Source organism: Cohnella ginsengisoli, from assembly GCF_029525555.1.
GTDB classification, from domain to species: domain Bacteria; phylum Bacillota; class Bacilli; order Paenibacillales; family Paenibacillaceae; genus Cohnella; species Cohnella ginsengisoli.
This window is the reverse complement of the sequence record NZ_JAPDHZ010000002.1, coordinates 669,503-727,173: the sequence shown is the minus strand read 5'-3', so window position 1 is coordinate 727,173 and position 57,671 is coordinate 669,503. Positions and strand designations below refer to the sequence as shown.

Genomic DNA, 57,671 nt, shown 5'->3' with positions numbered 1-57,671 from the left:
TCAATACAATGATTATTAAGGACAAAACGTATTTGCATGTCGGTGAGAACGGATATGCCAGATTGTTCTCCCACGACACGATCGGTATTATGGTGCAATTGATCCAGAGCGGGGATTTCCATTATGCGAAGGATTATTTGAGAAGCATTCCACTGACGGGCGGAGTCAATATCGAGATGGGTCAGGTAGACCCCGATCAATATTGGGATGCCAACTGGAAGCTGCCATGGGCTTACGCCGTCTATTTGAGCAAGACGGGAGATGCGTCCATCTTTCAGGAAACGATGACTGCGGATGACGGGTCGGTGGGGACCGTATTTGAGAAGAGAGTCAAAGTCGGCGCGAGAAGCATCGAAAGCGATCGGACGAGCGAAGGCATCATGAAAAAAACGTGGGCCATCGATAGTGAAGGGTATTGGACGACCGACGATTACTCCGCATTGATGGGACTGACTGCTTATGAATACATTACCCGCGAATTATACCGCATCCATCAAGACGAGTATTATTTGAACGAAGCGGAATGGGCTAAAGCGCAATATGACGATCTGCTTGAAAAATTCACGGCTCGGCTGCAGCAAACGATAACGGAAAAAGGCTTGAACTATATTCCGGCATCCGTAACGCAAAGCAATGATGAAAACCGCATGCAAGATTCCAGAGATGCAAACTGGGCATCCATGTACTTGTTCGGAAGATGGCTATGGGACGGTTACTTGTATGGCGCCGAACAGCCTGCAGACAATATCAATCTGACGATGCTGGACAGTACGTATGAATATGGCATCGATAGACGCTGGGATGAAGGCACGACGGACTCCGATTACAACTTCGGAGGGTATCCGCATGGATTTTATTCCAGCTCGTACAACGCAGGCTACGGCAGTTCCGCGCTGCGCGGGGAAGCGCACAGGGATATCGGGATCAAAGCGTACGAATTCATGATCGAAAAATCGATGAGCGGGCCATTCAGTTGGTGGGAAGGTATCGCGTATCCCGCAGTGAACAGCCCTTGGGCGACCACCAACGACAAGTTGAACGTCCAGAATACGCCGGGCGGCGGCGGATCGGCTCAGCACATGTGGGGGCAAGCCGTCAACTCGAAAGTGCTGATCGACTCGCTTATTGCTGAAAGAATCTACGATCAGAACCAGAAGTATGAAATTATCGTTGGACGCGGCATTCCGAAAGAATGGGTTCTTGATGCGGCGAACAATCAAAATGTAGTCGCCAAGGTAAATAACTACCCTGCGTTTCAAGGAGGGCGAGTAGGCTATAACGTTGTTCGGAACGGCAACAAACTCGTTGTTACGTTGAACGCTCAACTGGAGCATGCCAACATTGACGTCGCTAACGCGACTTTCAGCATCCAGTTGCCGAGCATGGTGAACAACATCATCGGAGTCTCGACGGGCATTGTCGATAACGCAAAAGGTACGGTAAAAGTTCCATTAAGTACGCAATCCGTAACGATTACTTTGGGCGATCTGCCCGGGCATACGGATTTGGAGCTGGATCACGCTGCGCTGGCCATCGGCTATGCGAACGGAGATTCCAATCTGTCCATAACACAGGACGTCACGTTGCCTACGGCGGGGGAGAAAGGCAGCGCGATCACTTGGTCGTCAAATAAGCCTGAAATTATCTCGAATGCGGGGAAAGTGGTACGCCCATCCGACACGACGGAGGTAACCTTAACGGCAACGCTTCGAAAAGACGGAGAAGAGCTGCAGAAGACTTTCGCGTTGAAGGTCCTGAAAAAAAGTAATAGAAAACAACAACGGCAACAACAACAACGGTAACAACAACAACGGCAACAACAACAACGGCAACAACAACAACGGCAACAACAACAACGGCAACAACAACAACGGTAACAACAACAACGGCAACAACAACAGCAATTCTGGCGGGACGAATCAGCCGAAGCTGAAGGATGTCGAGAACCACTGGGCTAAAGAGGCCATCCAGACGGCTGTAGAACGGAAAATCGTCAATGGCTATTCAGACGGCACATTCCGTCCGAATGCAATCGTCAATCGCAGCGAGTTCACGGTTATGTTGGGCCGGGCATTGAATTTCCCGACGGACGAATCTAGCCTTTCCTTCGGAGATTCGAACCGCATTCCGGCATGGGCGAAACCGTATATTGCAAAGGCGGTCGAAGCCGGGATTATTTCAGGTTATGGAGACCAGAATTTCCGCCCTGACGGCAAGATTACCCGTTTGGAATTAATTACGATGATCGTTCGGGCTCTTCATTTGAAGACGGATACGAAGGGAAAAGCACCTTTCGCGGATGCGGCACAAATTCCGCAATGGGGACAATCTTATGTAGCGGCTGCCTATGAAGCCGGTCTGATAGAAGGGAAACCGAACAATCAGTTCGCTCCGAACGATGCGGCGACAAGAGCGGAAGCGATAACGCTCGTGCTTAAGATGGTGAAGTACCTAGAATTGAATTCGAAATAAAACATTTCGGAACAGCCGGCGTCTCTTTACGGACGTCGGCTGTTCGTTATTAACAGGTAAAAATCTTCGGTTATTGTTAAATATCTTCCGTTTTAGGGGGAGGCCGGTCCTTTTATGATAGAGACAGATAAAGACAACATAGGAGGGAAACGAGTCGATGAATGCAATGCAAGGGAAAGAAGGAATGGAAAAGAGAGCAGGCGCAAAGATGAGCTACGTCACTTTAGCCGGTTCGCCTGTTTTCGTAGGATATTTGTTCGTAGCTCCTATCATCCTCTTGATGGCGTGTTGGTTTTACTATCCGCTGCTCCGTTCCTTCATCTACAGCTTTCAGGATATTAATTTCCTGAATCCATCCGCAGCCCGGTTCATAGGCTTGGATAACTATAAGGCTATCCTGCATGATCCGGATTTCTGGAACGCTTTCCGCAATTCGGCCATCCTCACGGTTATCGCGGTGCCTGTTCAAACGATGCTCGCGCTCGTTATCGCCGTGGGGCTGAATAAAGGGATTCGGATGAAAGGCTTGTTCCGAACGCTCTATTATATGCCTTACATAACGTCCACGATTGCCGTCACGACCGTATTCATGTATTTGTTCATGCAAAAGGACGGTATGGCAACCCGGTTTTTCCACTTGTTCGGATTGCAAGACGTATCTTGGTATGCCAGCGTCACTTACGCGCTGCCTTTCCTGATCATTTTAACCGTTTGGACTTACGTCGGATTTTTTGTAGTCGTCTATCTTGGCGGGCTGCAGACGATTCCCGAAGACGTATACGAATCCAGCAAGGTGGACGGCGCTAACGCTTGGCAGCAATTTTGGAAAATTACCGTGCCGATGCTGAAGCCGACGACCTTCCTCGTGTTGATGTCAGGCATCATTTACGTCATGCAGGTATTCGACCAGCCTTACGCGTTGGCCCGGAACGGCTCTCTCGGAAGTCCGGCGGGCGCCACGAGTACGATCGTCGTCTACTTCTACAGCCAGGCATTCAATTTCAATCGCGCAGGATACGGAAGCGCCGCGGCATTTATAATCTTCGCCGTTATCGTCATCGTTACCATGATTCAGAAGCGTTTCACTCGGGAGGACATATAGAGATGGAAACCGGAAAAAACAAGTGGCTGCGTTATACGTTGCTTGCGCTTTGCTCGTTCGTTTTCGTAGTGCCTTTCGGATATGCGCTTTACACCTCCTTATTAGCCAAAGCGGATATCGACAAGCTCGTTCCGATCAACCGCCTGACGCTGTCGAATTACTCCGACATTTTGTTCAACTCCGATATCCTGAGATGGTATAAGAACTCCATTATCGTTACGCTGGGCATCCTGATCGGCAATTTATTTATCAATACTACGGCTGCTTATTCGCTGGCTCGTCTTCGGTATCCGGGCAAAAGCCTTATCTTTTTCCTCATTATCGGGATGATGATGGTGCCTTATCAGGTGACGATTATCCCTATCTATTCCATGATCGTCAAGCTGGGTTGGCTTAACTCTTACGAGGGTCTCATCTTACCCTTCCTGTTTCAAGGTTTCCTGGTCTTCCTGATGCGTCAGTTTTTCCTCACCATCCCCAAGGAGCTCGAGGAAGCGGCCGAGGTTGACGGGGTGACCAAGATCGGCACGTTTTTCCGGATTATTCTCCCTCTATCGAAAGGGGCGATCGGAACGCAGATCATTTTCAGCTATACGGGCACTTGGAATTCGTTCGTGTGGCCGGTGACGCTTGTCAACGATAACCGAATGTATGTGCTGACCGTAGGCTTGAATACGTTGAAAAACCGTTATTTCGAGTGGCCGAACTTGACGATGACGGGGGTCATTCTTCTGACGATTCCGATCATCATCGTCTTTCTGATTTTCCAGCGCCATCTGGTGCAGGGCATTGCGACTACCGGGCTTAAAGGGTAACCGGGAAGAAAAGCGGGACAAGGAGAGAAAACAATATGATCGAATATTCGACCGGGCAAGGAGAATGGACCGATTGGATCGTGGCGGAGACGGCATTCGATGCGCGGAATTCGGCAAAGTTCGAAACCATTTTCGCGCAAGGCAACGGTTATATGGGCATGCGCGCATGCACCGAGGAGTCTTATCCCGGACAGACAAGAAACGGCTTTGTCGCGGGGACGTTCAACCGATTCGACGATAGTCGCTGGATCTGATATTGCAACGCAAGCCCGAGGTCAATTATACTGATTCGGACAAAGAAGCGATGGCGAACCGCAAAAACGAGCACTACAAGAAACTAATCGGCTCGATCGGCCCGCAAGCGCTGCTTGCGGGGATTGAAACGCTGCTAAAGGATATCGCCGGCGCGGGTATCGGAATCGCGCTCGCCTCGGCGAGCCGGAACGCGCCAACGATTATTGAAAGGCTGGGAATAGGGCGGTTTTTCCAAGCGATCGTCGATCCCGCTGACGTACCGCTAGGAAAACCCCACCCGGATATTTATCTCCGGGCGGCCGCCGAGCTTGGGGTTGACCCTTGGGAGTGCGTAGGCGTGGAGGATGCCGAGGCGGGCATGCAAGCGATCAAGCAAGCCGGCATGTTTGCGGTCGGAATCGGTTCCGCCGAGGTGCTGCGCGAAGCCGATTACATTGTGCCGGACAGCTATTTCCTAAATATGGACGACATTCTCAATAGCGTACATAATAATCAAAAAAAGATTGAGGACGCCTTCTTTTCAACCTACAATAGGAGCAACAAAGCGCTTTGGAATAAGCATCCTTGGGAGCACGATGAGATGAAGAGAGTCAAGGACTGGAGTATTCGACAAAAGCTGTTTTCAACCTACGTGCTCCTCATCGTCGTGCCGCTTGGTATCATTAATTTCGTTTCTTATACGTTATTCATGTCTTCATTTGAAAATAGAATCGTCAATTCTTTCAAAGATTTAAATCAACAGATTATATCCAACAGCGACACCTTTCTCAAAAACATGCTGAAAATATCGGAGAAGCCGTATTACGACCAGCAGCTTGTCGACATTCTGGCGAAGGATTATTCGATCATGGAGTACGAGATGTTCGAGCGCAGCCAAGCCTACCGGTATGTGAACGATACGTTCTTCAAGGATCTGCTCATGTTCAACGATGATATCGACTCCTTGGTCATCTATCCGCAGATGGGCAACTACGTTTACCGCAGAGGCTACGAGGTCATCTTCAATTACGATTATTCTCCGGATAATGAGGCGTGGTACAAGAGAATCATCGATAGCGGGGGGAGCTCCGGTCGTCATCGGGCTGCATACGGAGAAGCAGGTCAGTTCTCCTGCGAAAAACGTCGTATCCATAGGGAGAGTCATCGTAGATTCCAATTCCTATCGCAAGCTTGGCGTTTTCGTTATCAATATGAAAAGCGATGCGTTAAGCAGCTTGTACAAAGGGCTCAAGTTCAGCTCTGATGTCGAGCAGGTTATTGTGGACGAGAACGACACGGTACTATTCTCGACGAAAAAGAGCGAAATCGGCAATTCTTTTGATTCGGTGTTAATGCGCTATGATCCGAAGCTTTCCGCTGCTGCCCAAGGCATGGGGGGCGGAACCGGCGATTACTTTATCGTAAGCGATTCATCAGCGGTAAGCGGCTGGAAGTTCTATAGCATTATTCACAAAGGGAGTCTGTTCAGCGAAGCGAATCAAATCCGAAGACTAACCGTGTATACGCTCATTCCTTTGACTGTAACCGCTTTCTTCGCGGCCTATATTTTATCGCGGAGAATATCAACCCCTATCCTCAGCTTGAGTAGGAAAATGCAGCGGGTAGAGTTAGGGGAATTTGACGTGACAGTGGCTTCAGACAGTCGGGACGAGATCGGTCATCTGGGGCGCGCCTTTAACAAAATGACAAGGGAAATTAAATCCTTGATCGGCCAGATCAAGGACGAGGAGTATAAGAAACGCAATGCGGAACTGAATGCGTTGCAAAACCAGATCAACCCTCACTTCATGTACAACACGTTAACGATGGTCAAGTGGATGTCCCAGGCGCAAAGGGCCGATAACATCACCGAGGTGTTGGATGCCTTGATTCGAATACTGACGTTCTCTACGAGGAACACGGAAGAGTATGTCACGATCGAAGAGGAAATGACGTTCATCCGCTACTACATGCAACTGTTGCAACTGCGCTATTACCATGCGTTCGAATTCGAGTGCCGCATTTCCGACGAAGTTCTTACTTACCGGACTTTGAAGTTTATCGTACAGCCGTTCGTTGAAAACTCCGTCTTCCACGGATTCATCGAGGAATCCCGGCAGTACAAGCTAACCATCGACGTGGAACGGGTAGATAACGCGATCTTGTTCACCATTCGGGACGATGGCGTCGGCATGGAGAAAGAGAGAATGCAGCAGTTGCGCGATCATGTGGAAGAAGGCTCAAAAAAAATCAACTCTATCGGAATCTCCAACGTATTCAAGCGGATTCAGATGCACTTCGGGTCGGATTACGGGGTTGATATCTACAGCGAATGGAAATCGGGCACGACCGTTGTCATCAGGGTTCCCGTTATAGCTTCGGAACGTTCGCTAACGGAATAGGGGGCGAGGCGAATGAGGGTATTGATCGCAGATGACGAAAATTTCGTCCGAATGAATTTCAAATCGTTCATGGATTGGGAGAGACACGGGTATCAATTGATCGGCGAAGCCCGTAACGGACAGGAAGCGATCGATAAACTGGCGGAACTGAAGCCGGACATCGTATTCCTGGACATTCGGATGCCGGTTATGGACGGACTGGAAGTGCTGCGTCAATTGAATACCCGATCGGATCCGTGCAAGGTTATTATTCTAAGCAGCTATAATGAATTCGAATACGTTCGCGAAGCGATGTTGCTCGGAGCCGTCGATTATATTCACAAACCCAGCCTTTACCCCGCGCTTGTCTTCGAGACGTTGAATCGCGTACGCAGCCTCGTCGACGAGGAACGCAAGCAAACGGACCAGTTCGAGCAGTTGCGGCGTAACGAAGAGCGAAGCAAGCCGGACTTGAAGGCGTTGTTTTGCAAAGGGTGGATCGAAGGCTCCGTTAGGCACGAATGGGAAATCGAGCAGAAAACGAAGCAACTGGCAATCGATCTTAAACAGCCTAACGTCTGCTGTATGCTTTTATTCATCGATAATTACGAGGCGGTCCAGAAGCGGTACGCGAAGCCGCTCGATCATTTGGTCGGGTTCTCAGTGAACAACATCCTAAGGGAAATTTTTCGCAAGTTCGAGCAATTGGAGTTTTTTCAAGTGAGCGGCAATCAATTCGCCATCCTTAAATCGTATGCTAAGCTGCGCAGTTTGAATGACGTGTTTGAGCAGCAATGGCATTTGATCCGGACGATCCGAACGGCGCTCAAGCAATTTATGAACATCGGCGTCAGCTTTAGCGTAAGCGCATTGCACAGTCAACTGCTTAAAGTGCCGGCAGCTTACGAAGAAGCGCTTCGAGCGTCGGAAGACCTGTTCTTCGAAGGCGAATCGAGCGTTGTCTTCTATGAGAATGTACCGCGCAGAAAGAGCGCGAACAATGAACGCGGTTACGAGGACCTTGCCAAACAGATTCGAACGCAAGCGGAAGCGTCCAAATGGGATGAGGCGGATGCAAGCTTACATACCCTTTTCGATACGATCGAAAAAAAACGCGATATCGGCAAGAAGGAGACGCTGGATCTGAGCGTCAGTTTGCATTATTCGTTATTGGAAACGTGTTCGGAAGCGAATCGGGACACGAATGGAAGCGGTTTTCCCACGATCGAGGATATTATGGGAGCAGAGAACCTGGCGCTGGTCAGACAATTGTTGGCCACTGAGCTGGCTTATCTTCGGGGCAAGCGGCAGGAGACGGGAATATCGACGAATTTGAAAATCCAGAAGGTGCTTGCTTACATTCATAACTATTTCGATCACGATCTGACCTTGGAGGAGCTGGCCCATCATGTCGGTCTGAACAGCAGTTACTTGAGCCGACTGTTCAAAGAGCAGACATCGATGATGCTGATTCCTTATATCAACCAATATAGGGTGAAGAAATCGCTGGACGACTTGCTTGCCGGCAAACTCAAAACTTACGAGATTGCGGAAAAAGTAGGATTTAATAGCGCCGATAACTACTATATTGCTTTCAAAAAAGTGTATGGCCAACCTCCCAACGAGTATCGAAAATCGATATTGGAGGGGACGGGGAAGTAAAAATCTTCGATAGAATGTAAAGATTCACGATTTTTCGGTTCTCGTGAATTCCATATGATTGAAGTACGCCGAATGCAGGCGAATATATCTGACATGAGGGGTACGAAAGATGAAGAAGTCATGGTTTAGTTTGCTAAGCACCGTCCTGCTTGTAACGGTAGTCTCCGCTTGCGGAACGAACGCTAACTCGAATTCGAGTCCGAGCACGAATCGGGAATCCTCCCCCGTCGGCTTCCTCCTCGCCGTCTCCGTCTCAAGAGGAGAAGAAGGATCCTGTCGAAGTGACGATGGCTTATTGGGCCAACGCCTCCGAGCAGAAAAACTTCGAATTCATGGTCAACGGTCTAGAAAAGGAACATCCGGAAATTAAAGTCGTTATGCAGCAATATCCGACCAGCGACGAATTCTGGAAAGCCGTTCCGGCCGCAATCGCCGCAGGCGAAGGACCAGACATTATAGCCATGTCGGACGAAGGAAACTACGAGTATATCGCCAAAGGCGTTCTTGAGCCACTGGATGACTTGATCGCCCAAGCCGGATTCGATAAGAACCGAATTTCCTCCTCCCTTTACAAAGGCTGGACGGACAACGGCAAATTGTATGGCATTCCTTACGACTCGTCTACATCGATGTTGGCCATTAACAAGGCGCTGTTCGACAAATCGGGCATTATGAAGTACCCGAAAACGATGGATGAGCTGGTAACGCTCGCTAAAGCGATGACGAAAGACGGAATGAAAGGGATCGTCGGCAGCATCGATCCCTTCCATATTACGCAGTACGTACATGCGTTCGGCGGAGATTGGAATTTTGGCAAGACGATCAACTCGCCGGAAAACATCAAAGGCGTACAATTTTTCACGGATCTCTTCTTGAAAGAAAAAGTAGCGATTGCGCCGATCGAAGTAGGCGCGCCATGGGACGGCGAAGTATTCGCCAAAGAAAAAGGCGCAATGTCGACGGGCGGCCCTTGGTACGTCGGTTACCTGAAAGAAGCGAATCCGAACTTGCAATTGGTCGCATTGCCGATGCCTAAAGGCACCGTGGATGCTCAAAGCGCATACTCGCACGGCTTGTCCATCCTGAACGGAAGCAAACATAAGCTGGAAGCCATGCAGGTCGTCAAATACGCATTGCGCGACGAAGCGCAGCTGAACGCCATCGAGGCCGTCGGTTATTCTCCAGCCGTATCCTCCCTGCTGCCGAAATATCTGGAGAAGTACCCGGAACTGAAACCGGTGTTCGACAACATGGAGAAATCCGGAATGCCATTCGCGTATCCGCAAGAGACGAAGATGTTCAACGCGGATCTCGTTAAGGGTGTCGAAGAAATTATTTTCAAAGGCGGAAAGAAGTCGGTAGAAGAGCTGCTGAACGAGCTGCAAGAGAAATACGGACAAAAGTAATCGATAGCATGGAAGCTAAAGCCCGAGGGACGACACGTTGCTTTACGTGTCCCTCGGGCTTTATTTCGTTCCTATAACCCGGTTTTATAGTTGGCCCAGCTTATCAATGGTTTGTTCGGTATGCCGCCGTAGAATTCTAATTTGGCGGTTTCGACGATCTCGTCATTCGCGTATTATCGATTCCAATATACGGGGGGGTAAAATGCGATAATTGAGGGGTGCAGGGATGCTACGGGCCAAAACGGATTCCGGATCGTAAGCATTGTTGATGGGCGATTCCACCCGGACAAGCCGGTGACGCGAGCGGAGTTCATTGCGTTGATCGCCGAGCTGTTCCAATTGGAAAAGGGGGCTATAACGTCTCCGGCCAGGGATGGCGCAAAGCCGGCGGTACGTCCCACCCGAACGTTCTATGCTGCGTCGGCCGGATTTTCTTCCACGCAAGGAAGCGGCGGCTGGTTCTATCAGGCGTGGAACGGGAGCGCCTATACCAATCTGTCGACCTACAAAGCCGGTTCGGCCGTCTGGCAAAGCGCCGGAACGGATCTGCTGGTCGGCTCGAATTTTCAGCATCCCCGATACGAACGAGTCGGTGCGCAAGTGGGTTGCGCCGGCCGGCGGAACGATCGACATTGCCGGCACGGCTAAAATGTAACAATCGGGGGGCGACGGCGTCGTCGTCTCCATCAAGAAAAATGGCACGACCATCTGGGGACCGCAGACGATCGCGGGGACCGATACGGCGACCGGCGTCAGCCATAGTATAACGACGACCGTTACAGCCGGGGAGGCCATCTATTTCATCGTCAACAAGAACGGCACGAAATATTTCGATTCGACCGTTCGGGATCCGAAGATCCGGCTTTATTCCTGATCGTCCAAACGTACGGACTTGCAAATGGAACGTCCTGCAGCATCTCACATCTTAATCGACCCGCTGGAGATGCCTTCGACGAAGTTGCGCATCAATAGCGAGAACAGCAGCAGCAGCGGGACGGCCGCGATCAGGTAGGCGGCCATCATGCCGCCGTAGTCGCTCAGGCCGTAGTTGCCGGCTGCGGCTTCGAATGCGACGAGCGCCATCGTGATCGTCTGGTGAGCGCGGTCGAGCAGCAGCGAAGGCAGCAGGTAGTCGTTCCACAGGCTGGTGATATTGATGATGGCGACCGTCGTGCAGATCGGGACGGAGAGAGGCAGCACGATCGTCGAGAAGATGCGGATGTTGCCCGCGCCGTCGATGCGGGCCGCCTCGAAGATCTCGTCCGGCAGCTGCTCGAAAAACGTCTTGAGGACAAAAATGCTGAACGCCTGCCCGCCGGCGATATACGGAAGGATAAGCGCCAGGTAGCTGTCGCTTAAGCCGAGCTTTTTTGATCTGCAAATAAAGCGGAATGAGCGTCAGAAAGCCCGGAATCAGCAGAAGCCCGAATACGAGCAAAAAAAGCGTGTTTTTGAGCGGAAAGCGAAGCTTGGAAAACGCGTAGGCGCTCATGGCGGAAAAGGCGACGATGGCGACGACGCTGGCCGCGATGATGACGGACGTGTGATATAGCGACAGGCCGACTTTATCCCAGGCCGCGCCGTAATTGCTCCATAGCAGCGATTTCGGGAAGGACAGCGTGCTGGACGCGAATTCGAGCGGCGATTTGACGGAGTTTTCGACAATGAAATAAATGGGCAGCAGATTGAACACAAGCAGCAGCAGCAGCAAAAGTTGCCCCGCTCCTGGCAGGCGGAGAGCGCGCATCGTTGGACCTCCTGTCCTCAGGATTCGGATTTGACCAGCTTCATGTTGACCAGCGTCAACAGCAGGATGACGACGAACATGACCAGCGCGATCGACATGCCGTACCCGAACTCGCCGTTGACGGTCGAGACGTTGTACATATGCAGAATCGGCACGTAAGTGGAGTAGCCGGGTCCCCCGTTGGTCATGATGAGCGGCGGGATAATGTTCTGCAGGCTGCCGATCAACGTCAGGATGATGATCAGCCGCAGCTGCGGGAAGGAGGAGGGGATGTCGATCCGCCATACGCGCTTCCAGCCGGTCGCGCCTTCCAGCCTGGCGGCCTCCAGCACCTCGGTGGAGATGCTCTGCAGACCGGAGTAGAAGATGAGCAGATTAAAGGCGCTGATCCACGGGAAGCCCATCAGAATGATCGAATAAAGCGCGATATTCGGATTGCCGAGCCAAAGCTGCTGCAGCGAGCCAAGTCCGATCAGCTCCAGCAGCTGGTTGATGGCGCCGTCCCCCTGATACAAAAACCGCCACAGCAGGATGGTGACGATGCCGGGGATGACGATCGGCAGGACGAAAAGCGTGCGGTAAATATACTGCGCGCGCGCTCGCCGCAGCTGGAAGATCAGTTCAGCAACAAGAAAAGGCGGCACGACGGCCAGCACGATCGACAGGACGACCCAGATCAAGGCGTTGATCGTCGATTGGCGCAGTACCTCGTCGCCGAATAGGCGGACGAAGTTGTCCAGTCCGATATAGCGCGGCGCATTGAAGCCGTCCCAATCGGTGAAGGCGCCGATCAGCGCCTGGTAGACCGGATAATACGTGAACCAGATCAGGAAAATAAACGTCGGCAGTATAAAGGCGTATCCGGTCAGCGCGGTTTTCAGCTTGGCTTTTCCGGTCATGCGGCATTCGTCCTTTCATGGCTTCGTAGGATGAAAAAAAGGGAGCGCTGCGAAGCGGCGGCCCCCTTTTTCTTGCAGCCTCTCGGCGCCTTAGTATTTTCCGAGATCGACGCTGTTTTTCGATTGGTATTCCTTGATCGCCCCGTCCAGCTCTTTTTTTAACGTCCGCGGTCGCTTTGGCGATGTCGATATTGCCGCTCAGATAGAGGCCGAAGATCCGCTGCATGTTTTTGTTCAGGTTGGGCGAGGAGCCGCCGACGCCGATCGCCTTCAATTCATTGGAAGCCTGATTGGCGAGCTCGACCATGCTCTCCGCAGGCTTCGTATCCGGCCAGGTCGGCACGAAGGTGCCGTGCTCGTTGACGATGCGCTCCACGTTTTTCGGCGTGCCGACGAATTGGAGCCAGTCGATGACGGCGGCTTGCTTGCCGGCTTCCTTCATCGAGGCGTTGGCTTGCTTGGTCGCGACGGCGAATTGGAAGGCCGCGTTGGGACCGCCGACCGCGCCGGAGACGTCGGTGCCGGTCGTATACGGCGTGTCCGCCTGCGCCAGCACCGGGAAGTTGAAGGAGCCAAGCTCGAAGCTGACTTTGGCGTCTTTCGCGTTTTCCGGGAGCCAGCTGCCGTCGTAGAAAATCGCGGTTTTGCCGGCCAGGAAGTCGTTGCGGGCGTTGCTGCCGACGATGCCGGGCTCGGACGACAGATAGTCGGGCTTCCAGTTGTCGGTCAACGATTTGAACATCGGCCACCAGCCCATGAAGCGCGGATCGGACGTGTTCAGCATGCCTTTGGCGATGGCGACGCTCTGATCGAGCGAGGAGACGCCCGGGCTTTGATCGAAGCCGGCGATTTGCTCGAATTCCTTGGCGTAGAAGTCGGACAGGAAGTGCCGCTGGAACCAGTCGTAGTCGGGCGCTTGCGACATCGCCGTAATGCCCGCGTCCTTGAGCTTTTTTGGTCGTCTCGATCAGCTCCGGCCAGCTGCCCGGCGGCTGGGAGATGCCCGCTTTGGCGAACAGGTCCTTGTTGTAGAAAAACGCGGTGGCCACGTAGTCTCCGTTGATGTTGTAGCTCTTGCCGTCGGGAGACTTCGTCTCGCTCACGACGGTGGCGTTCATCGCTTCGCCCCAGGTGGCTTTGCCGGGAATATACGGGTTTGGCTGGCTGAAATAGGGAGTCAGGTCCTCCGCGATGCCTTTGGGGAAGGTGTTGTTCAATTCGGCCCATTGACCCCAAAATACGTCGAACAGCTCGCCGGCAGCGGCTTTGACCCGCACCGTTTGCGTGTAGTCCTTGAATTCTTCGTCGACGAATTCGATCTTGATGCCGGGATGCGCGGCTTCGTATTCGCCCGCGACTTCCTGCAGTGCCGTTTGCTGCTTCAATCCGGCGATATTTTTCGAGTTGGGCGTATACACCTGGGCGTACATCGTGATCGTGCCCTTCCAGCCGTTCGCAGCGCCGGAAGCGCCGCCGGCCGTGCCGCTAGCCGTACCGCTAGCCGTGCCGCTGGCTGCCGGAGCCGTCGAAGCGGACTGCCCGTTTTCGGCGTTGTTGCCGCCGCAAGCACTAAGCACGAGACCCAGCGCGACCAAGGCCGCGGAGCTTTTGGCGAGTTTGTTCGTAATCATGGCCATCCCCCCTCGAGATCGTTGTTTTTGAAAGCGTGCTCATTCCTGTCTTCATCTTAGTTCAGGCGTGTGCGCGCGAGTAGTGGGGGAGATTTTACTTTCGGATGAATTTTTTTTACCTTGGCGCGCTCGGTAGCCGGTGCGCTTAGAAGCCGTGCCGTCGCTTGTACTCGGTGGGGGAGTACGAGGTGTATTCCTTGAATACCCGGTAAAAATGCTTGAGGTCGGCATAGCCGATCAGCTCGCTGATCTCCTGAAGGCTGCGCTCGCTCTGCTCGATCAGCGTCTTGGCCCGCTCCATGCGGCATTCCTTGAGGAAAACGACGAAGTTCCGTCCCGTCTCGTACTTGAACCGCCGGCTGAAGTAGCTCGCGTTCATGCCGAAGCGGTCGGCGACCGACTGCAGGCTGACGCCTTCGGCCAGCGATTCCGACACGTACTGCTGGACCCGCTGCAGGAGCGGGGCGTCCTGCCCGGTGCGCTCCTGGGCGATCGTCTGGGCGAGCAGGCGCAGCAGCGTGCCGATCATGCCCATCAGCGAATCGCGCGTCACCGCCGACTCCGCCGCCTGCAGCCAGTCCTCCAGCGATTTGCCGCTGATAGCGGACAGATCCAGGTCCATCAGCCGCAGCTGCGCACCGAGCCGCAGCAAATAATGGGTCGTCATCCGGCGCAGCTCGACTGGCAGCATCAGGTCGGCGCCGGCGAGCCGTTCGAAAATCGCAAGCGCCTCCTCGCCGTTGCCAAGCAGCAGCTGCTCCAGAGACAGCTCGATCTGCTCCGCCGGACCCGAAGACAAATTCATCTTTTTGTCGGCGCGCAGCTCCGGCAGCGACAGCAGCTGTCCGCCGCCGCAGACGAGCCGGTAGGTGACGGCGAGCGAGGCGTCCCGGTACGCGCCGGATGCCGCGGCGAAGGGATACAGCCCGCTCATGCCGATGGTCGCGGCGCGGCGGAAGCTCTGCTCGATCGCCTGCTTGAGCGCCGCGGCCCGGCCGCGAGCTTCCGAGGCGAACGCCGGATCGCCGGCCGTCCGGCTCATCAGGACGACGACCTGGCCGATATGATCCTGCAGCACGCAGCTGCGAGGGTCTTCGGCGCACCACTCCTGTACGAACTTGGTCAGTGCATAGCGGAACAGCTCCTCGTCCGACGAGCGGAAGCGCTGCGGCTCGATCCAGTCGGGACTGACGGCCAGGACGATCAGATCTTGCCCTTCGCGGTCGTGCAGGGGCTGGTAACCGGCTTCGACGAGCAACTGGGCGATCTCCTGATCGTCCTGTCCGAAGAGGAAATGCTGATAATACAGCTTCTCGGCGAGCGGCGCTGCTTTTTGGAGCGAATGCCGCAGCGCGTCCAGTCTGGCCCGCTCGCCGCGCGCGTGATCGATCGCTTGCGCGATCTTGTCCAGCGTCTGGAGCAGCTCGCCGCGGTCGAGCGGCTTGGTGATGAACGCGGCGACGCCGTGGTCGATCGCCTGCTTGGCGAGCTGGAACTCCTGATAGGCGGTCAGCAAGATCCGATGGATGTGCGGCGAGTCCGCCGCGATCCGTTCGCAGCAATCGATGCCGTTCATCCCCGGCATCCGGTAGTCGAGGATGACGAGATCGGGCTGCAGCCGGACGATCTCCCGCATGGCGGTCTCGCCGTCCTCGGCTTCCCCGACAAGCTCCCACTGCGGCGCGAACCGCTGCAAAATTTTGCGGATGCCTTGACGAATTGAAGTTTCGTCATCCGCGATGATAACGCGATACATACCGTTCGACCTCGCTTTCGTTCGCAATCGGGGGCAGCAGCAGGACGACCTCCGTCCCTTGACCGGGCCGGCTGTCGATGTGCATGGCAAAGGGAGGACCGAAATACAGCTGAATACGGGCTGCAACGTTGACTAGCCCGATGCTGCCGCCGCCCTGCTGCGGCCTGAGCGTCTCCATGCCGATCAGCCGCCGCAGCTCCAGCAGCCTGTCGAGCGGCATGCCGAGCCCGTCGTCCGCGACGAGCACCTTGAGGGCGCCCGGCTCGGCGGAGATCGCGACGGACAGCTTGCCCTTGCCCTGCTTCATCTCCAGCCCGTGGTAGAACGCGTTCTCGATCAGCGGCTGCACGAGCAGCCGCGGGATATAATGCGACAGCAGCGCCTCCTCGACGCGAACCGCGATGTCGAAGCGCCCGCCGTAGCGGTTTTCCTGGATCAACAGGTAGTTCATCAGATAATCCTTCTCTTCCTGCAGCGTGATGAAGTCGCTGCCGGACCGGAGCGACGACCGGACAAGCTTGCCGAGCGCGGTGATCATGTCGACGGTGTCGTCGGCTTCGTCGAGCTCCGCCCGCATCTTGATCGTCTCCAGCGTGTTGAACAAAAAAATGCGGATTAATCTGCGATCTGAGCGCCTGCAGCTCGCTTTCCTTGCGGACGATCTCCGCCTGGTACAGATGGCGGATCGTCTCGTCCAGCCGCCGGCTCATGCGGATGATGCTGCGGATCAGCTGTCCGAGCTCGTTGCGCGGGGGGATTGTCGTATTCGATCTGGAAGTCTTCGCGCTCGACCCGCTTGATGAGCGAGATGAGCCGGTAGATGGGCTTGGTCATGCTATAGGAAATGCCCGTGGACACCGCCAGGGCGATCGCGATGCATACGATGCCGATCAGCAGCATGGAGTTGCGGACCGAGGCGATGCCGGATACGATGCGGGATACGGGAACGTAGCCCACGACGGTCCAGCCCATTTTGCCGACGGGATGCTGCACGACGATCGTTTTTCGTTTGTCCAGATCGATGATCCGCGGACCGTCGCCGCCCGCTTGAAGACCTGCGACGGACGCCAAGAGTTCGGGATTCACCGGATCGTCGGCGTATACGACCTGGCTGTCCGCGTCGAGAACGAAAAAGGAACCGTTTTTCTCGCTGTTGACCCGGCTCATGATGCGCTCGATATCCTCGAGCGTGAAGTCGACCTGAAAATACCCGGCGGTGTTCAGTATGGTAGAGGTGTAATAAATTCTGCGAATGAGGGAGAAAACCTGGAGCGGCTCGCCGTTTTGAACAAGCTGGCTGGCTTCGGGCCGGTGCAGGCTTAAGGTGGCCAATAGCGCGTCGGTGTTGTCGAAGGTTTTGTACCAGGGCATTTGCTCAATGGAAAGGCCGGGCAGCAGGTAGCTGAGACTGTAGATGCGTCTCGCGCCTTCGCCCGGCTTGCTGAAGTACGTAATATTTTCGATGCTGCCTCGCTGCGACTGCCAGAAGCTGAAGTTTTTTTCCAGCGTCAGTTTGATGTCCGCGTCGGGCGATTCCCCGGCTGCCGTCCCGGCCGTCAGCATGTCCTGCAGCTCGCGATTGTAATAGGGCATGAGCGTGAACTGCTCCAGCTCGCGGATGTACATCTCGATGTTGGACGAGGTGCTCACGGCGACCTGCTGCACGAAGTCGCTTACCTTTTTTTCCATGGCCTGGCTGTACAGACGGTAGGCGCCCAGACCGAGCACGGACATGGGAAGCACGATAAAAATGACATACGTCAGCACCAGCTTCTGCTTGAACGTCCATATTTTTTTCAAAACGTTCCCCGTCCTTTTGTGCGTGAGCCGCAAAGGCGCCGCTATTGCCTGGCGATAGTCGTATGTTAACGGGGGATCTTCCAAATTTCAATAGGCGCGAGCAATCCGTAAGACAGCAGATCGTAGTCTTCCGCCGGCGGCGGCCCTTCGAGCGGCGAGCGCTTCCAGGCGCCTGGCCAGGCTGTATTGCGCGGCTTGGAGGCGTCGAAATGCGGTCCCAGCAGGTTGCGGAAGGTGCCGCTCAGCCGGCAGTCGAGCGTGTGGACGGCGCCCGGACGCACGAGGGAGGTGAGCTCCAGCTCGTCGCCGCGCTCCAGGCCGAGCAGACCGGCTTGCTCGCCGTCCACCGTTACGGAGATCACCGAACCGTGCCAGGACGGCGCGGACATAAAGACGCGCGAGGCGTTGTCCGGCAGGGTGAACGTATGGCGGTAGCGAACGGCGTCCGAATAGAACGGGTAGCCCTGATCCCGCCAGGCGCCGAGCCCCAGCGGCTGGTTGGCCGCCAGACGCCAACCGCCCTCCGCATGCGGCGCGACCGTGAACTGTCCGAACAGATAGAGCGGCTCCAGCTCCATCCGGATCGAGAACGGACGGCCCTCCAGCCGTATCGTGTTGCGCCCCTGCCGCAGCGTCCGCGTAATATCGACGGCGCCCATATGGCGGTCCAGCCTTGACGTGCCGGCAGCCGCCTCGACCGGAATGCCGTTGACGGATATCCGGTAACAGGAAGGCCGCTCCAGCTCCATCCGCACCTGACCGATGTCTTCCGGACTGTCCATGTGGAAGTGATAGTCGGCCGCGATGCCGCTCCGTTCGTCGAAGGCCGCGTCGCGGTCCAGCAGCCGCCTTTTGAACTGGACGGCGTTGTCCCACGGATTGTTCTCGAAGCCATGATGCTCGAAGGCGAAGCGGGCCGCATGCACCGTGTGCAGCCCTGGATAGCGCTTGGTGCCGGCGTACAGGTCGCAGTGCAGAATCGGGAGCGCGTTGTCCCGCTCCGGGACGATCTCAGGCGCGGAGAGCGCGACCGGACTCCGCGTCGATTCGGCCGTTCGGCGCGGGAGCGGCTGCGGTTGCGGCGCCTCTGGCGCCGCGGCCGAGACTGCGCCAGCCGTTGCGTCCGCGCGATCCGCGTCCGTTGACGCAGCGTCCCGGGCGTCGCTCCTTTCCAACGCCGCCGGCGCCTCCTCGTAGACGCGCAGCAGCAGCGACCCCGACGCGTTCAGCGCCAGGTCGAGCGTCAGACTGCCGGCGTCGTCCGGCGACAGGTCGAGCGCCGTCGCCGAGCCGTCCAGCGGATTCCACAGCTCGGCCCGCCGGCCGCGCAGCTTCGCCGTGCCTTCGAAGCGGGTGCTTCGCGAGTTGGCGAAGAAGTAAAAGGCCGAGCCGTCTCCCAGCTCGCGGCGCAGATGCGCGATCCCGCTCGGCGCCGCCGCCTCATCGCAGGCAAGTCGAAGGCGCGGCGCGGCGAATGCCGACAGCAGCGCGAGCTGGCCGGCCGCGGACGCCGCCGGATGCCAGCCGGGAAGGCGGGCAAGCGCCGCCGCTTCCTCGCTGCGAGCGCCGTCCACCCGATCCGGAGCTCGGTCCGCGGCGATCACGGTGCCGCCGCCTTCCAGGAAGCGGCGCAGCAGCGCGACGGTCGAAGCCTTCATGTGCGTCATCGCCGCAGGTACGATGACGACCTCGTAGCGGCATTGTCCGACGCGCAGACCGGCCCCCCTCGGCGGAAGCGTGGCCCGCCATGATGTATTCGTCGCACAGATCGTAGTCCCATTGACCGTCGGACAGCGACTGCACGAGCGCCAGCATGTCGACGATGCCCTGCTGGTAGAGCGCATCGCCTTCGACCGCTTCGGCCGTCGCGACGAAGCTGGACGTCGTCGGGTTGAGCAGGGCGATCCGGTTGACCGTCCGGCCCTGGGATAGCGCATAAGAGAGCCGGCCGAAGTAGTCGTTCTGCCGCGCATATTCGTCCCACCATGGCTGGCGCCAATCGAACGATTGGGGATGGTCCCTTTTTCTCGCGCCGACGATCGTGCCGTAGGTCAGATGCTGGTTGAGGAAATTGATGCCGTGCACGTACAGCCAGTCGCCGATCCGCTTGTAATCCTCGAACGTCGAGTCCCAGCCGCCGGCGCCGTAGGCCTCGCACAGCACGCGCTCCCTGCCGAATTGGTTGGCGGCGCTGTGCGCCTCGCGCACGGTCAGCAGGGCGGCGGGATCGTTGTGCGCGCCTTGCGCACACTGCGCCTCGTTTGGCGGCATAAACGGCAAAAAGGCGGAGCCGGGGCCGGCGGCATCGGCGCGGAGAAGCTTGGTCTCCAGCATGTCGATGGCCGGCCAGTGCATGAATTCGTAGAGCGACATGACGGCAGGGGACGTGCGGTGAAACGGATGGGGCCATTGATGCTCGATATAGTGCCCCGTGTAGGCGATGCCGTTCGCTTCGCACCACTGCGAGATCGGGCGCACCGAGTTGTTCACCCACAGCTCGCGGATCGTCTCGAAATAATCGAAGCGCACTTTGGCCGCATCGACGGCGGGCGTCGTCTCGAAGGCGATCGCGGCATCGCGGAATAGAAAAGGCAAATAGTCGCGCAGGTCGTAGCCGTTGCGGCGCTCGAACTCGCCCGCGAACCAGAAGCTGAACGGCAGCGGCGAGCCGTGCTCAAACAGATTTCCCGGCGAGATCTCCGGCTCGTCGGTGAACAAAGCGGGGATCTGCGCGCCGAACCGGTCGCCGAAGCGCTCGCGGTACGCTTCATGCGTGACGGCGAGGAAGCGCGCCGTCACCTCCGGCCGCAGCAGGTCCGCATACGCGAAGCCGCCGAGCCAGTTGTTGGTCATCGGCGTGCCGAGCTCGAATACCCAGAATCGGTCGCCGTGCGTCTGCCACTGCGTCATCGGGAGCAGCGTGACGTCGCGGACGATCTCCCAGGCAGGCGACCGGTCGGGCGTCTCCCGCACGGCGAACGCTTTGATCGGGTGACCGGGGCGGTTCAGCATCGGCGAGGCGTTTGCGAGTTTGCGCGCGACTTCGTCCGCCCCGTATTCGTTGAACAGCACGGAATTCGCGAGGCAGTCGGGCAGCTCCGACGGGACATGCCCGCCCGCGAAGCCGGAGGGATACGAATTTTCGTCGTAAATGTACAGCTTGAGTCCGAGCCGGGAAGCCTCCTCCAGCGCGTCGCCCCAGCGTTCGAACCACGCGTCCGACAAATATTCGGTCACGAGGCCGGGACGGGGGTGGACGAAGGCGCCGCCGAAGCCGTGCGATGCGAGCTCGCGCAACTGGAAGCGGATCGACTCGGGCTCCATGTCGTCGTTCCATACCCAGAGCGGGGCGGGGCGGTAGATGGCGGCGGGAGCGGCGAAGCACGACAGGTGCTTGTCGGCAGGATCGGCCGAAGCGGTCATATGGGCAGATGTGGCAGATGCGACAGGCTTTCGCATGCGGACGCAACCTCCTTGGCTATGTTCCAGCCCAGTTTAACCGGCGGTTTGCCGGCTGTCTTTGCAGCCGTGCCGGGAATGAGGTGCACTTTTGACAGGCGATGCTTTATAATACGCCCATAACGGGAAGGGGCGATGCGGATGCAAACGACAGAGGGCTTACGGCCGATCAAGCTGGCGTCGATCCGGCCGATCGTACACTTCGCCGAACGCGCCGCGCATGACCGGATATTCGTCTGGGGTCCGCGCGTCAACCCCGACTGCCAGCTGCTTTTCGTGCTGTTCGGACGCGCGGAGCTGACGCTCGGCCCGCATCGCTATTCGCTGTCTCCGGGCAGCTGCGCCTTTTTACGGCAGCGGCAGTCCGCACCGCATCGAGACGGCGGCGAACGCGCCGGCGGGCTTCTACAGCATCCATTTCGACTGGGATGGCGATGCGCCGGTGTCCGTGCATCCGGCGTCGGCGATTCGCGCATGCGCCGGGCCGGAGCGGGAGGCGCCGCCCGTCGAATACCGGATCGACGCCGGCGGCGGACGTTCGCCGCTTGTACTGGCAAACGTGCTGCATGCGCCCGAGCTCGAACCGCTTTTCCGGCCGATCGTCGACGAATACCGGGAGCAGCGTCCCGGCTGCGAAGCCGCGATGCGCGGCGGCATGACCGCGCTGCTGGTCGCGCTTGTAAGGCGGCAGCTGCAGGAGCGCCCCGATCCGTCCGCGCGGCGGATCGAGCCTGCGCTTGCGGCGATCGCCCGCGAGCCCGCGCGCAGCTGGTCGAGCCGGGAGCTGGCGCAGCTGTGCGGCTACCATCCGACGTATTTTGCCGAGATTTTCAGGGAAGCGACGGGACTGAGCCCCAAGGCGTATGCGATGCGGGAGCGCATCGCGTGCGCCAAGCGGCTGCTTCTGACGGGGGAGCGGATTACCGAGATCGCGGAGTCGCTCGGCTACGGCGACGTCCATTATTTCTCGCGGAGCTTCCGAGAAGCGACGGGGCTGACCCCGTCGGCGTTCCGTCTTCGGCCCGAGCCCGAGTCCGAGTCCGTGCGCGAGCCCGAGCCCGAGCAGCAGGCGAAGGCGCGGCATGAAAAGACCGGACCGTGAAGGCCCGGCCCGGTAGTCGGAAGACGCAAAAAACTCTCACTTTGCGCGCGTGTGACGGTCTTTGGTTTAGGCGGCTTTCGATATAGCCTCTTCGGCGAATCGGAAGCCTTTTTTCACCGGTTCAGAACGTATACAAGCAACGCTTATGAGATGCGCGGCGCTGCTTTTGGAGGAAGACATGGTTGAGAAGCGGGAGATAAGTGTTGAAAAGCAGTTAATCGGCGCGCTGATCCGGACTTTGGTGGGAATAAGTGTTCAACCGCAATTATTTTGCTCAAAACCGGGTCGAAACGTTCGAATGCTAGAAATGAATTGCGTTTCGACACTTATTTGCCCAAGGATGTTGCGATCACGGGAAATAACTGCTTTTCAACCGTTATTTGAATAGCGTTGTCGTGCCATCGAACCGCTCAGCCAGACCGCTCCTGAGTGTTTGTCGCGATTAGTCGTGCATGCCAGGCGTTCGGGAGCGATTGGCTGGCCGCCGATCGCACGCGAGGCTGCTGCAAAAGACCGTCAGGTCGTGCCTCTCGGCACCTCGCGCAGCTCCCCCGTGCGAGGTGAGGCGGCGCCTGTCGGCTGTCAACCTCACGTCCTTCCCTCTTCCTTCCCTGACGGCTTTTTTGTAGCAAGAAAAATGGAGAAATCGGAAGGAAATGCGAGCGGGCGTCCGCGATTCATACCTTTTTTGCTCAGCCGTACGGCCTAAGGGACGTAGAGCGCGAATAAGAACGGTTGAGCAGTACTGTCATTTTAAATTATCATAATGATATTATCAAAATGACTATAATAATAAATGGAGGCGTTCGCCATGTTCGGAATCCGATTCGTCAAATTCCAGCCCAGCGAGTACGTGATGAAGGTACAGAACGGCAAGGTCGTCAAGGAAGGGCTAGGATTGTCCTTTTACTATTACGCGCCGGTCACGACGGCCGTGGTCATGCCGGTGTCCTCGATCGAAGCGCCGTTCATGTTCGAGGAGATTACCCGCGACTTCCAGAGCGTGACGGTTCAGGGGCAGCTGACCTTCCGGATCGCGGACTTCCGCCAAACGTCCCGCATGCTGGATTACACGTTCAATTTGCGGAAAAAAACGTATTTGTCCGACGATCCCGCCAAGCTTGGACAACGGGTCATCGGTCTGGTGAAAGTATTGGTGAAGAGACATCTCGAACGGATGCCGCTGCGCGAAGCGATTCAATCCGGCGATCGCCTGGCGGCCTCGATCGGACAGGAGTTGGACGCGAGCCCCGAGCTTGCGAAGCTCGGAATCGAAGCGATGGGCGCCGCGATATTGGCCGTGCTGCCGAACAAGGAGACGCTGCGGGCGCTGGAGGCGCAGGCGCGAGAGGAGATCTTGCGTCGAGCCGACGAGGCGTTGTACGAGCGGCGCAACGCGTCGATCGAGCAGGAGCGGATCGTAAGGGAAAACGAGCTGAGCACGGAGATCGCGGTCGAGGCCAAGAAGAAGCAAATCCGGGAGAGCCAGCTGGCGGCGGAGCGTCTCGTTCAGCAGAAGCGCAACGAGATGCAGCAGGAGCAGCTGCGGTTCGACACGGACTACGAGGAGGAGCGGAAGGCGCTGCTCGAGCTCGCTGTCGGCAACAGGCGATCGGAGGCCGACGCCAAAGCGTATGAGCTGACGGCCGTCATGCGCGCGCTTGGCGGCGCGGACAATCAAGTGCTGCAATCTCTGACGCGCGCAGGCATGAATCCGGGCCAGCTGATCGCCGTCGCCTTCCAGGACCTGGCCGGTCAGGCGGACAGAATCGGGCAGCTGAATATTTCCCCGGATCTGCTCCAGGGCCTGCTGCAAGGCGACGCGGCGAAGACGGCGGTCAGGAAGGAGCGGTGATCCATGAATGGCGCAAGCGGGATTCGACTGGTGCTGGTTAAGCGGCGTACGCGTCTGGAAGAGCTGGTGGCGCGGTATAATACCGTTCGGCAGGCGCAGTTCGTCATTGAGTCGATGGGCGAGGATTTCTCCGACTACCTGCGCGAGGATGAAGCGTACCGCAAGGCGCTCTCCCGGACACAGCAATCGCTCGGCGAAATGGGCATCGTGCAGCTGCTGGACAGGGCGCACGTTCCCAATTATTTGTTCGGTCCTTCCGATACGGTCGTGGCGCTGGGGCAGGACGGCCTGGTGGCGGGAACGCTGAAGTATCTGGACGGCCAGCCGCTGATCGGCGTCAATCCGGACCCGATGCGCTGGGACGGCGTTCTGCTGCCTTTTCAAGTGGACGATCTGCCCAAGATCGTACCGGAGACCGCTGCGGGACGTCGGAGGGTCCGCGAGGTGACGCTGGCAAAGGCGGCGCTGAACGACGGACAGTCGTTATACGCCGTGAACGACTTCTACATCGGACGGAGGACGCATGTATCGGCACGCTACCGCATCGCTTCGGGAGGCAAGGCGGAGCAGCAATCGTCGAGCGGCATCATCGTATCGACCGGCGTAGGCTCCACGGGGTGGTTGAAAAGCGTGCTGGCGGGCGCGTCGGGTATTGCTAGGCAGGCGGGCTTCGTCGGTACCGGGGAGACGATTGTCCCGGGTAGCGGGAGACATGATCGCAACACGGATGCAGACGCGGAGCGGTTGGAGTGGGAGAGCGACTGGCTTCGTTTCGCGGTCCGCGAGCCGTTCCCGAGCCGTACGACGGGAGTCGAGCTCGTGTATGGCCGCATCGAGAACGGTCAAGCGCTTGAGGTCGTATCGCAGATGCCCGAAGGCGGCGTCATCTTCAGCGACGGCGTCGAAGAGGATTACCTGGCGTTCAGGTCGGGGCTTCGGGCAACGATCGGCGTGGCGGAGAAGAAGGGGCGTTTGGTCGTGTAGGCTGCGCATGCACGATTCCCAGGGATTAACCTTTCGAACGCATTCACCGATAAAAGGGCTAAATGAATCCTTTGAGGTGAGTCGGGCATGGCGTTGTTTTTGGTCAATCATGTGCAGGCCGGCATGAAGGTCGGCATCGATATATTTTCGGACAGCGGGATCAAGCTGCTGGCGAAGGGAACGGCGATCACCGCGCAGCACATTCAAATGCTGCAGAGCCACAAGATTCGGGAGATCGACATCGACGGGGAAGCGCCGGGCGGAGAGCTCCGGGCGGACAAAGCACGTCAGCTCGACCCCGCCCGGCAGGCCAATGAGGAAAAAGCGAAGCTGCGTCAGCTGATGAAGCATATTCCGCTCTTCTCGAGTCTGGCTCCCGAGCATATCGGGCTGCTGGCCGACCGGATGGAAAAGCGGGAGCAGGACGCCCAGACGATTTTATTTCGGGAAAACGATCCGGGCGATTCGTTTTTTATCGTCCTGTCGGGCACGGTCAAGATCTACAGGACGAGTCCGGAGGGCGACGAGAAAATATTGGCCGTATTCAATGCGGGGGACAGCTTCGGCGAGCTGTCGCTGATCGACGGCAAGCCGCGTTCCGCCACGGCGCAGACGCTCGAAAATACGGAACTGGTCGTGATGTCCAGGGCGCACTTCCTGGACATGCTGAAAACCCACTTCGATCTGAATCTCGTCATCATGGCCGAGATCGTCCAGCGCATGCGCGACACGAACGATCAGGTGTCCGACCTGATGTTCTTCGATGTCAGGACGAGGGTCATCAAGAGCCTGGTCAAGCTCGCGAACCGGTTCGGCGAACGGAGCGACCATACGATCGTCGTTCAGATGCCGCTTGACCGGCACGAGCTGTCTCAAATGGCGGGCGTAAAGATCAAGGAGCTGAACGAGGTGCTGTACGACCTGGAAGACCGTCAGCTCGTGAAGATGTACGCAAACTACTTCGAGCTGAATCTCATCAAGCTGCGCTCGCTGCTTCGTTGACTCAGGCCGGAATTTAAGAAATATTTAATGTTCGTCCTCCGATTTGTTTAAATTCTTTGTCCTATTCTGTATTCCGGGAATAGGAGGGGATGTAAGAAATGAAATCGCGACTGCTGCTTCTTCTGCTCATCGCCGGATTCGTCTGCGCGGCCATCGAACACAAAGCCGATCTCGTCCGCGCGGCGGACGAGATCCTGGGCCATCCGCCCAAGACGCAGACGGAGCAATCCGGCGCGGCGGACGCCCGCTCGGCCCCGGATGCTGCGCCGGCAGGTACCGCGGCGGACGCGGCCGGGAACTCCGCCGGGCCATCCGCCGAGTTCGCGCAGGCCGAAGACGATACGACGCCGGACGAGGATGACCCGGCCGCGAACGACGGTCTGCGACTCGCCGCCGACAGCCTGCACAGCACCCATGCCATCCTCGTCCGCCTGGACGACGGACGGGTGCTGATGGACAAAAAGATGGAGGATCGCGTATACCCCGCCTCGCTTACGAAGATCATGACGGCGATTCTCGCCATCGAGCGCATCCCCGACCTGAAGAAGACCGTAAAACTCGAGCCGGACATGTTCGAGACGCTGCGGCAGCAGAACGCCTCGATGGCAGGCTTCCTGCCCGGCGAGCGGGTGAGCGCGATCGACCTGCTGTACGGCGCGATGCTCCCTTCGGGCGCGGACGCCAGCGTCGGGCTCGCGACGCGCGTCGCCGGCTCGGAGCCGAAGTTCGCGAAGCTCATGAACGGCAAGGCTAAGTCGATCGGCATGACCGACACGCACTTCGTCAACGCGACGGGACTGCACGATCCCGATCACTATACGACGGTCAAGGATCTCTCCGTATTGCTCGCCTATGCGCTCAAGAACGAGACGTTCCGCCAGGTGTTCACCGCCTCGCGCCATTTGACGGCGCCCACGGACCTGCATCCGGACGGCATCAGGCTGCGAAGCTCGATGTTTAAAGAGCTTGGGGAGTCGGGCCTCGCCGGCGAAGAGATCGCGGGCGGCAAGACGGGCTACACCGAAAAGGCGGGACTATGCCTCGCCAGCCTGGGCCGTCTGAACGGCAAAGAGTATATACTCGTCACGACCGGCGCCAAGGGAGACCGCAAAACGACGGAGGCGTACGACATCGCGGACGCGGTTCGCGTTTATAGCGAATTAGGCAACGCGCCGTGACATTCGTTACAATGGGAATTGTGAAGGAGCGCGATAGGACATGAACCCCGTCACCATATTGATCGCGGACGACGAAAAGGAAATCGCCGACCTCATCTCGCTGCATTTGCAAAAGGAAGGCTATAAGCTCCTGCTCGCGCACGACGGCAAAGAAGCGGTTCGGGCGATCGAAACGCAGGCCGTCGATCTCGCGGTGCTCGATATCATGATGCCCGAACTCGACGGGTTCGAGGTCGTGAGGCAGATCCGCGAGCGGCACCGGCTGCCCGTCCTGTTCGTGAGCGCCAAGACATCGGACTTCGACAAGATCTCGGGCCTCGTCATCGGGGCGGACGATTATATGACCAAGCCGTTTAATCCGATGGAGCTGGTCGCGCGGGTGCAAGCCTTGCTGCGGCGGTCCACGCGGCTCAATCCGGCGAGGGCGGACGAGCCCGTCACGATCGAGTCCGGCGGACTCGCGATCGTTCCGGACCAGCGGCGCGTCACCATCTACGGCGAACCGATCGAGCTGACGCCGAAGGAATTCGATATTTTGTGCCTGCTCGCGAGCCACCCCCGCAAGGTGTTCGGCGTGGAGCAGATTTTCCAGCAGGTGTGGGGCGAAGCTTACTACGAGGTCGGCAACAATACGGTCATGGTCCACATTCGGACGCTGCGCAAGAAGCTCGGCGAAGACAACAACAAGGACAAATGGATCAAGACGATCTGGGGAGTGGGATACACTTTTAATGGCTAGCGGCATCAGTTTCAGGTCCAAGATGATCCTGCTGCTCGGACTCAGCTTGCTGACGTCCTTCCTCATTACCTATCTCGTCTACCGGGTATTGCAATCCTACTATCACCGGAATGCGTATCACGGCGATTCTTTGAATGCGTTCCGCAATATTATGGGCACCATCGGCGACGTCAACGTGTTTCTGATCATATTTATCCCGCTGTCGGTGCTGTTTTTTTTCTTGTATACGAAGCCCTACGCCACGTACTTCAACCGGATATCCAGCGGCATTCACCGGCTGGCCGTCGGCGATTTCGACACGCCGGTCCGCATTTCCTCGCAGGACGAATTCCAGACCATCGCGGAGGATATCAACATGGCGAGCGACAAGCTGCGTCAGGCGATCGCGCGCGGCGACTTCGCGGAGACGAGCAAGGATCAGCTGGTGCTCAACCTCGCGCACGACCTTCGCACGCCGCTCACCTCCGTTATCGGTTATCTCAACTACATGCTGCAGGCCGAAAATCTGTCCGACGATCAGGTCCGGCATTTTACGTCGATCGCCTATACGAAATCCCAAAGGTTAGAGAAGCTGATCGACGAGCTGTTCGAGATTACGCGAATGAATTACGGCATGCTGCCGGTCAAGCGCGAGCCGATCAATCTCGGCGAGCTGCTCGTCCAACTCGGCGAAGAACTGTATCCGATTTTCGAGAAGAACGGGCTGACGCTTCGCTCGGAAGTGATCCCAGACCTGAATATCCAGGGAGACGGCGAGCTCCTCGCGCGGGTGTTCGAAAATTTGCTCAGCAACGCCGCGCGCTACGGAGCCGACGGCCGGTACATCGACGTTCGGGGCGAATGGGACGGCCAGGAGGCGGTCATACGGGTCGACAATTACGGGGATCGCATTCCCGAAGCGGAGCTGCCTCATTTATTCGAGATGTTCTTCACCGGCGACCGTGCGCGGGTGCAGCGGGAGGGCGGCACGGGCATCGGTCTTTATATTGTCAAAAACATCGTAGAGCGCCACGACGGCACGGTGGAAGCGGAGAGCGACGCGGTGTTGACGCGGTTTACGGTGCGGCTTCCAAAGGCGTAAGCGGCGGCACCGTTACGCATGAGGCAAGGCAGTCAAAGAAACTGCATTCGCAGCTCCAAGGCCTCTTTATACGCCGAAGTCCATATCCGGATACACGTACGGGTCCTTCGACGGTTCGATCTCGGTTGCGTCATCAGCTTGAAGCATGAGCACTTCGACGCCGTCGACCGTCGTCTTGGCCAGCATGCCGGAGACAGTCATCCACTTATCGTTCGCATACTTCGCCGCATCCGGCGATTCGACGACGATGCCGTACGGGATCGCGTCGGCCGCGCAGCACTGAACCGCGAACCTGCCGAGCACGAATTCACCTTCTCCGATCGAATCGTCCCGATAGACGAAGCCCGATATCGAAGCGCGCCGTCCCGTGAACGAGTCCGGAAAAAAGAAAGCGTCGTCAGCGTTTCAAGATAGCGACGGTCCGCAATCTCGATCTCGGGTTCGGCGTAGAGCGTTTTGCCGTAATCCGCATACGGCTTGGTGAGCGAATCGTGCGGGAATAACCGGTCCAGCTCTGCGTCCGATGCCGGCGGTTCGGGGGTGGCTTGATTCGGGGGCGCGACGTTGACGCCGCTCAGCTTCATGCCCTTCTGCGCGGCCATCGCGCTGCCGATCGTCGTGTCGGGCGTCAGAAAAAACAAGGCGAGCGGCAAGGCGAACAAGACGCCGGCGCGAAGCTGGCGCAGCCAGGAGCCCGCCGGCGCGTGACCGCAAGCATCCCCGCAGCCGGACGAACGTTCGCCGTCCCATGCTTTCAGCGACCGATACACGAGCGTGGCGGCGATCAAGCAGAGTCCGACCGCAGCATACTTCGTGTACGGGGTCATGCGCGGCGAGATATACAGACTAAGGCTGCCGATCGCGGACAGCCTGGCGATATAGAGTCCGATGCCGGCCAAGACGACGGCTCGTGTCAGATGACGGGCGATCAAGCTGTAATTCGGTCGCTCGTTCATGTTTATGCATCCCCTTTTTCTGGTATCAGCCTGCCGCGTTGCGAAGCCACCAGCCGGCCAGCAGCGACAGCGCGAGGACGGCCGCAGTCACGAGCAGGAGGAGACGCAGCACGAAGCGGGCTTTGAAGGCGGACAGCAGCATCAGCGTATTTTTAAAGTCGACCATCGGACCGTATACGAGGAAGGCGAGCAGCGCGCTTGCGGGAAAGACGCCGTTGAACGATGCGGCGACGAACGCGTCCGACGTCGAGCAGAGCGAGATGACATAGGCATAGCCCATCATGAGCAAATGAGAACCGAAGACGCCGCCGCCAAGCGCGAGCAGCTCTTCGCGTCCGACAAAGGTCTGGATCAGCGCGGTCAGGAACGCGCCGAGCATCAGATATTTGCCCATTTCGAAAAATTCGTCGGCCGCATGCGCGCAAAAGGAGAGAAAGCGGGACGACGGTGCGAGACTTGAAGCGCGATGGGCGTGCGCTGAGTTCGCTTGAGGATGGCTGCCTGCGTGGAGGCGGCTGTCCGCGAAAGGAGGGCCGTTTGCGGGTAGATGGCTGCCAGCCTGAGGATGACTGCCCGTGTCGGCCTTCAGCGGGTAGGCGGTCCTGCCGCTAAACCGATACAGCAGCAGGCCGACGGCAGCCGCGGCGGCGAAGCCGAGCGCGGTTCGGTACAGCGCCATCTCCGGCGCGGAGCGAAAGGCGCTGAAGGTCGCGAGTACCGTGACCGGATTGACGATAGGCGCCGCCAGGATGTAGGTCGTGCCGACATAGGCCGGCATGCCTTTGCGCAGCAGCCTGCGCACGACCGGGATCATGCCGCACTCGCACACGGGCAGTGCGATGCCGAGCAGGCAGGCGCAGAGTACGCCGAGCAGAGGATTGCGCGGGATGAGACGGGCGAGCGCCGCCTCGGATACGAACGATTGCAGCACCGACGAGACGAGGACGCCGAGCAGCATGAAGGGGAGGGCCTCCAGAAATAGGCTGACGAACACCGTTTTGACCGAGTGCCACTGATCCGCGCCGAAGACGGGCGAGTCGAACGGCCAAGACCATTGCCGCCCCGATGCTACGAAATAGAGCAGCGTCAACATCAACGACGCCGATAGCGTCAAAGTCCACTTATTAGCCGCATTCGTCACGCATTTTCACCTCGTTCAAGGAATCGCGATTGCTCCTATTAATTTATGCGAGCGTTTGTTTGAAAGAACCTGCGCTGCTAGTTTTCTAGATTAATAGTTGACGGCCGGCTGTGAGAGAGCGAATTTTTTACCTTGCGTTTTTTAAACGTAATAATTACAATATAGAAGCAAGTGGAAGCATTATACATAGCAAGTCGTTTTTTTACTCTTATTATCGTAATAATTACGAATAAAAGAAACGGGGATGGCACACATGAAAAAGAACTTGAAGAAAACGCTGGCGATATCCGCGAGCCTGGCGCTGCTGCTGGCGGCTTGCGGCAAAAGTGAACCAAATGAAGCAAACGAAGCGGGCGCCAAACTGAGCGTCGTGACGACCTTTTATCCGATGTACGAATTCAGCAGACAGGTCGCGGGCGATCTCGCGAACGTCGTCGCGTTGATCCCGGCCGGGGCGGAGCCGCACGATTGGGAGCCGAGCGCGCAGGATATGGCGAAGGTAAAGGATGCGGACGTGTTCGTCTACAACGGGATCGTCGAAGGCTGGGTCGATGCGGCGCTTTCGAGCGCGCCCAGCGACAAGCGCGTCGTCGTGCGGGCGAGCGAAGGATTGACGACGCTGGAGGGCGCGGCGGAAGAAGAGGGAGAAGAGGCGCACGAACACGGCCATGCGGAAGGCGAACATGCGGAGGATCCGCACGTATGGCTCGATCCGGGATTGGCGCAGCGGGAGGTGGCCGCCATCGAAGCGGCGTTCGGGCAGGCGGACCCGGCGAACAAGGATACGTACAAAAAGAACGCCGATGCCTATATCGCCGAGTTGAAGGCGTTGGACGAGGCTTACCGGGAAGGGCTGAACGACGTAAAGACGAAGCAGTTCGTCACGCAGCATGCGGCCTTCGGTTACCTGGCGCATGCCTACGGCCTGGAGCAGGTGCCGATCGCCGGGCTGTCGCCCGAGCAGGAGCCTTCTCCCGGCAAGATGGCCGAGATCGTGGAGTTCGCGAAGGCGCATCAGGTCAAGACGATTTTTTTCGAGACGTTAGTCGATCCCCAGGTCGCGCGTACCGTAGCGGATGAGATCGGGGCGAAGACGGACGTGCTGAATCCGCTGGAGGGCCTGACGGACGAGGAGAAGAAAGTGGGGCTCGATTATATCGGCATCATGAAAAAGAACCTCGAGGCATTGGTGAAGGCATTGAACGCGTAGAGGAAGTTTATATCGCACGGCAGCAAAAAAGGGCTGGAGCAGATTTGGAATCTGCTTCAGCCCTTTTGTTGTTTTGGCGATCCGATTGAGCGGGGGGGAGGGCGGGGCGCTCGAACCGCTGCTGTTGCCGTTTCCGCACGCACCGCCGCCCGAAAGCGCCGTTGCACGGAAAAACCGTGTAACTCCGCCAGCACCGCCGCGCTGAAGCGATGTTACACGGTAAAACCGTGTAACTCCGCCAGCACCGCCGCGCTGAAGCGATGTTACACGGAAAAACCGTGTAACTCGGCCAGAATCGCCGCGCTGAAGCGCCGTTGCACGGTAAAACCGTGTAACTCGGCCAGAACCGTCGCGCTGAAGCGCCGTTGCACGGAAAAACCGTGTAACTCGGCCAGAACCGCCGCGCTGATGCGCCGTTGCACGGAAAAACCGTGTAACTCGGTCAGCACCGCCGCGCTGAAGCGATGTTACACGGAAAAACCGTGTAACTCGGCCAGAACCGCCGCGCTGATGCGCCGTTGCACGGAAAAACCGTGTAACTCGGCCAGAACCGCCGCGCTGATGCGCCGTTGCACGGTAAAACCGTGTAACTCGGCCAGAACCGCCGCGCTGATGCGCCGTTGCACGGAAAAACCGTGTAACTCGGCCAGAACCGCCGCGCTGATGCGCCGTTGCACGGTAAAACCGTGTAACTCGGCCAGAACCGTCGCGCTGAAGCGCCGTTGCACGGAAAAACCGTGTAACTCGGCCAGAACCGCCGCGCTGATGCGCCGTTGCACGGTAAAACCGTGTAACTCGGCCAGAACCGTCGCGCTGAAGCGCCGTTGCACGGAAAAACCGTGTAACTCGGCCAGAACCGCCGCGCTGAAGCGCCGTTGCACGGAAAAACCGTGTAACTCGGCCAGAACCGTCGCGCTGAAGCGCCGTTGCACGGAAAAACCGTGTAACTCGGCCGCAACCATCGCCGTGTGCCGTTGCACATTGTCACAAGCAAGCGAGAAAAGCGCGTCTTCAGCGGCAGCGGATGCAGCAATGAGCCCTTTAGGCTCGGAAAGCGACGGTTATTCCGGACAATCCGCCCAAAAAAAGGATTGACAGATTGCCCTAGGGTAATTATTTTGTAGTTAACAACAAAAGTTTCCCAAAGGAAACAAAATTGTTGTCGTACAAGTGTTTCACGCGCAAGTGTTTGCCGCAGGAGGAACGACCAATATGGGGAGGACCGGAATGCTGACCAAACAGCTGGAAAGAGTGGTACTCGTATTTCTGTTTTTAGCGATTTTAGTCTGTGTCAACACCGCTTGCGCGAGCGGCGGAAAGCAGGCAGACGAAGGCGGCCAGACAGGCAAAATCCGGATCGTCGCGACGATCGCGCAAATCGCGGAGCCGCTCGCCGTCATCGGCGGAGACAGGGTGGCGGTCGACAGCCTGATGGGACCGGGCGTGGATCCGCATCTGTACGCGGCGACGCAAGGAGACATCAAGAAACTGCAGAGCGGCGATATCGTGTTTTACAGCGGGCTCCATCTTGAAGCGAACATGGTTAAGGTATTCGAGCAGATCGGCAAGGAGCGGCCGGTGCTGGCCATCGGGGAGACGCTGCCGAAGGAGCGGCTGCTGAAAGATCCGAAGGGCGCGACCGACCCGCACATTTGGTTCGACATCGACTTGTGGAAGCAGGCGTTAGGCGCGGCAACGGAAGAAATGAAGAAGTATTCTGCGGGCGACGCAGCGTACTTCGAGACGAATAAGATCGCCTACTTCAAGCAGCTCGACGAGTTGAAGGCGGAAGCGCTGGAAAAGCTGGAGCGCATTCCGGAGGAGCGGCGGGTGCTCGTCACCGCGCACGACGCCTTTGGTTACTTTGGGCGACTGCTCGGGCTTCAGGTCGTCGGCCTCCAGGGACTCAGCACCGAAGACGAGATCGGGCTGTCCGACATCGAGGATACGATCGACCTGCTGGTGGAGCGCGGCGTGCCTGCCGTTTTCGTAGAGAGCAGCATCAATCCCGCTTCCATCGAAGCGGTCATCGAAGGAGCGAAGAAGCGTGGTCTCCAGGTTCGGCTCGGCGGTCAACTGTATTCGGACGCGATGGGCGACGGCGGCACGGCGGAAGGCACCTACCTGGGCATGTACCGGCACAACGTGAACACGATCGGCGAGGCGCTGGCCTCGAAGGAGGGTTAATATGGCTGCAGTACTCGAGGTGACGGATCTGAATGCTTCATATCGGAAAAACGCGGTGCTGGAACGCGTGACGTTCAAGATCAAGCCGGGTACGCTGACGGCGATCGTCGGACCGAACGGCGCGGGCAAGTCTACGCTGCTCAAGACGCTGCTGGATCAGCATCCGCGGCTTTCCGGCGACGTTGCTTTTTTCGGCGAGGCCTTCCGGAGGGTCAAGCCGCGTATCGGCTACGTGCCGCAGCGCGGATCGGTGGACTGGGACTTCCCGACCGACGCGCTGGACGTCGTCACGATGGGATTGTACGGCAAGATCGGATGGCTTCGCCGCCCCGGCCGGACGCACAAAGAACAGGCGATGCGCGCGCTATCCGAGATGGGCATGGCCGATTATGCGGGGCGGCAGATCAGCCAGCTCTCCGGCAGCCAGCAGCAGCGGGTATTCCTTGCGCGGGCGCTCGCGCAGGATGCCGATCTCTACATGCTCGACGAGCCGCTGGCAGGCGTTGACGCCGTCAGGGAGCGGGTGATTATGGATACGCTGCAGCGCCTCAAGCGGCAAGGCAAGACGGTAATGGTCGTCCACCACGACCTGCAGACGGTAGAGGATTACTTCGACCGCGTCCTGTTGCTGAACCGGACCGTCGTCGCGCACGGCACGACGGCGGAAGTTTTTACGCGGGAGCGGCTCAGCGCGGCGTATGGCGGCATGCTCCGGTGGCTGGAGGGAAAATCCGGATGAACACGCTGCTCTCGCACAACGCGCAGTGGGTGCTCCTCAGCACGCTGATCCTCGGGATGGCGGCAGGGATGATAGGCAGCTTCGCGTATTGGAAGCGGCAGAGCCTTATGAGCGACGCCTTGTCGCATGCCGCGCTGCCCGGCGTCATCGTGGGGTTTGTGCTGATGGGCACCAAAAATCTGCCCGTCATGATCGCGGGCGCCGCGGCCAGCGCGCTGCTCGGGGCGCTCCTGATCGACTGGATCCGCTCGTCCACCCGCATCAAGGAGGACGCCGCGATGGGCATCGTGCTGTCCGTCTTTTTCGGTCTCGGCATCATGCTGCTGACCTTCGTGAACCGGACGGCGGGCGGCAGCCAGAGCGGCCTCGACAGCTTCATATTCGGGCAGGCGGCTTCGATGGTCGGCGACGACGTCAGGCTGATGGCAGGGACCGCCGGGGTCGTCCTGCTCGTCGCGCTGCTCGGATACAAGGAGTGGAAGTTGTTCCTGTTCGACCCTGCCTACGCGGCCGGCCTCGGGTTGTCCGTTCGCCTGATGAACGCTGTCTACCTGGCCGTGCTGGTGCTCGTCATCGTTCGTCGGCATCCAAGCAGCGGGCGTCGTGCTGATGGCGGCCCTGCTGATCATTCCCGCCGTCAGCGCCCGTTACTGGACGCATTCGTTCAAGTGGACGGTCGCGCTCGCGGCCGCGTTCGGCGGGAGCGCCGGCGCGGCGGGGACGCTGCTCAGCGCAGCGGGTGCCGGCTGGCCGACAGGGCCGTTCATCGTGCTCGCGGCGTCCGCTACTTTTATGGTATCGCTATTTTTCGGCGCGAGCAAAGGCTTGATCGTCCTCTATATCGGACAGCGAGCGAGCAGGAGGCGGTTGACGTCTCAAACGGTCGGCCCGGTCGCGGCGCGCGAGGGGGGCGGGACGATGAGCTACTCCGGCTGGATTCTCCTGACCGCTTCGCTCGTCGGCGTATCCTGCGGCTTGATCGGCGTGCTGTTTATCCTGCGCCGCATGGCGATGATGGCCGACGCAATCAGCCATACGGTGCTGCTCGGCATCGTCGTGGCCTACATGGCGACCCGCGAGCTGAGCGGCGCGCATATGCTGATCGGCGCGGTGTGCGCCGGCTTGCTGACCGCCGTGCTGGTGCAATGGTTTCAATCCCGCGGCGTACAGCAGGAGGCTTCGATCGGCATCGTATTCACGACGTTGTTCGCGGTCGGCGTCGTATTGATCGCCACGCAGGTCGGCAACGCGCACCTTGACGTGAAGCATACGCTGATGGGCGAGATTACCTTTATCCCTTGGGAAACGGCGGCGCTCCCGCTCGTCGGCGAAGTGCCGGAGGCGGTGGCGATGCTCGCGCTCGTGCTCGCGATCGCTGTCGCCGCGATCGTCGCCTTTTACAAGGAATGGAAGATCACCTCGTTCGACCCCCGCGCTTGCCGCGAGCCTGGGCATTCCCGCCGTGCTCATGCACTACGCGTTCATGTCGCTCGTGTCGGTGACGACGGTCGCATCGTTCGACGCGGTCGGCGCGATCATGGTCGTCGCGATGCTCATCACGCCGGCCTCCGCGGCTTATCTGTGGACCGACCGCCTGTCCGTGATGCTGGCGCTGGGCGCCGCGTTCGGCGCGATGTCCGCCTGGATCGGCTACGGGATCGCGACTTGGCTGGACACGTCGATCTCGGGCTCGATGGCGTTCGCGACGGGCCTTCTGTTCGCGGCGAGCTTTCTCGGATCCCCGCGGTACGGCGCGCTCTCGCGGCTCCGGAAAGGGCGTTCGGAAAGCCGCGTTCGAGCGGCATCCGACAGCGCGGACTGACGCTGCGCGACGATAAAGACGATACGGCTGAGAGATGTCAATAAAATGACGCATCTCAGCCGTTTTCTTTTATATAAATGCATTGACACCCAAAATGAACGCTCCTATAATGCTTAATATTGAGAATCATTTTCAAGTGGAACGGATTAAGGCGCGTGGAGGCGACGATTTACATTGAATGAGCATAGATGGTCTTCCGCAAAAACGATCTTCGCGACGCTCGTGCTGCTTGCCATGCTCGCCTGGTCGATCGCTCCCGTCGCTTCCGCGGCGGCCGAGCCGTCTCATGCGGACGAGGCGGCCTTGCAGGCAGGAGCGTTAGTCTCGCACTTGGATGCAGGCGATGCCGATGGCGCTGCCCAAGACCTGGCTGCGATCAAAAAGTGGTGGGCGAAAGACAAAAACGAAGTCAAGCGCCAATCGCTCGATCTGGCGCTTGAGATCGACGGGCAGATCGCGGCCCTCTCGCTCGCGATGCTGAGCGGCAAGCCGGACGAAGCATCGTCGCAGGCCGGCAATCTCAGGTTTTCGGTCGCCAATCTGCGCGACGGCGCCTTCGCCGACAACGACGGAAATAGCCGGATGACGCTGTCCGCCTACATCCTTAAGCTTCGCGAGGCCGGGGACCTGGCCAAGCGTCAGCAATGGGACGAGGCGGGATTAAGCGTCAAACAGCTGCAGCAGCAGTGGCTGTCCGTCGAAGGCGACGTGGTGAGCCAATCGCAGCGCGTTTACAACGATACCGAACGCGACCTGGTGATGCTGGACGGCTACTTGAGCAATCCGGATCAAAGAAAGCTTGCGGCGCCGATCATCGGCCGGTTGGTCGAGGGGCTGGCGCCCCTCGCCGATGCCCAATACTCGTGGTGGGACGCGGCGCTCATTCCGATCCGCGAAGGGATGGAGGGGCTGCTGGTCGTCGGCGCGCTGCTCATGTACGCCAAGCGAGCGGGCTCCAAGCCGGCAAGGCGCTGGGTCGTCGGCGGCTCCGTCACGGGACTGTTGGCCAGTATATGCGCGGGGTTCGCGGTCGTCCTGCTGCTGTCTTCGAGCGCCTTCGGGCACAACAACCTGCTGATTAACGGCTGGACGGGCGTGTGCGCCAGCGTGATGCTGCTATACGTCAGCTATTGGCTGCACCGCCATTCGGACGCCAAGCGCTTCAACCGGCTGCTCGCGCAGCGGAGCACGCGCGCGCTCTCGGGCGGGCATATGTTTTCGCTCGCGCTGCTCTCTTTTTTCGCGATCGTCCGCGAAGGGCTCGAGACGGTCATCTTCCTGATCGGCATGGCCAGCAAGATGCCCGCGACGGAGCTCGCCGCCGGCATCGCCGCCGGATTGCTGGTCCTGGCTGTCGCGGCTGCGATTATTGTCAAGGCCGGCTCGAGGCTGCCGATCCGTCCTTTCTTTCTGGGGTCCAGCGTGATCGTGTTTTATCTTTGCTTCAAATTCATGGGCTCCGGCATCCACAGCCTTCAGATGGCCGGGGTGCTGCCGTCCACGGTGAACGAAGCGCTGCCCGATTTTACGACGCTCAGCCTGTATCCTTCCTGGTACAGCACGTTGCCGCAGCTCGTTTTCCTGGCTTGCGGCTGCACCGCGGCCGTATGGTCCTTGCTGAGGAGCAGGCGCCGTCGCGCCGTTTCGCTTTCCTGAGTTTCAAAACCTTATTTTGCGCATAGCGCTAGAGGATCGGAGATCGCTATAATGATGAAGAAAACGTCCATTGGCATTGTTACTATCGCAGGCATGCTGGCCTTATCCGCGTGCAACGGCGGATCGAACAACGAAGGCGCATCCCCGTCCGCATCGTCGTCAGCTTCGTCCTCCGCTTCGTCCTCGGCGACAGCCGCCTCCCCCGTCTCGTCCTCGGCAAGCGCCGACGGATCCAGCGCGATACAGACGGGTACGGCTCAATTGCTGGATCAAACGAATCAGCTGCAGGGCCTCATCGAAAAGAAAGACGCGGAAGGCGTCAAAACCCTCGGCAAGACGATCAACGAGACCTGGCTGTCGTTCGAAAACGCCGTGCGCCAAACGTTTCCGCTCGAGTATACGGACGTTGAAAAATACGAGATGCCGATCTTTTCCGCATCGGCTTACGACAAGATCGATTTCGACGCGCTTAAGGCCAATGCGGACGGCTTGGCCGGCGCGCTGGCGAAGCTGCAAAACGCCAAGCCGTCGACGGCGAGCGCTTCCGAGCTGCTGAAGGAAGCCGTCAAAAAGTATCAGCAATACGTCGTCGACCAGACGAACAAGCTGACCGACCAGACCCAAGCCTTCGTGGATGCCGTCAAGGCAGGCAATGTCGACGCGGCCAAGGCCGAGTACGTGAAGGCGCGCGTCTATTACGAGACCATCGAACCGATCGCCGAGAGCTTCGGCGAACTGGATCCGAAGATCGACGCCCGTCTGGCCGATGTGGACGATCCAAGCGCCTGGACCGGCTTCCACGAGATCGAGAAGGCGCTTTGGGTCGACAACTCGCTGGCTGGCCAGGACAAATTCGCCGATCAGCTCATCGCCGACGTGAAGGCGCTGCAGGCCGAGGTTCAGAAGCTCGAGCTTGATCCGAAAACGGTCGTCGCCGGCGCGATGGAGCTGCTGAACGAAGCGGCGACCTCTAAGATTACCGGCGAAGAAGAGCTATATTCGCACATCGATCTCGTCGATCTTGCGGCTAACGTCGACGGCTCGAAGACGGTCTATCTGTCGATCATCCCGGCGCTGAACGAGAGCAACGTCGAACTGGCCGACAAGCTCGACCAAGCATTCCAGGAGATGGAAAAGGCGCTGTCCGGCTTTATCAAGGACGGTCAGTACGTCGCTTATACCGAACTGACGACGGATCAGATCCGCGAGATAAGCGACCGCCTCAGCGCGCTGTCCGAACTGATGTCGCAAACCGCCGCCATCCTCTAAATAACGGAGGGAGCTCGAACTTAATGATGGAACCGAACCGGACAGGCATGACGCGCAAGGATTTTCTGAAGCTGTCGGCCACCGTCGGTGCAGGAATCGCGATCGGAGCCTCCGGCATCGGCGCCATTCTTGGCATTCCCAAGCCGCAAGCGGAACGATCGAAGGCTTCGGCCCAATCGGAAGAAGACATGATCCCGCTGTACGACGACCACCAGCCGGGCATCGTCACGCCGCAGCAGACTTATTTGTACCTGGCAGCGTTCGACATTACCACCGGCAGCAAAAAAAGACCTGATCGCGATGCTCAAGGACTGGACGAGGTTCTGCGATCTCAGCGCGAAGGGCGGCACGATGAGCCTGGGCGACAACCCGCTCGTGCCGCCTACCGATACGGGCGAAACGCTCGAGCTGCCGCCCTCCAGATTGACGGTCACGCTCGGCTTCGGCCCTTCGTTTTTCATCAAAGACGGCGTCGACCGCTTCGGCATCGCTCAAACGATGCCGCTGCATCTGAAGGATATTCCCCGCATGGCGCGCGAAAATATCGATCCGGGCATCTCGGGCGGGGACGTGTGCCTGCAAATTTGCGCGGACGATCAGCAGGTCGCCTTCCACGCGGTACGCAACCTGATCCGGCTGTCGACCGGCCGCGCCTCGCTCAAGTGGATGCAGGAAGGCTTCGCCAGCGGAACGCCGGGCAAGACGCCGCGCAATTTGTTCGGCTTCAAGGACGGCACGGCGAATCAGCTGCACGACTCGGCGCAGGGCTACGACGAGGTCGTATGGGCGGGAGCCGACGAGCCCGCATGGATGCGCGGCGGGTCCTATATGGCATATCGCAAGATTCAAATGAAGCTGGAGAGCTGGGACCGAACGTCGCTCTCCGACCAGGAAGCGACGTTTGGCAGAAGCAAAGTATCGGGCGCTGCATTCGGCGCCAAGGGCGAATTCGACGCGGTCGACGCCGCCAAGCTGCCGGAGCATTCGCACGTTAGGCTGGCCAAAGATTCCAAGCAGCAGATTCACCGGCGCGCGTATTCCTATACGGATAAAGTGGACCCGCGGACAGGCAACGTCGATGCAGGATTGCTGTTCATCAGCTATCAGCGCGATCCTGACCGGCAGTTCGTGCCGATGCTCCGCATGATGCAGAACAAAGACGCTTTAAACGCCTATGTTTCTCATATCGCCAGCGCGATGTTCGCCTGCCCTTCAGGCTTGCAGCCCGGACAATATTTCGGACAGCGCATCCTTGAGAGCTAGCCCGCCATTCGGCGGGCATTTTTTTATTGGAGAGGGTTGACTCGGCCGCAAACCGTTTGTTATCTTTATTAATAGTAAAATTTACGATTAAGGAGCGAGTGGAATGCTTAACGAACGAGTCATCCCCGTCACCGTGCTCAGCGGGTACCTGGGCGCAGGGAAAACGACGGTGCTGAACCACGTCCTAAACAATCGGGACGGATTAAAGGTCGCTGTCATCGTCAACGACCTGAGCGTGGTGAATATCGACGCTGACCTCATCAGGGACGGCGGAGGCGTCTCCCGGACGGACGAGACGCTCGTCGAGATGTCGAACGGCTGCATCTGCTGCACGCTGCGCGAAGATCTGCTGCGGGAGGTAGAGCGTCTCGCGCGGCTCGAGAGATTCGACTACATCCTGATCGAGTCGACCGGCATCGGGGAGCCTTTGCCTGTCGCGCAAACCTTCAGCTATATCGACGAGTCGCTGGGCATCGACCTGACGAAGTTGTGCCGCCTGGATACGATGGTCACGGTCGTGGACGCGAACCGCTTCTGGCACGATTATTCATCCGGAGAGACGCTGCTCGAACGAAGCCAGGCTGCGGGAGATGACGATATACGGGAAGTGTCCGACCTGCTTATCGACCAGATCGAATTTTGCGACGTGCTGCTGCTCAACAAATGCGACATGTTGGACGCGGACAGTCTGGACGAGCTTGAGAAGGTGCTGCGGGCGCTGCAGCCGACGGCGCGGTTCATTCGCGCGACGGACGGCCGGGTCGAGCCGGCCGCGATCCTGAACACCGGCTTGTTCGACTTCGAGCGCGCCAGCCAGTCGGCGGGTTGGATCCGGGAGCTTGAAAAAACCCATCATACGCCGGAGACGGAGGAATACGGCATATCGACGTTCGTCTATGAACGCGGGCTTCCCTTTCACCCCGCCCGGCTGATGACATGGATGTCCGAGTGGCCGCCGGCGGTCGTTCGGGCGAAGGGGACGTTGTGGCTTGCGACCCGCCACGCCGTCGCCCATTCGTTCAGCCAGGCCGGCCCGTCCATCCAGATCGGGCCCGCCGGCTGGTGGATCGCCGCGCTTCCGGACCGGGAGCGCGAACAAGTGCTTCGCGAGGACCCTCAGTTGGCGCAAGGGTGGCACACCGAATACGGAGACCGCGTCAACCGGTTGGTGATGATCGGCATCGAGATGGACCGCCGAGCGCTTGAAGACGCGTTGGACGGCTGCCTGCTGACGAACGAGGAGCTGGATGCGGATTGGCGTCTGTTCGACGATCCGTTCCCCCCAAGCGCCGGGGGGAGCTGATTGGGCAGGACTGACGGCGCAAGTGGCCCCAGCGGCTCTGCGTTTAGGCTGACCGGGATGTCAAGTCATGGTATTATATGGTCAAACCGGCCCGGACAGGACAGGAAGGAATATCGATGCCATGACGCTTCAGCAATTGCGCTACATTATCGAGGTCGCGAACCGCGGTTCGATGAACGAAGCCGCCAAGCGCCTTTTTATATCGCAGCCCAGCCTCTCCAACGCGATCAAAGATCTGGAGGAGGAGCTTCGCATTACGATTTTCGAGCGCACGAACAAGGGGATTTCGCTTTCCAAGGCGGGCGCGGAGTTTCTCGGTTATGCGAGGCAGGTAATCGAGCAGGCAGAGCTGCTGGAAAACCGCTATCTGGGCGCGAAGCCCGCGCCGCAGCATTTCTCCGTGTCGACGCAGCACTACGCCTTCGCGGTGAATGCGTTCGTCCAGCTCGTCCTAGAGCATGGCCAAGACGAGTACGAGCTGGCGCTACGGGAGACGAAGACGCACGAGATCATCCAGGACGTCAAAAGCCAGCGCAGCGAGATCGGCATCCTGTATATCAACGAATTCAACGCCAAGGTCATCACGCGGCTGCTGCGCGATGCGAACCTGAAGTTTACGAGCCTGTTTACCGCCAAGGCGCATATTTTCGTCAGCGTGAACAATCCCCTTGCAAGGCATCCGGTCGTGACGATCGACCAGCTCGACGACTATCCGTACCTGCACTTCGAGCAGGGCGAGTACAATTCGTTTCATTTTTCCGAGGAAATTCTGAGCACGCTGTCGCATAAAAAAAGCATCAAGGTGAACGACCGGGCAACGCTTTTTAACCTGCTCATTGGCCTCAACGGCTACACGATCTCGACCGGCGTGCTGAGCGCGGACCTGAACGGCAACGAGATCATCCCGGTTCCGCTCGCGAGCGAAGAGACGCTGCATGTCGGCTGGATCAGCCATCAGAACGCGGCGCTCTCGAAGCTCGCCGTCGCCTACGTCGAAGCGCTGGAGCGGGCGATCGCAGTCGAGTGAGTCCGTATCCGCTTCGCTATTCGGTATAGCCGTAGGCTATAGCCAGCCATAGTATTTTGAAGTTACGCTATACCCGGATGCCTGTGCTATCTTTCAATTAGCAGTCAAAGCGGGCGCCGCTCCAACCGGCGCGAGTCGCTTTGCTCCATATTGGAAGGCAGAGGAGAAGGCATATGAAAAGCGGCAATCTGGGGTATCCCCGCATCGGGCAAGACCGCGAATGGAAAAAGGCGCTGGAGGCGTACTGGGCCGGCAAACTGGACGAAGCGACGCTGCACGCGACGCTGAAGGAAATCCGGTTGGACAACTTAAAGAAGCAGCGCGACCAAGGCATCGACGTCATTCCGGTCGGCGACTTCACGTACTACGACCACATCCTGGACACATCGGCCATGTTCGGCATCGTGCCCGAGCGGTTCGGCTACGCGGGCGGCGAGGTCGACCTGCCGACCTACTACGCAGTCGCGCGGGGCAGCCGGGATTCGGCCGCGAGCGAGATGACCAAGTGGTTCAACACGAACTACCACTATATCGTGCCCGAGCTTGGTGCAGGCGTCGACCCGCAGCTGACCGTCAACGGCCCGCTCGAAGCCTATCGCGAAGCCAAGGCGGAGCTTGGGATCGAAGGCCGGCCGGTCGTCGTCGGACCGTATACGTATCTGAAGCTGTCCAAGGGATATGCCCCCCGCGGAGCTCGACGGTTGGATCGATCGACTGCTGCCGCTGTATGCGCAGGTGCTGCGCGAGCTCGAAGCCGAAGGCGTCGCTTGGGTGCAGGTGGACGAGCCGATCCTGGCGACGAGCTTGACGGCGGACGACCTGTCACGCGTTCGTCGCATCTATGAAGCCTTGACGAGCGAAGCGCCGGGCATCCGGATCATGCTGCAGACGTACTTTGAATCCGTCGATGCTTACGGATTCGTCGTCTCGCTGCCGGTTCACGGCATCGGGCTCGACTTCGTCCATGACGGAGGCCGCAACCTCGCTGCGGTTCGCGAGCAGGGCTTCCCGGCCCACAAGACGCTCGGGGCAGGCCTGATCGACGGCCGCGGCATCTGGAAGGCCGACCTGCGCGGCAAATGGGCGACGCTCGCCGCGCTCCGCGGGGCCGTCTCGGCAGACCGGATCGTCGTGCAGCCGTCGTCGAGCCTGCTTCACGTGCCGGTCAGCGCGGCCCGCGAGACCGCGCTGCCGGCCGAGCTGCAAGGTGCGCTTGCCTTTGCCGACGAGAAGCTCGCAGAGCTCGTCCTCCTCGCGAAGGCCGGCAGCCAAGGCGTCGACGCGATCGCCGCCGGCCTGGGAGCGGCCGAGCGCAGCCGCGACGCGCTGCAGCGTTCCTCCGCGCGCACGAACGGGCGCGTCCGCGCGCGCATGGCATCCCTGGCGTCGGAGCCGGCGGTCCGCGCGAGCGCCTTCGAATCCCGCCGCGCGGTCCAGGATGCCAAGTGGCAGCTGCCCCCGCTGCCGACGACGACGATCGGCAGCTTCCCGCAGACGCCGGAAGTGCGCGGCGCGCGGCAGAAGTGGCGCAAGGGCGAATGGTCGCCATCGCAGTACGCGTCTTTCATTCAAGCGCAGATCCGCGAATGGATCGACATTCAGAACGAGATCGGGCTCGACGTGCTCGTGCACGGCGAATTCGAGCGCACCGATATGGTCGAGTTTTTCGGCGAGAAGCTTGCAGGGTTCGCCTTCACGGCGAAGGGCTGGGTGCAGTCCTACGGTTCGCGCTGCGTAAAACCGCCGGTGATTTACGGCGACGTCGAATTGCCTGAGCCGATGACCGTCGCCGAGACCGTCTACGCGCAATCGCTGACGTCGAAGCCCGTGAAGGGCATGCTGACCGGACCGATCACGATCCTTAACTGGTCGTTCGTTCGCGACGACAAGACGCGCGAGGAAGTCGCTTACCAGATCGCGCTGGCGCTCCGGGACGAGGTCGAGGCGCTCGAGGCCGCAGGCATCGGCATGATCCAGGTCGACGAGCCGGCGCTACGCGAGGGATTGCCGCTGAAGCGCGAGCAATGGGCGCATTATCTGGACTGGGCGGTGCGCGCATTCCGCTTGTCCACCTCGACGGTGAAGGACGAGACGCAGATTCATACGCATATGTGTTACAGCGAGTTCCACGATATCATCGAATCGATCAGCGCGCTGGACGCGGACGTCATCTCTATCGAGACTTCGCGCAGCCACGGCGAGTTGATCGGCATTTTCGAGGCGCATACGTACGACAAGGGCATCGGGCTCGGCGTCTACGATATTCATAGTCCCCGCGTGCCTTCGGCGGACGAGATGACCCAAATGATCGACCGCGCGCTTCGCGTGCTCGACCCGGGCCTTTTCTGGATCAATCCCGACTGCGGCCTCAAGACGCGCGGACGAACGGAAACGGTAGAGTCGCTGCGCAACATGGTGGAGGCAACCGAAGCCGCCCGCGAACGGTATGCGGTCAAGCAGGCTTAACGATCGCATGAACCTTGTACGAACATATCCATATGAAGATAGACGATCGGGAGCGCGCATCGCGCTCTCATTTTTTTATGCCAAACGGCTGCCGCATGCATTGACGGAACTCCCCCCCGGGTAGCTAAGATGAATCTATTCGACCGATGACGGAGGTAGTTTATGAAATACGGATGGGCGGTCGGCTTGGCCGGCAGCGTCGGCGCTTTGCTTCGGTACGAGGCCGGGCTGTGGACGCATTCCTGGTGGCAATTTACGTTTCCGCTCGCGACACTCGCGATCAATCTGACGGGATGCCTCGTGCTTGGCTGGTTTACGGCTTGGGCGACGACGCGCCCGGGCCTGCCGGAATGGCTGCGGCTCGGGATCGGTACCGGTTTGATCGGCGCGTATACGACCTTTTCGACGTTCAGCGTGGAGACGCTGACGCTGCTTCGGGATGGACAGGCCGGGGCGGCGGCGCTGTATGTAGGCGCGAGTCTCATTGGGGGGCTGCTGTTCGCATGGGCGGGCTTCAGGCTGGGCGAGCGGCGTCCGGCGGCAAGGAACGGAGAGGTGAGGGGCGCTTGACGTACGGTTACGAAGGTCTGGTGGCGCTCGGCGGATTTTTCGGCGCTTGCGCGAGATACGGCATCGGCATATGGGGAAAAAAGAGATTCCAAGCAAGACTGCCGGTCGCTACGATGCTTATCAATCTATCGGGGTCGTTTCTGCTCGGCATCGTTGCTGCTGCCGGCGGAACCGAGGTTTCCCTGCTTGTCGGGACAGGCTTCATGGGTGCCTACACGACGTTTTCCGCCTTTAACGCGGAAAATATTCAGCTATGGCGAAGCGGAGCCTGGCGAACGTTCGCGGTCTACGTGGCCGGCAGCTACGTGCTGGGTGTCGTGCTCGCGTGGGCCGGCTATGCGCTTGGGAGCCTTCTATAAGCTCGGTTGCGTCGGTTGCGACGCCGGCATGTCGTTTTTTTTATGGTGATGCACATGTGCGCTTTTCATAGATAGAATTGACGCGCGGCTTTTGCTCTTTCCGCGATTTGGCAACCCTCCAACAGCCCGGATATGATTTTTATCACATCGCGGCGTCCTGAGGGGGGTATAAAATGAAAACATGAAAAAAACGCCAATTGCCCAGCCGGTCGGCCGCGAACGCAGTCGCGATCGCCGCCGCTCACGCTGTCGCAGCGAAAGGAAGTCAGGCCATGCAGCAACATAGCGATCGTCAGCGCCTCATCGTCGTCGGCAACGGAATGGCAGGCATCAACACGGTCGAACAGATCCTGAAGCTGGCTCCCGAAGCTTACCGGATCACGGTATTCGGCAGCGAGCCTTATCCGAATTACAACCGCATCCAGCTCTCTTACGTGCTCGAGAAAAGCAAGTCGATCGACGAGATCATCCTGAACAGCCGGGAGTGGTACGCGGAAAACGGCATCGAGCTTCATACCGGAACGACGGTGACGCGAATCGATACGACGGCGAAAACGGTGACGACGGCGGATGGAACGATCACCCCCTACGACAAGCTGATTCTCGCAACCGGCTCCAAGCCGTTCATGCTCCCCGTTGCGGGCGCGGACAAGCAGGGTATCGTCGGCTTCCGGGACATCGCCGACTGCGAGACGATGCTCGAAGCGGCCGGCAAGTACCGCAAGGCGGCGGTCATCGGCGGCGGATTGCTCGGCCTTGAAGCGGCCAAAGGACTGCTCAAGCTCGGCATGGACGTCACGGTCGTGCATCTGCTCGGCGAGCTGATGGAACGCCAGCTTGATCCGACGGCTTCGCATCTGCTGCAGCAGGAGCTCGAGCTGCAGGGGCTGAAGTTCGCGATGGGGAAAAAAACGGAGGAATTCCTCGGCGAAGAGCGCGTGAACGGGATCCGGTTCGGAGATGGCTCGACGCTCGAGGCGGAGTTCGTCGTCATGGCGGTCGGCATTAAGCCGAACGTCGAGCTGGCGCGGGAGAGCGGCATCGCGACGAACCGCGGCATCGTCGTCGACGACCTGCTCCGCACGTCTGCCGAAGACGTCTACGCGGTCGGCGAGTGCAACGAGCACCGCGGCGTCAGCTACGGCCTGGTCGCGCCGCTGTTCGAGCAGGGCGCCGTGCTGGCGAAACATCTGTGCGGCGCAGACACCGCGCCTTACGCAGGATCGGTCGTATCGACCCAGTTGAAAATCTCGGGCGTCGAGGTATTCTCGGCGGGCGAGTTCATAGACGCGCCAGACCTGACGGTCGTGCGCATGCACGACGAATGGCGCCGGATTTATAAAAAGGTGCTCATCCGCGGCGGCGTTATCGTCGGCGGCGTGCTCGTCGGCGACAGCAGCCAGTCGGCGCGGCTGCAGCAGTGGATTCGCACCGGCGCGGTCATGAACGACGAATACCATGCGATCGTCATGGGAACGGCCGCCACTCCGGCCGGCGGGGGCGCGGCGGAGCTGGCCGACGAGGAGATCGTCTGCGGATGCAACGGCGTCACCAAAAAAGATGATCGTCGACGCGATCCGCGAGCGCGAGCTGACGACGGTCGACGAGATCAAGCTCGCCACGGGCGCGACGCGTTCATGCGGCGGCTGCAAGCCGGTCGTCGAGCAGATTCTGAAGCTGACGCTCGGCGACAAGTACGATTCGGCCGCGGCCAAGCAGGCGGGCATCTGCGACTGCACGCCGCTCAGCCGGGACGAGGTCGTCGCGGCAATCAAGGAGAAGGGACTCATCACGTCCAAGGAGGTCCGCTACGCCCTCGACTGGAACAACAAGGAGGGCTGCTCCAAGTGCCGTCCTGCGCTGAACTATTATCTGGGCATGATCTGGCCGCAGGAGCATGAGGACGAGAAGGACTCGCGGTTCGTCAACGAGCGGATGCACGGCAACATCCAGAAGGACGGCACGTTCGGCGTCGTGCCTCGGATGTACGGCGGCGTCACGACGCCGGAGGATCTGCGGCTCATCGCGGACGTCGCGGTGAAGTACAACGTCAAGCTCGTCAAGGTCACGGGCGGCCAGCGGCTCGACCTGCTCGGCGTCAAGCGCGAGGATCTGCCCGCCATCTGGTCGGATCTCGGGATGCCTTCGGGCTATGCGTACGCCAAGGCGCTTCGCACCGTCAAAACCTGCGTCGGCTCGCAGTTCTGCCGCTTCGGCACGAAGGATTCGATGGGCATGGGCATCGTGCTGGAGAAAAGTACGAGCGGCTCGACATGCCGGCCAAGTTCAAGATGGCGGTCAACGGCTGTCCGCGCAACTGCGCCGAGTCGTCGACGAAGGATATCGGCATCGTAGGCAACGAAGGCGCCTGGGAGATCTATGTCGGCGGCAACGGCGGCATCAAGGCCCGGCTGGCCGAGCTGCTCTGCAAGGTGAGGACAGACGAAGAGCTGATCGAGATCGTGTCGGCCTTCATGCAGTACTACCGAGAGACCGGCAAGTATTTGGAGCGCACGTCGGATTGGATCGAGCGGATCGGCCTTGAGAAGGTCAAGGCGGTCATCGTCGAGGATGCGCCGGGCCGCACGGCGCTGGCCGACCGTATGGAAGCCGCGCTAGAGCGGGTAAGAGAGCCTTGGCAGGAGATCCTCGACAATCCGAATCTCCGCGAGCGGCTGTTCGGAGAGATTCGCGTTCCGGCCGGCGGACCGAAGGAATAGGAGGGCGCGGGGATGACAAGAGAACAATTGGAAGCGGCGGGATACCGCCTGTCGGGAACCGTCGAGCAATTTCCTGAGCGCATAGGCAAGCTCGTGAGGCTAGGCGAAACGGAGATCGCCGTATTCAAGACCACGGAGGGGGGAGATTTTCGCGCTGGAAAACCGGAGCCCCGGCCCGCGCGGCGGCACGATCGTCGACGGCATCGTATCCGGCGCGGTGCTGTACGATCCGATCTGCGATTGGCGCATCGGCCTCGCGGACGGTGCCGTACAGGCGCCTGACCGCGGGCAGGTCGCCTCGTTCCCCGTCCGCATCGTAGACGGGGACGTCTATATCGGACGTCCTTAAGGCTATTTGACCGGCTGCTTCCCTTGCGTGATGGCCGGATGACCGTCCTGCTTCATAGGTATGAACGGCGGCTTGAGCCGTATGCGAGGCCCGAGTGTCCAACGGATAGATTCAAATTTCGCAATCGGCGATCGTCGCCTCCGTGGAGGAAAGTGCAGATCTTGCACTTTCCTTTCTTTGCGTTCCTGCTATGTTCTGAGTGTAGTCCAAAAAAACGATTCCAGAGGAGGCAGTATGATGTCGGTTCGATCCATTTGGGTTCGCACGCTCGGCATGGCAAGCGTGTTGGCGCTCGCGGTAGGGTTCTTGCCCCCGCCAGGCGCGAGCGCGGCGACGACGTACCACGTATCGGCAGCTTCAGGCAGTCTGACGGGCAACGGCACGACCACGCCGTTCAAGAACATCGGCCAGTGCGCCGCGGTCATGACGGGAGGCGATACGTGCGTCATCGAGTCGGGCACGTACCGGGAGACGGTCACGCCTGCGAACTCGGGCACTTCGACCGCGCCGATCCGGTACGAGGCGGCCGCCGGCGCGACGGTCGTCGTGAGCGGCACCGAGCCGCTTAGCGGGTGGAGCGTGCACAGCGGCAATATTTACGTGGCGAATTTTACCGGGACGCTCCCGTCCAACGAAAATCAGCTGTTCATTAAAAACGGCGCGACCGTCACGCCGCTTTGGGAGGCGCGTTGGCCGAATATCGGCGCCTACAACCTGTCCGAATTGAAAGATCACGCAGCGGTTGCCGAGCAGGGCCAACAAAATCAAATTACGGATAACGAACTGATCGCCACCGGCGTGAACTGGAACGGCGCCAAAATCTGGGTGCGCGGCGGCAATGCTTACCAGGGCATGACCAGCCAAGTGAACAGCTACGACGCCACGCACGGCATTCTGACTTATGCCACGATTAACGGCGATTACCCGGCTTTGTATCCGAAGACGGGCAGCACTTATTTCCTCAGCGGCATCCTCGCAGCCCTGGACGCGCCTAACGAGTGGTACGTCGACACAGCCGCCAGCAAGGTGTATTTGTGGGCGCCGGGCGGGGGAGCGCCGACGAACGTAGAAGTCAAAAAGCGCAAAACCGCCTTTAATCTGAACGGCAAAAACTACATTCAGCTGGCTGGCATCCAGACGTTCGCGGCCAACATCACGATGAACGGCTCGAACAACGACTTGCTGGACGGCGTGAAGGCCGAGTACGTATACTTCTCGAACTATTCCCAAAATACGTCGAACCAGGACCAGTTGAACGGCGGCATCGCGATCGCCGGCGACAATAACGTGATCAAGAACAGCACGATCGCTTATTCGTCCGGTACGCTGGTTAACATCGACGGCAGCAACAACCGGATCGTCAACAACTACATTCACGACGGCAGCTATATGGCCTCCTACGATCCGCTGCTCAAGCTGTCTAGCGGCACGAAAAACCTCATCAGCAGCAACAAGATGGAAAACTCCGGCCGCTATATTATCTACTGGAACAATGGCGTCGCCGAGATTTCCTACAACGACATCTCGAACGGCATGTGGCTGTCCCGGGACGGGGCCCTGATCTATGCGTGGGGCACGGATCTCGGCAACAGCAACATTCACCACAATCTGATTCACGATGCCGTTCACGATCCTGTTCAAGCTAATGAAGAGAATCAGATGCGAGTCGGGCTTTATTTCGATAACTACACCGAGAACGTCGTCGCGCACCACAACGTCATCTATAAAAACGACGTGGGCATCCAGATGAACACGCCGGGCAACTACAAGCTGATCTACAACAATACGATCGTGAACAACCCGGAAGCCAGCATCGGCTACGGCGGCGATTCGACCAGCCCCTATAAGAACGAGCTGTACGGAACGCGCGTATTCAACAATATTCTCGCCGATCCGGTATCCCTCACGGATGACGTGGCCAGGGGCTTTAACATCATTACGGGCGAAGGACTCAACTTCGCGAACGCCGCGAACGGCAATTTCCGGCTGAATATCGATTCGACGGCCGTTAACATGGGTGCGTTCATCCCGGGCATCACGGAAGGTTATATCGACGCCGCGCCGGACGCCGGGGCTTACGAGTATGGCGGAGCGGACTGGACGGCCGGGATGTCCTCGACGGCGCCTTCGTCGTACGTTCCCGTCTCGACGGCCTACATGAACCGGGTCAATAACAGCGGCTTCGAGAAAAATCTGGAGGGCTGGACGCCGTGGACGACCTCGCCGTCTACCGCTACGGCAACCGATAGCAATATCGAGAGTACGTACGTCAATTCGGACTTCCGCAAGCGCGGCGTGCGGACGCGTCTGAAGCTGGGAGCAGGCGGGGGCGTCGAGCAGCTGGTGACGGGTCTAGCTCCGAATACCAAGTATAAGTTCGTCGCGTGGGTGTACACCGATACGGGCGGTCAGCCCATTAATGTAGGCGTGCTTAATTACGGCGGCGCGGCCATCGACGTCTCGCAAGGGACGGCGAACCAGTACGTGCGCAAGGAAATCGAGTTCACGACCGGCGCGACGGATACCTCCGCGAGAGTGCGTATCTGGCGGGCGGCAGGAGCGACAGGCACGGCTTATGCGGACGACACGGGCCTGTTCGAGACGGCGGATTTTAATCCCGGCGTGTATAAGAATCAAGCGGCCGGCAAGACGACGATCACGGCGAGCGGCGCGCTCGGTTTCCCCGAACGGCTGACCGACGGGTCCAAGACGGCCTTTTCCAATATGGACGATACCGGGCCGCAATGGGTGAAAATCGATCTGGGCCGCAGCTACGAACTGGATAAGATCAACTTGCTGCATTTTTATACGCCGACGGACATCCGCACTTACCGCGACGTCGTCGTGCAGTTGTCCAACCAATCGGACTTTACGAATAAGACGACCGTCTTCAATAACGATGCCAACAACCATTCGGGCCAAGGAGCCGGGACCGATGCCGCTTATGCCGAGACCGCGGACGGCAAGGCAATCACGTTCCCGAAGACCAATGCCCGGTATATCCGCTTATGGTCGAACGGAAGCGACAAGTACGATTCGCAGCATTATACGGAAGTCGAAGCCTACGGCGTGCCGGCGGTCACGCCGACAGCGCCGCGGCAGGGCTACAAAAACGTGGCATTTAAACTGAGCGATTCTAAGATCACCTTCAGCAAAACCGTAGGGAACGTATTCAGGATCACGGACGGCGACAAAAGCGGTCCGTTCGCCAATCAGGACGGTCCGGTAGGCGGACCCTCCCACCCGGAATGGATCCAGCTCGACCTTGGGCAGAAGTATAGGCTCGATCAGGTGAAGGTCTGGCACTTTATCCCTTTTGACCGGACCTATTACGACGTCATTATTCAGTTGTCAGACGATCCTTCTTTCCCGGCATCCGCAACGACGACCGTATTCAACAACGATACCAACAATCGGTCCGGGCAGGGCGTAGGTACGGACGCGTTGTATAAGGACAACGCCAACGGCAAAACGGTTAACTTTCCGTTGACGACGGCCAGGTACGTCCGCTTGTGGGCGAACGGGAACGAGAATAACCCTTCGCAGCATTACGCGGAAGTCGAGGTTTACGGATCGCCGGATTACGGCATGGGAACTTGAATCATCCACAATATTAAGGAGAAAAGTGCAGCCTGCTGCACTTTTTTTTATGTTTACGGCTATTTATGTTGCACTATTTATTTATTAGAGTGTATTATATATAAAAAATACACACCAATAGAAGTCGGAGGCTGGGATTATGGAGAGAGAGCTGGCGCTTGAGATCGTACGGGTAACGGAGCTGGCCGCGCTGGCGTCCGCGCCATGGATGGGCAGAGGGGACAAGCATCACGCAGACGGCGCGGCGACGTCCGCCATGCGCGCGATGTTCGACTCGGTATCGGTAAGAGGCACGGTCGTGATCGGCGAAGGGGAGATGGACGAAGCTCCGATGCTGTATATCGGCGAAGCCGTCGGGAGCGCGCAAGGACCCGAGGTAGACGTCGCGGTCGATCCGCTCGAAGGCACCGAGATCGTGGCCCGCGGGCTGAACAACGCGATGTCGGTCATCGCCGTGGCCGGCAAGGGCAGCCTGCTGCATGCGCCGGACATGTATATGGAAAAGCTGGCGGTCGGGCCCGAGCTCGCAGGCAAGGTGAGCCTGTCCGACCCGCTGGAGAAGACGCTGCATACGGCGGCCGAGCATCTCGGCAAGCCCGTCCGGGAACTGACGGTCATGCTGCTCGATCGCGATCGGCACGCGCATATCGTGCGGACGCTGCGAGAGGTCGGCGTGCGCATCAAGTTCCTCTCCGACGGGGACGTCGCCGGCGCGCTGGCACCCTCTTTCCGGAAGCCGGCATCGATCTGTACGTCGGCTCGGGCGGCGCGCCCGAGGGCGTGCTGGCCGCCGCTGCGCTGCGCTGCCTGGGCGGCGAGATTCAGGGTCGTCTGATGCCGGCTGACCGGCGCGAATACGACCGCTGCCTCGAGATGGGGCTGTCCGACCCGGAGAAGGTGCTGACGATGGACGACATGGTCGGCACGGGGGATGTCATCTTCGCCGCGACCGGCGTCACGCCGGGCGAATTCATGGGCGGCGTGCGGTACTTGCCGGGCGACCGGGCGGAGACGCATTCGATCGTCATGCGGGCGAAGACGCGAACGATCCGGCATATCCGCTCGCTCCATCATCTGCCGAGCAAGCCGCTCCTGCTCGATTTGTCGGCGCGCGCCGCGGAATCGTCTCTAATGCCTAATATTGCGGCTTATTAATCAATCCTGTACACTATTCATAGCTTCGCTCCGAAAAGGCCTTGACGGAAGCCGACGGGGGCAAAGGCACAATGGGAGAAGCTCTCGCAATAGTTAGGAAAGCCGGGAGGGAGCACCAATCGAACTCACGCCAAGACAGCTTGCCATTATCGAGCGCGTGCGGAGCCATGCTCCGATCACGGGGGGATCAGATCGCCGAATCGCTGGGCATCAGCCGTCCGACCATCCGGTCGGACTTATCCGTGCTTGTGATGCTCGGGCTGATCGACGCCAAGCCGAAGGTCGGTTATTTTCCCGGTCGCCAGCTTTCTCCCGACGGCCGGGCGAGGGACCGGCTGGTCGCGCTGAAGGTGAAGGACATGATGAGCAGGCCGGTCGTCATCCAGGAGACGGCAAGCGTGAACGACGCGGTCATCTCGCTGTTCGTGGAAAATACGGGCATTCTGTCGGTGACGGACGGCGACGGCTATCTCGCGGGACTTGTCACCATCAAGGATCTGCTGAAGGTGACGCTAGGCAATCCGAATGCGGCTTCGATCCCGGTGAGCATGGTGATGACCCGTTTTCCGAGGATCGTCACGGTGACGCCGGAGGACTCGCTCTGGGACGCCGCGAAAAAGCTGCTGCACCACCAGATCGGCGGGATGCCGGTCGTGCGGCCCGCGGGCGAAGACGGCGCCGGACGCCGGACGCCGCTCGAGGTCGTGGGCAGGGTGTCCAAGACGACGATGACGCAGGCGCTGGTCGATCTGACGGAGATTACATAGAAGGCTAGGATGGAGGAGACGAGATGGCTGACCATGCGGAGCATACGATATTCGTGTGCTCGGATGCACTCGGGGATACGGCCGAAGCGGTCGCGAGAGCGACGCTGCGCCAATTCGCGACGGATAAGGCGGTCATTCGGCGCTTCGGTCATATCAAGACCGAAGACGAGGTGAAGGCCATATTGAAGGAAGCGGTCGGCGGGCGCGTGCTCATCGCCTATACGCTCGTGCAGCCCGAACTTCGGGATACGATGCGCGAAGAGGCGCTTAGGCTCGGCATTCGCGCCGTCGACGTCATGGGTCCGATGATGCAGGCGTTCATCGATACGTTTAACGATGCGCCGAAGTATCAGCCCGGATTGCTGCACGAGATGGACGAATCTTATTTTCGCAAGATCGAAGCGATCGAATTCGCCGTCAAATACGACGACGGCAAGGATCCGCGCGGCCTGCTCAAGGCGCAGGTCGTGCTCGTCGGCGTGTCGCGGACGTCCAAGACGCCGCTTAGCATCTACCTGGCGCACAAAGGCATCCGGACGGCCAATTACCCGTTGACGATCGAGGTCAAACCGCCGGAAGAGCTGTTCATGAAAGGGAAGGACCGCCTCTTGATCGGCTTGACGATGGATCCCGAGCGGCTCACGCGCATCCGTTCGGAGCGGCTTAAGGCGCTCGGCTTGCCTAGTCAAGCGCATTATGCGTCGCCGGACCGAATTCGCCAAGAGATTGAATTCGCGGGAAAGATTATGGACCGTCTGCAGTGTCCGGTCATCGACGTGACGGAGCGGGCGATCGAGGAAACGGCCGGACTCATTTTAGAGATGTTGTGAACGATTCGACCAAATGCGCGATTTAAGCTTGATAATCATTATCAGCCCTGTTATAATTCAAAAAAGAAAAGAAGGAACCGGCGAAGTTCCTTCTCCTCGAACGCATTTATAAGCTTACTTCACTTCGAAAGTACCACAGTCCGTCTCTTCGGACTTGGAAGGCTCCTTGCGGCTGTGCATCGTGACGAAAATGCTTTCCGCTTTGCAATGGTTCTCTTCTGCCCAGAAGCGGCACGAATTGACTTCGCAGCGAACGTCCTTTGCCATGTTGTTCACCCCGCTTTCGCGAGCCGAGCATCGAATAACCGAGACGGTCAAGTTGGCGCTTGACGCGGCCTCCACCTCTTTCCAATTAGGGAAGGGGTTATTTGATTTTCGGCGTGTTTTATTCTTTTATATACTACCAGAAGTGCTTGTCTGAATCAATGTATGCCACATTGATGGGAGGCCGGCTCGAGGTTGACATCGGTCGTTCGTCATGATATCTTTAATTTAAGATAAATGATATTGAGATAAAGTGAATCGGAGTGATCGAGCATGTCGGATTCTAACGCCTCGAATCGAGATATATCGCTGAAGCTGTTCGTCGTGCTGTCGAAGGCGTATCGAAGCCTTATGGACCAAGCGATGCGGGACATGCGCGAGCAAGGTCTCAGTCCCTCGGAGTTCGGCATCATGGAGGTGCTGTATGCCAAAGGGAGGACGCCGATCCAGCAGATCGCGGGCAAGATGCTGCTGACGAGCGGCACGATGACCTACAACATCGATAAGCTGGAGGACAAGGAGCTGATCCGCCGGGTGCTGAGCCGGGAAGACCGTCGGGTCGTGTTCGCGGAGCTGACGGAAAAAGGGACGGCGTTTTTCGACGACATTTTCCCCAAGCACGCCAATAAAATTCAGGGCATGATGGACGTATTGACCGAAGAAGAACAGCAAGAGGCGATTCGGCTGCTGAAGCTGCTCGGCAAGGGGGGGGG

General features: G+C 58.8%; 45 protein-coding genes and 9 pseudogenes (2 of these 54 running past the window's edge). 39 read left to right on the top strand and 15 right to left on the bottom strand.

All coding sequences use genetic code 11. The features are described 5' to 3' along the window. The 11 genes and pseudogenes from OMP38_RS03610 to OMP38_RS03565 all read left to right on the top strand — a co-directional run. Window positions 1–1,802, top strand: partial view of an FIVAR domain-containing protein gene (locus OMP38_RS03610; RefSeq protein WP_277563920.1) — the 3' portion only. The gene continues 2,110 nt to the left of window position 1, outside the view; 1,802 of the gene's 3,912 nt are visible here — the last part of the coding sequence; its start codon lies off the left edge, out of view; its stop codon occupies window positions 1,800–1,802. Continuing rightward, a pseudogene (locus tag OMP38_RS35525) lies at window positions 1,768–2,040 on the top strand (S-layer homology domain-containing protein); the annotation flags it as partial. The gene OMP38_RS03610 and the pseudogene OMP38_RS35525, both read left to right, overlap by 35 nt. Window positions 2,041–2,058: 18 nt before the next feature. After that, entirely contained in the window at window positions 2,059–2,472 is a 414-nt protein-coding gene (locus OMP38_RS03605) for an S-layer homology domain-containing protein (protein WP_277563919.1), read from the top strand. A gap of 157 nt (window positions 2,473–2,629) precedes the next feature. After that, window positions 2,630–3,574: a carbohydrate ABC transporter permease gene (locus OMP38_RS03600; RefSeq protein WP_277563918.1), complete on the top strand. Its 945-nt coding sequence runs from the start codon at window positions 2,630–2,632 to the stop codon at window positions 3,572–3,574. Window positions 3,575–3,576: 2 nt separating this feature from the next. Beyond that, on the top strand, window positions 3,577–4,389 hold the full coding sequence (locus OMP38_RS03595) for a carbohydrate ABC transporter permease (RefSeq protein ID WP_277563917.1): 813 nt from the start codon (window positions 3,577–3,579) through the stop codon (window positions 4,387–4,389). 35 nt (window positions 4,390–4,424) lie between these two features. Continuing rightward, window positions 4,425–4,643, top strand: coding sequence for a hypothetical protein (locus OMP38_RS03590; protein ID WP_277563916.1), 219 nt, complete (start codon window positions 4,425–4,427; stop codon window positions 4,641–4,643). Between the two features lie 50 nt (window positions 4,644–4,693). Continuing rightward, on the top strand, window positions 4,694–5,887 hold the full coding sequence (locus tag OMP38_RS03585; protein WP_277563915.1) for an HAD-IA family hydrolase: 1,194 nt from the start codon (window positions 4,694–4,696) through the stop codon (window positions 5,885–5,887). Beyond that, window positions 5,859–7,025, top strand: coding sequence for a sensor histidine kinase (locus tag OMP38_RS03580; protein WP_277563914.1), 1,167 nt, complete (start codon window positions 5,859–5,861; stop codon window positions 7,023–7,025). The genes OMP38_RS03585 and OMP38_RS03580 overlap by 29 nt, the downstream gene beginning before the upstream one ends. A 12-nt stretch (window positions 7,026–7,037) precedes the next feature. Then, entirely contained in the window at window positions 7,038–8,666 is a 1,629-nt protein-coding gene (locus OMP38_RS03575; protein WP_277563913.1) for a response regulator, read from the top strand. A 287-nt stretch (window positions 8,667–8,953) separates the two neighbouring features. Then, complete coding sequence (locus OMP38_RS03570) at window positions 8,954–10,072, top strand: extracellular solute-binding protein (RefSeq protein WP_277565154.1); 1,119 nt, start codon at window positions 8,954–8,956, stop codon at window positions 10,070–10,072. A 318-nt stretch (window positions 10,073–10,390) separates the two neighbouring features. After that, window positions 10,391–10,720 carry a hypothetical protein gene (locus tag OMP38_RS03565; protein ID WP_277563912.1) on the top strand — a complete coding sequence of 110 codons (330 nt, stop codon included), beginning with the start codon at window positions 10,391–10,393 and terminating at the stop codon, window positions 10,718–10,720. Between the two features lie 270 nt (window positions 10,721–10,990). Here the strand turns inward: OMP38_RS03565 and OMP38_RS03560 are convergent, their stop codons facing one another. From OMP38_RS03560 to OMP38_RS35520, 4 genes and pseudogenes are all read right to left on the bottom strand, one after another. Further along, on the bottom strand, window positions 10,991–11,416 hold the full coding sequence (locus OMP38_RS03560; protein WP_277565153.1) for a carbohydrate ABC transporter permease: 426 nt from the start codon (window positions 11,414–11,416) through the stop codon (window positions 10,991–10,993). Between the two features lie 420 nt (window positions 11,417–11,836). Next, window positions 11,837–12,499, bottom strand: coding sequence for a carbohydrate ABC transporter permease (locus OMP38_RS03555; RefSeq protein ID WP_277563911.1), 663 nt, complete (start codon window positions 12,497–12,499; stop codon window positions 11,837–11,839). Next, window positions 12,441–13,643: a type 2 periplasmic-binding domain-containing protein gene (locus OMP38_RS03550; protein WP_277563910.1), complete on the bottom strand. Its 1,203-nt coding sequence runs from the start codon at window positions 13,641–13,643 to the stop codon at window positions 12,441–12,443. Before OMP38_RS03550 ends, OMP38_RS03555 begins: the two co-directional genes overlap by 59 nt. A gap of 19 nt (window positions 13,644–13,662) precedes the next feature. Next, window positions 13,663–14,148, bottom strand: a pseudogene (locus tag OMP38_RS35520) (ABC transporter substrate-binding protein); the annotation flags it as partial. On the opposite strand from OMP38_RS35520, the gene OMP38_RS03545 reads away from it, so the two are divergent. Continuing rightward, window positions 14,123–14,380: a hypothetical protein gene (locus OMP38_RS03545; protein WP_277563909.1), complete on the top strand. Its 258-nt coding sequence runs from the start codon at window positions 14,123–14,125 to the stop codon at window positions 14,378–14,380. The pseudogene OMP38_RS35520 and the gene OMP38_RS03545 overlap by 26 nt on opposite strands. Window positions 14,381–14,494: 114 nt before the next feature. Here OMP38_RS03545 and OMP38_RS03540 read toward each other — a convergent pair whose 3' ends face one another. The 5 genes from OMP38_RS03540 to OMP38_RS03520 all read right to left on the bottom strand — a co-directional run bounded on the left by OMP38_RS03540 (window position 14,495) and on the right by OMP38_RS03520 (window position 21,679). Beyond that, window positions 14,495–16,105, bottom strand: a complete 1,611-nt coding sequence (locus OMP38_RS03540; RefSeq protein ID WP_277563908.1) for a response regulator — start codon at window positions 16,103–16,105, stop codon at window positions 14,495–14,497. Then, window positions 16,080–16,709: a sensor histidine kinase gene (locus OMP38_RS03535; RefSeq protein ID WP_277563907.1), complete on the bottom strand. Its 630-nt coding sequence runs from the start codon at window positions 16,707–16,709 to the stop codon at window positions 16,080–16,082. Before OMP38_RS03535 ends, OMP38_RS03540 begins: the two co-directional genes overlap by 26 nt. An 11-nt stretch (window positions 16,710–16,720) precedes the next feature. Beyond that, window positions 16,721–17,905 (bottom strand): cache domain-containing protein, encoded by a 1,185-nt coding sequence (locus OMP38_RS03530; RefSeq protein WP_277563906.1) that lies wholly within the window; start codon window positions 17,903–17,905, stop codon window positions 16,721–16,723. A gap of 1,440 nt (window positions 17,906–19,345) precedes the next feature. Further along, window positions 19,346–21,364 carry a glycosyl hydrolase family 2 protein gene (locus tag OMP38_RS03525; RefSeq protein WP_277563905.1) on the bottom strand — a complete coding sequence of 673 codons (2,019 nt, stop codon included), beginning with the start codon at window positions 21,362–21,364 and terminating at the stop codon, window positions 19,346–19,348. 159 nt (window positions 21,365–21,523) lie between these two features. Continuing rightward, window positions 21,524–21,679, bottom strand: a complete 156-nt coding sequence (locus OMP38_RS03520) for a hypothetical protein (protein WP_277563904.1) — start codon at window positions 21,677–21,679, stop codon at window positions 21,524–21,526. Window positions 21,680–21,806: 127 nt separating this feature from the next. Here OMP38_RS03520 and OMP38_RS03515 point away from each other — a divergent pair, with 127 nt between their 5' ends. From OMP38_RS03515 to OMP38_RS03485, 7 genes are all read left to right on the top strand, one after another. Further along, complete coding sequence (locus tag OMP38_RS03515; protein ID WP_277563903.1) at window positions 21,807–22,466, top strand: helix-turn-helix transcriptional regulator; 660 nt, start codon at window positions 21,807–21,809, stop codon at window positions 22,464–22,466. A gap of 811 nt (window positions 22,467–23,277) precedes the next feature. After that, window positions 23,278–24,321 (top strand): SPFH domain-containing protein, encoded by a 1,044-nt coding sequence (locus OMP38_RS03510; protein WP_277563902.1) that lies wholly within the window; start codon window positions 23,278–23,280, stop codon window positions 24,319–24,321. 3 nt (window positions 24,322–24,324) lie between these two features. Beyond that, entirely contained in the window at window positions 24,325–25,305 is a 981-nt protein-coding gene (locus tag OMP38_RS03505; RefSeq protein WP_277563901.1) for a diacylglycerol kinase catalytic domain-containing protein, read from the top strand. Between the two features lie 87 nt (window positions 25,306–25,392). Beyond that, window positions 25,393–26,307, top strand: a complete 915-nt coding sequence (locus tag OMP38_RS03500; RefSeq protein ID WP_277563900.1) for a Crp/Fnr family transcriptional regulator — start codon at window positions 25,393–25,395, stop codon at window positions 26,305–26,307. A gap of 98 nt (window positions 26,308–26,405) precedes the next feature. After that, window positions 26,406–27,485: a D-alanyl-D-alanine carboxypeptidase family protein gene (locus OMP38_RS03495; RefSeq protein WP_277563899.1), complete on the top strand. Its 1,080-nt coding sequence runs from the start codon at window positions 26,406–26,408 to the stop codon at window positions 27,483–27,485. A 40-nt stretch (window positions 27,486–27,525) separates the two neighbouring features. Then, entirely contained in the window at window positions 27,526–28,224 is a 699-nt protein-coding gene (locus OMP38_RS03490) for a response regulator transcription factor (protein WP_277563898.1), read from the top strand. Next, complete coding sequence (locus tag OMP38_RS03485; RefSeq protein WP_277563897.1) at window positions 28,217–29,305, top strand: HAMP domain-containing sensor histidine kinase; 1,089 nt, start codon at window positions 28,217–28,219, stop codon at window positions 29,303–29,305. Before OMP38_RS03490 ends, OMP38_RS03485 begins: the two co-directional genes overlap by 8 nt. A gap of 66 nt (window positions 29,306–29,371) precedes the next feature. On the opposite strand, the gene OMP38_RS03480 is transcribed toward OMP38_RS03485, so the two are convergent. From OMP38_RS03480 to OMP38_RS03470, 3 genes and pseudogenes are all read right to left on the bottom strand, one after another. After that, window positions 29,372–29,656: a TIGR03943 family putative permease subunit gene (locus OMP38_RS03480; protein ID WP_338130468.1), complete on the bottom strand. Its 285-nt coding sequence runs from the start codon at window positions 29,654–29,656 to the stop codon at window positions 29,372–29,374. Window positions 29,657–29,895: 239 nt separating this feature from the next. Continuing rightward, window positions 29,896–30,261, bottom strand: a pseudogene (locus tag OMP38_RS03475) (DUF1980 domain-containing protein); the annotation flags it as partial. Between the two features lie 25 nt (window positions 30,262–30,286). After that, complete coding sequence (locus OMP38_RS03470) at window positions 30,287–31,402, bottom strand: permease (protein ID WP_277563896.1); 1,116 nt, start codon at window positions 31,400–31,402, stop codon at window positions 30,287–30,289. 253 nt (window positions 31,403–31,655) lie between these two features. On the opposite strand from OMP38_RS03470, the gene OMP38_RS03465 reads away from it, so the two are divergent. After that, window positions 31,656–32,612 carry a metal ABC transporter substrate-binding protein gene (locus OMP38_RS03465; protein ID WP_277563895.1) on the top strand — a complete coding sequence of 319 codons (957 nt, stop codon included), beginning with the start codon at window positions 31,656–31,658 and terminating at the stop codon, window positions 32,610–32,612. 263 nt (window positions 32,613–32,875) lie between these two features. Here OMP38_RS03465 and OMP38_RS03460 read toward each other — a convergent pair whose 3' ends face one another. Together OMP38_RS03460 and OMP38_RS03455 are read right to left on the bottom strand one after the other, a co-directional pair. Then, a complete protein-coding gene (locus tag OMP38_RS03460) occupies window positions 32,876–33,061 on the bottom strand; it encodes a hypothetical protein (RefSeq protein ID WP_277563894.1) in 186 nt (61 codons plus the stop codon). Window positions 33,062–33,079: 18 nt separating this feature from the next. Then, window positions 33,080–33,574, bottom strand: coding sequence for a hypothetical protein (locus OMP38_RS03455; RefSeq protein WP_277563893.1), 495 nt, complete (start codon window positions 33,572–33,574; stop codon window positions 33,080–33,082). A gap of 265 nt (window positions 33,575–33,839) precedes the next feature. Between OMP38_RS03455 and OMP38_RS03450 the strand changes: the two genes are divergently transcribed. The 18 genes and pseudogenes from OMP38_RS03450 to OMP38_RS03355 all read left to right on the top strand — a co-directional run bounded on the left by OMP38_RS03450 (window position 33,840) and on the right by OMP38_RS03355 (window position 56,694). Then, window positions 33,840–34,799 (top strand): metal ABC transporter solute-binding protein, Zn/Mn family, encoded by a 960-nt coding sequence (locus tag OMP38_RS03450; RefSeq protein WP_277563892.1) that lies wholly within the window; start codon window positions 33,840–33,842, stop codon window positions 34,797–34,799. A gap of 1 nt (window position 34,800) precedes the next feature. Continuing rightward, entirely contained in the window at window positions 34,801–35,538 is a 738-nt protein-coding gene (locus OMP38_RS03445; protein ID WP_277563891.1) for a metal ABC transporter ATP-binding protein, read from the top strand. After that, window positions 35,535–36,426 (top strand): annotated as a pseudogene (locus OMP38_RS03440) (metal ABC transporter permease); the annotation flags it as partial. The gene OMP38_RS03445 and the pseudogene OMP38_RS03440, both read left to right, overlap by 4 nt. Before the next feature lie 30 nt (window positions 36,427–36,456). Then, a pseudogene (locus OMP38_RS03435) lies at window positions 36,457–37,360 on the top strand (metal ABC transporter permease). Window positions 37,361–37,534: 174 nt separating this feature from the next. Next, complete coding sequence (locus tag OMP38_RS03430; RefSeq protein WP_277563890.1) at window positions 37,535–39,016, top strand: FTR1 family iron permease; 1,482 nt, start codon at window positions 37,535–37,537, stop codon at window positions 39,014–39,016. A gap of 51 nt (window positions 39,017–39,067) precedes the next feature. After that, window positions 39,068–40,285: an iron uptake system protein EfeO gene (efeO, locus tag OMP38_RS03425; RefSeq protein ID WP_277563889.1), complete on the top strand. Its 1,218-nt coding sequence runs from the start codon at window positions 39,068–39,070 to the stop codon at window positions 40,283–40,285. 23 nt (window positions 40,286–40,308) lie between these two features. Continuing rightward, window positions 40,309–41,548 (top strand): annotated as a pseudogene (gene efeB / locus OMP38_RS03420) (iron uptake transporter deferrochelatase/peroxidase subunit). Window positions 41,549–41,651: 103 nt separating this feature from the next. Further along, on the top strand, window positions 41,652–42,851 hold the full coding sequence (locus OMP38_RS03415; protein WP_277563888.1) for a GTP-binding protein: 1,200 nt from the start codon (window positions 41,652–41,654) through the stop codon (window positions 42,849–42,851). A 121-nt stretch (window positions 42,852–42,972) separates the two neighbouring features. Beyond that, window positions 42,973–43,878, top strand: a complete 906-nt coding sequence (locus tag OMP38_RS03410; RefSeq protein WP_277563887.1) for a LysR family transcriptional regulator — start codon at window positions 42,973–42,975, stop codon at window positions 43,876–43,878. Window positions 43,879–44,051: 173 nt separating this feature from the next. Next, window positions 44,052–46,344, top strand: a pseudogene (metE, locus tag OMP38_RS03405) (5-methyltetrahydropteroyltriglutamate--homocysteine S-methyltransferase). Window positions 46,345–46,506: 162 nt separating this feature from the next. Beyond that, entirely contained in the window at window positions 46,507–46,914 is a 408-nt protein-coding gene (gene crcB / locus OMP38_RS03400) for a fluoride efflux transporter CrcB (protein ID WP_277563886.1), read from the top strand. Then, entirely contained in the window at window positions 46,911–47,273 is a 363-nt protein-coding gene (gene crcB / locus OMP38_RS03395; RefSeq protein WP_277563885.1) for a fluoride efflux transporter CrcB, read from the top strand. The genes crcB (OMP38_RS03400) and crcB (OMP38_RS03395) overlap by 4 nt, the downstream gene beginning before the upstream one ends. 272 nt (window positions 47,274–47,545) lie before the next feature. Next, window positions 47,546–49,993: pseudogene (nirB, locus tag OMP38_RS34395) on the top strand (nitrite reductase large subunit NirB). 145 nt (window positions 49,994–50,138) lie between these two features. Beyond that, window positions 50,139–50,342, top strand: a complete 204-nt coding sequence (locus OMP38_RS35515; RefSeq protein ID WP_420869619.1) for a nitrite reductase (NAD(P)H) small subunit — start codon at window positions 50,139–50,141, stop codon at window positions 50,340–50,342. A 237-nt stretch (window positions 50,343–50,579) separates the two neighbouring features. Continuing rightward, entirely contained in the window at window positions 50,580–53,942 is a 3,363-nt protein-coding gene (locus OMP38_RS03370; protein WP_277563882.1) for a galactose-binding domain-containing protein, read from the top strand. Between the two features lie 139 nt (window positions 53,943–54,081). Next, a pseudogene (gene glpX, locus OMP38_RS03365) lies at window positions 54,082–55,097 on the top strand (class II fructose-bisphosphatase). A 167-nt stretch (window positions 55,098–55,264) separates the two neighbouring features. Continuing rightward, window positions 55,265–55,864, top strand: a complete 600-nt coding sequence (locus tag OMP38_RS03360; protein ID WP_338130393.1) for a helix-turn-helix transcriptional regulator — start codon at window positions 55,265–55,267, stop codon at window positions 55,862–55,864. Window positions 55,865–55,887: 23 nt separating this feature from the next. After that, on the top strand, window positions 55,888–56,694 hold the full coding sequence (locus OMP38_RS03355; protein WP_277563881.1) for a pyruvate, water dikinase regulatory protein: 807 nt from the start codon (window positions 55,888–55,890) through the stop codon (window positions 56,692–56,694). 114 nt (window positions 56,695–56,808) lie between these two features. Here OMP38_RS03355 and OMP38_RS03350 read toward each other — a convergent pair whose 3' ends face one another. Next, on the bottom strand, window positions 56,809–56,961 hold the full coding sequence (locus tag OMP38_RS03350; protein ID WP_090115714.1) for a DUF1540 domain-containing protein: 153 nt from the start codon (window positions 56,959–56,961) through the stop codon (window positions 56,809–56,811). A 270-nt stretch (window positions 56,962–57,231) separates the two neighbouring features. Between OMP38_RS03350 and OMP38_RS03345 the strand changes: the two genes are divergently transcribed. Next, a protein-coding gene (locus OMP38_RS03345) for a MarR family winged helix-turn-helix transcriptional regulator (RefSeq protein ID WP_277563880.1) crosses the window boundary here: on the top strand, window positions 57,232–57,671 show its 5' portion. Its footprint extends 10 nt past the window's final position; 440 of the gene's 450 nt are visible here — the first part of the coding sequence; the start codon lies at window positions 57,232–57,234; its stop codon lies off the right edge, out of view.

Excerpts from the sequence above, each read along its gene's own strand:
- OMP38_RS03500 (WP_277563900.1), top strand. The coding sequence starts at position 25,393 with ATGGCGTTGTTTTTGGTCAATCATGTGCAGGCCGGCATGAAGGTCGGC.
- OMP38_RS03590 (WP_277563916.1), top strand. The coding sequence starts at position 4,425 with ATGATCGAATATTCGACCGGGCAAGGAGAATGGACCGATTGGATCGTG.
- OMP38_RS03445 (WP_277563891.1), top strand. The coding sequence starts at position 34,801 with ATGGCTGCAGTACTCGAGGTGACGGATCTGAATGCTTCATATCGGAAA.
- crcB (WP_277563886.1), top strand. The coding sequence starts at position 46,507 with ATGAAATACGGATGGGCGGTCGGCTTGGCCGGCAGCGTCGGCGCTTTG.
- OMP38_RS03550 (WP_277563910.1), bottom strand. The coding sequence starts at position 13,643 with ATGTCGCAAGCGCCCGACTACGACTGGTTCCAGCGGCACTTCCTGTCC.
- OMP38_RS03595 (WP_277563917.1), top strand. The coding sequence starts at position 3,577 with ATGGAAACCGGAAAAAACAAGTGGCTGCGTTATACGTTGCTTGCGCTT.
- OMP38_RS03360 (WP_338130393.1), top strand. The coding sequence starts at position 55,265 with ATGCTCCGATCACGGGGGGATCAGATCGCCGAATCGCTGGGCATCAGC.
- OMP38_RS03415 (WP_277563888.1), top strand. The coding sequence starts at position 41,652 with ATGCTTAACGAACGAGTCATCCCCGTCACCGTGCTCAGCGGGTACCTG.
- OMP38_RS03495 (WP_277563899.1), top strand. The coding sequence starts at position 26,406 with ATGAAATCGCGACTGCTGCTTCTTCTGCTCATCGCCGGATTCGTCTGC.
- OMP38_RS03355 (WP_277563881.1), top strand. The coding sequence starts at position 55,888 with ATGGCTGACCATGCGGAGCATACGATATTCGTGTGCTCGGATGCACTC.
- OMP38_RS03450 (WP_277563892.1), top strand. The coding sequence starts at position 33,840 with ATGCTGACCAAACAGCTGGAAAGAGTGGTACTCGTATTTCTGTTTTTA.
- OMP38_RS03585 (WP_277563915.1), top strand. The coding sequence starts at position 4,694 with ATGGCGAACCGCAAAAACGAGCACTACAAGAAACTAATCGGCTCGATC.
- OMP38_RS03410 (WP_277563887.1), top strand. The coding sequence starts at position 42,973 with ATGACGCTTCAGCAATTGCGCTACATTATCGAGGTCGCGAACCGCGGT.
- OMP38_RS03600 (WP_277563918.1), top strand. The coding sequence starts at position 2,630 with ATGAATGCAATGCAAGGGAAAGAAGGAATGGAAAAGAGAGCAGGCGCA.
- OMP38_RS03525 (WP_277563905.1), bottom strand. The coding sequence starts at position 21,364 with ATGCGAAAGCCTGTCGCATCTGCCACATCTGCCCATATGACCGCTTCG.
- OMP38_RS03455 (WP_277563893.1), bottom strand. The coding sequence starts at position 33,574 with ATGGTTGCGGCCGAGTTACACGGTTTTTCCGTGCAACGGCGCTTCAGC.
- OMP38_RS03505 (WP_277563901.1), top strand. The coding sequence starts at position 24,325 with ATGAATGGCGCAAGCGGGATTCGACTGGTGCTGGTTAAGCGGCGTACG.
- OMP38_RS03350 (WP_090115714.1), bottom strand. The coding sequence starts at position 56,961 with ATGGCAAAGGACGTTCGCTGCGAAGTCAATTCGTGCCGCTTCTGGGCA.
- OMP38_RS03485 (WP_277563897.1), top strand. The coding sequence starts at position 28,217 with ATGGCTAGCGGCATCAGTTTCAGGTCCAAGATGATCCTGCTGCTCGGA.
- OMP38_RS03575 (WP_277563913.1), top strand. The coding sequence starts at position 7,038 with ATGAGGGTATTGATCGCAGATGACGAAAATTTCGTCCGAATGAATTTC.
- OMP38_RS03570 (WP_277565154.1), top strand. The coding sequence starts at position 8,954 with ATGGCTTATTGGGCCAACGCCTCCGAGCAGAAAAACTTCGAATTCATG.
- OMP38_RS03520 (WP_277563904.1), bottom strand. The coding sequence starts at position 21,679 with ATGCGGGCCGAGCGTCAGCTCCGCGCGTCCGAACAGCACGAAAAGCAG.
- OMP38_RS03605 (WP_277563919.1), top strand. The coding sequence starts at position 2,059 with ATGTTGGGCCGGGCATTGAATTTCCCGACGGACGAATCTAGCCTTTCC.
- OMP38_RS03510 (WP_277563902.1), top strand. The coding sequence starts at position 23,278 with ATGTTCGGAATCCGATTCGTCAAATTCCAGCCCAGCGAGTACGTGATG.
- OMP38_RS03465 (WP_277563895.1), top strand. The coding sequence starts at position 31,656 with ATGAAAAAGAACTTGAAGAAAACGCTGGCGATATCCGCGAGCCTGGCG.
- efeO (WP_277563889.1), top strand. The coding sequence starts at position 39,068 with ATGATGAAGAAAACGTCCATTGGCATTGTTACTATCGCAGGCATGCTG.
- OMP38_RS03540 (WP_277563908.1), bottom strand. The coding sequence starts at position 16,105 with ATGTATCGCGTTATCATCGCGGATGACGAAACTTCAATTCGTCAAGGC.
- OMP38_RS03370 (WP_277563882.1), top strand. The coding sequence starts at position 50,580 with ATGTCGGTTCGATCCATTTGGGTTCGCACGCTCGGCATGGCAAGCGTG.
- OMP38_RS03490 (WP_277563898.1), top strand. The coding sequence starts at position 27,526 with ATGAACCCCGTCACCATATTGATCGCGGACGACGAAAAGGAAATCGCC.